Here is a 57671-nt window from a genome sequence, read left to right as displayed (position 1 = left end):
GTAGAGTGAAATAATACATATTCCACCTCAAGTTGGTCATATGGTCGTGGAATATTTTTTTTACACGTTCGTTAGAATCCATTCTCCAACCATGAACAAAGATGACATGAGGCGCATTTTCATTTTTATGTAAGAATAATTCTCCAGTTACAGAATCGTTGCGTGAATCATCAGATTGAACCGAGCTTTTATATTTGAATTGTCCAACCATGTATTCCTTTTCCTGTTTTGAATGCTTAATGTTAAAATGAATATCAGATGGTTTTACTTTATAAAAAAATTCTATGTCCTTTATATCTAGTGAGGTGTTAGAAAGAGAAGTATACTGAAACTCTACACTTCTTTTTTTGTGCAAATCATACAAGGCGTATCGATCAATGAGTTTTGAAAAAAACAAATTAACCTCCTCCAAAATACATATTGTTTAAAACATAGACAAAATTCATGTTTTATTTATGCTGTAAATTAATTATAAAATATTCTCTTTTCCTAATATTAGGTGCTTAAATTACAAAAACAGGTAATAAATTTGTATATTATATTATAAAGCTAGCAATAAAATAAAACCATAAATAATTTATACTAAAATCTAAAAAGCAGGTTAATATTCTCATTCATATAAGAGAACATTAACCTGCTTATTTTCGTATCAAAAGGTATACTATAAGGTTATACTAATTTTGAGTTTTAATTAAGTTATTATTTTTATAAAATTTCCCACCTCTGAAAAAGACCACACAGTTCACTCTGGTGGTCTTTTTTCTTGCTTTATTTATATTCCTCTACCAAATTCCACCCTCGTTAATTACAAACAATTTTTGTGCTACATTATGTTGTTCGTAATTAAAAGGGGTGTTTTCATTAGAAGATGGTATGTATATATTAAAATATTGGATGACCGCTGATTTTTCCTTTCCAGGTCTAGGAAAAAAATCGAGTTGAAAAAAGAAGAGCTAAAGTGTAAAATTACACTAAATGACACATAAGTTACTTTTTTAAAAGGAGGAGAGAAAGTGAATAAGGAGATTATAACTGAACTCATTTCAACGAAAATAAAGTTAATTCGTACTGAAAAAGGGTATACGCAGGATGAAATGGCTGAAGTTCTCGGCATTTCAAAGAAAACACTTGTTCAAATCGAGAAGGGAAGATCTAAAATGGGTTGGACCAATACCGTTGCTATTTGTGCATTATTTAGGGATAGTGAGGTTTTACAGTCCACTCTAGGAGATGATCCGTTAGTAGTAATCGAAACAATAGCCCATAAATGTATTAACAACTTCAAAGAAAAAACATTGGGGGGAAAAGTCTGGTGGAAACAAATTCAAGAAAAAGGGGACTTTCGCTTACAACAAAATCTGATTAGCAAGCATTATCGTATTTTAGACAAACATGATTACCGTTGGTTTAATTCGTTTGATTTAGAAAAAGCACTAGATCAACTTGATAAATTAACAGGGGATCCGGAAAATTAAATAATTTCTTAAAACTGAAGAAAGGGGAATATATACTTACATTAGAATGGTTCTCCTTTTCTTTGGGCTTACAGTAATGGTTACACATAGAATAAATTTGTTACTCAATTAATTTGCTGTACGTTGGAATGTGTGGAAACACCACTCATGTTCTTAAACGGACTATGTCATGCAATTAAAAAGTCCTATTGTTCCTATGAAGTAGGATGCATAGCTGTTTTCTATTATTATGTATCATTTTACAATTGTTGAAATACAACTTATCAACTAGGAGAAAATTATATATGATCATCTTGAGCTTTCTTTGGATTTACTTTATGCCCATTTTCTGGTTATGTGGATTTATTGGTGGGATTTATTTAATTATTGCAGGGATTGAAAATCGTAAATTACTCGTAAGTGTAATGGGATTACTTAGTCTTTCCCTTGTCGTACTACCTTTTGTGTGTTGGGGTATGGGAATTGATGCAGAATATCTTCTTTCACCGGTTCCATACTTTATCCTATTCACTTTAAGTGGATTATTAGCAGGATTCAATGGACTACAAGCAAAAATTAAGAGCATACGCAATATGGGATTTATTATTTTTATTACTGGAATATTAGGGGCTTTTTTCTATTATTTAATGTCTGTAACTGATTCAGTTTATATCTATTAGTTATTTTGGTTACGAAAACTCAATAAGTGTTTTTCAAACTATGAAACTATATTATTAATAAGTTAAGGAATCTATTTATAATGAAAATAATAAAAAAGATGTTAAAAAGTTATACATTTTTATCTTTAGTAATCGGTTTATTACCCTGTAATTTTCGCATAAAAAGAATAAAAATAACATATAGCGTGATATTTAGTTTATTGCTATTAACATCATGTGATATATCAAATGAAGAAATTGAACAAAAAGCACAAAATTATACAAAATCAGAGTATGGTTTTTCTGTTAAACTAAACCAAATTGAAATACCTGGCCAAGGTAAGGATTTTTCAGGCCCAGACACACGAATAGCTTCTGTACAGCAAGTAGATGAACCATATTTACAATTTCAATTATATTTCGATGGACGAATCTCTCCAAAAGTAAATAATGATAACTATAAAATAAAAAAAGAAGCGAATGATTTACAAGAAAGATTCAATACATATTATGAAGAAAAAGGGAGTAATACTATACTTACTTTCGATCAAATGCAAACGGGGGATACTGTTTTCGATAAGAAGGCTGAGAAAGAAATAGCGAAGAAACATTCGAAGCATTATGTTACGGCAGTTTTCAGAAGTAATATCTTTTTGGATTTAAACAACCTTGCACATATGGAAAAATTAGCGGAGCTTGCAAGAAGTATTCAGGAATTTAATAAAACAATTGAAAATAATAAGAGTAGTGTGGAAGACATAACGATTCAGCTGCCAAATGCTAATAAGAGTTTATTACAAAATATTGCAGTAGATTATGTATTAACGGCTGAAGAAGCAAAAAAGACCTTTGAGAAAAAGGATGATTATATGAAAGCTTTACAGCTTACAAAGTGAAAAAGGAAATCATTTCGATTTCCTTTTTTATATTCTATTCATATACAAGGAGATCATTGATAAATGAATTGGGTTTTTATATCTCAAAAGGTACACCTTTTGAAGTGACGTGATTTCTATGAAAGATAATGTGTCAATTTGTATATCTTATACAGTAGTAGTTACTATAATTTTCGAAGCCGATAGTCAATTAACCTTACAATATGCGTCTTTCTGGTATATAAAATAGCTATATTCATTAGAAAAGGAGTTTTAATCCTTCATGAGAATCTTTACTCTCCCTTAAATGGACTGACTCCTTACCAATATCCACAAACGATTGCGTTTTTGAATTTGTGCTCCGGTTTTTCTTGACCAGGTCAATGAATAACTACACATAAACTCCTTATATCTCTAGATAAACTACCGATTAGCTCCATATAGACTCTAGATAACCTATATAGAATACAAGTTATCAAGGAGGTAAGAAAAAAATGAATTTTATGAAACGCGCAATTCTCAGTATGAAAAAAAGAGTAGGAACATCATTAATTTTGATGGCAGTCTTCCTAATTGTTACAAATTTAGTGTTGGCAGGATTCACAATCCAAAATGCATCAAAAAAAGCTGCTGATACAGCAAGAAAAAAACTGGGTGCAGATGTTACTTTAGGTCTTGATTTTGATAAATTAGGAAAACAAGCAAGGGAAACTGGAGAAGCGCCTAATCCGCCGCAGCTCAATACAAAAGAAACAGATCAATTAGCGAAGTCCAAGTATATAAAAGACTATAATTATATAACCCATAATTTCGGAATTGCAGATGGATTTAAATTAGTAGGAGTTTCAGAGGGAGAAGGAAAAGGAAAAGGAAAAGGTAGCGTGGCAATGGTGGGAGGATCAGGTTCAGGTTCAGAAATAGATATGAATTCTTCTCTTATGATAGAAGGAGTTCGCAAGACTTTATTACAAGAAAGCTTTAAAAATGGAAAAAGTAAAATCGTTGATGGAAAACCAATTACAGAACAGATGCAAGATCAGAATGTAGCTTTAATGGAAAAACGATTAGCGGAACAAAACAATTTGAAAGTAGGAGATAAAGTTAAAGTTCAATCAGGGGATAAGAAGGAAACTCTTGAAATTGAAATTATCGGTATTTACGAAACGAATGAGCAACCAATGGGGCAAAATCCCCCTCCTATGATGAATCCAGCTAATAAACTATATATGCCTCACTCTACTTTAAAAAAATTAGAAACAGATGAAGGTACTCGTAGTAGTATTCAAGTTGTGTACTTATTGAACGATCCACAAGACATTGATGCATTTAAAAAAGAAGCAAAAAAATCTGATATTGATTTTAATTATTTTAAGTTAGATGCACATGATTCATTATACAAACAAATGATTAGGCCTATCGAAAATATCGCTTCTACTTCTCAAATGATTATCTATATGGTATCTATTGCAGGTGCGATTATCTTAGGATTAATCATTATGTTATCGATTAAAGCACGTCGTAAGGAAATGGGGATTCTATTGTCCATTGGAGAGAAAAAATGGAAACTGATGGCGCAGTTCGTAGTAGAAGTAGTATGTATTGCTATTTTAGCATTTGGATTATCCGTAACAACAGGAGCTAAAGTTTCTCAATACATAGGGGATAATTTACTTTCGAGTGAAATTGCTACAGCAAGCGAAGAAACAGACACCCCACAAAATGGTAGTGTAATGGTGGCTGGACCTGGTGGTAGTCTACAAGACCAAAAAGAAGAGCCGATTGATAAAATTGATGTAAGTGTAACAGGAGCAGATGTAGGAAAAATGGGAGGGATTGGACTAGCTATTGCTATATTAGCAACGCTTCTTCCAGCATTATCTATTCTACGCTTAAATCCAAAACAAATTCTTTTAAAAGATGAATAAGGAGGCTCAATATGGAGACGATTTTACAATTTAAAAATTTGGATTATTATTATGAAAGTAATGGGAAAAATGTAGCGATACTAGATAATGTTAACTTTTCTTTTCAAAAAGGGCATTTCTACACGATTTTAGGACCATCTGGATCTGGTAAAACCACAACTCTGAGCTTAGGTTGTGGGCTGGATGTCCCTAAAAATGGTTATGTACTGTATAATGGAAAAGATATTCGAAAAATTGGTTTGGAGCGATACCGCAATCAAAATGTATCTGTAATTTTCCAATCTTATAATTTGATTACCTACATGACTGCTCTTCAAAATGTCCTAACAGCAATGGAAATTACAGGTGTTAAAGTGCAAAATAAAAAGGCAAGGGCATTAGAATTATTAGAGAAGGTAGGACTCACAGAAGTAGAAGCGAAACGTAACGTTCTGCAACTAAGTGGCGGGCAACAACAGCGTGTAGCAATTGCTCGAGCGTTATCTTGTAATGTTGATTTACTTATTGCTGATGAGCCAACAGGAAACCTCGACGAAGAAACGGCAATGGATATAATAGAACTGTTTCAAGAACTTGCACATAAAGAAAATAAATGTATTATTGTTGTGACGCACTCACAGGAAGTTGCTAAAAAATCAGATCGTGCAGTTTATTTAAGTAAGAAGAAGTTGGTAGTAAACGAAATCTAATATAAACACCCTAACTTTTTAATTCACATAATTTTCGAAAATCGGTTTCTTCAAATGTTTTTATTTGATATATAATAAAGCCAAGCCATAATCAAAATGGTCTCCCTGCTTTGAATGTTAAGATAGTTTGTTGTTCCCTTTTTAACAATATTTGAAAAAGAACTTGTAGGATTTTCTACAGGTTCTTTTTGTTATGATCGGTTTAATATATCATTGAGTAATTACATATAAAAAACGGGACATTACCTAGATGTATGATCTAAATATTGTCCCGTTTAACTATTTATCAGTATTGTTATTGAAGAATTAAACCAACAATCATAATTAAACTAAATACTATCATCCAACCAAACGCACAATAGCCGAAAATCCTAATCCATTTAGGTAATTGATTCATGTTAACTTTATTTGTGGGAATTCCTTGCATAGAAAACATCATTTTTTTATCTCTATCCCTATTATTTTGTTGTTCATACATAACATCATCACCTTTCTAGAATTATTGTGTTTATAGTATATCAGCCTGGATAAAACTAAGTATAGAATATTCGACAAAATAAAAGCGATTCGACAATTATAGTGGATTAATCTGTTCTCCAGTGCAGCATACTATATTTCAAAAAACTAAAATTTGATTGCTCAAAAGCTATATATTCTAAAGTATTTGCTCATTTAAAACATAGTAAACCTTTACAAAGAGATGCTTTTTATTCGGTATTGAATAATTTGGATAAATTCACTTATACATCTTAGCGATTAGATACGTACATGTCTTTCAAACTATATGTGCCGTAAAGTAGGCGTAATTATTAATTCGTTACTTTTAAAGAATCTAACACTATTTTGGTTGCGTCTGCAATAAGTTTATCATCGTATTTCGCATCTTCTTTCGCATGATTAGAAAGTATCGCAAGAATAATTGGCTTTTTATTTGGTGGCCAAATGATTGCAATATCATTCCTTGTTCCATAAGACCCAGAGCCGGTCTTATCGGCTACTTCCCATTCTCCTGGAACTCCAGCACGAATTAAGTTGTCCCCCGTAGTATTTCTTTTCATCAAATCTATTAAAAAGTTCCGTTTCTCAACTGAAAGTATATCGCCTAACGCGTATGCTTGAAGACTAGTAGCTAATGCCTTTGGGGTACTAGTATCACGAGTGTCTCCTGGCTGCACTTCGTTTAATTCTGGTTCAAAACGTTCAGGATTTGTGACAGTATCTCCTATTTCTCTCAGTGATTTTTTGAATTCACTTGGCCCACCTAATTGCTTAAGAATAAGATTTTGTGCAGTATTATCGCTATATCGAAGGGAAGCATCCGCAAGCTCTTTCAGAGTCATACCTGTATCTACATATTTTTCAGTAATTGGATTGTAATTCACAAGGTCTTTGCTAGTATACTTAATTCTTTGATCTAAATCTTCTATTGATTTCTTTTGTAACAGTGCTCCAACAGCAAGGGCTTTGTGGGTAGATGCGTATGCAAACCGTTCATCTGAACGATAAGTAACGGTTTGATTCGTACCTGTGTCTAATGCATAAATACCAAGTTTAGCATCATATTCTTTTTCCAGCTTTACAAAAGAATGATTACTTGTATTTTCTTGTTTGGTTTGTTTCGGTGGTGCGGATTGAATATTACTATTGGAACAGCCTATAAGCGTTACACATGAAAGTAATACTACAGGTAACATCTTTTTATAATGCGAAATGTGAAAAAACTTCTTTGAAACTATCATACATTTTCAACCTCTTTCAAGAATATATGGATTTTGTATAGGTATTTTACATACCTATACAATTAACAAATGCACAGGATAGCACTCATCTTGTGTTTCTTGCATTACAAAATGAGAGAACTACCAAAAGCACCTTTTTTATACGTAATAGACAATCTAAGTAACACATTTGTTCCATTTATGATTAAGGTTTTGAATATATCCATTAATTTTATTTATAAGAATCACAAAATCCACCTTTTTTGCACGCCACTTAATTTAATGTGGATTTAGATTGAGTTTACCTCGTAATGGGAATTTCAATTGGATTGCGCATATATAACAACCTCGTTCCGGACAGAATAAGTAATAACAACTACTGATTTCATTTTAAGTGAGGTGTTATACGATACATACGACAAAGCAAAAAAGACTTGTGGTGCAAAGTATAACTACATTTAGTCTACTAATAACGACTATCTTTACACCCATGCTTATTTACATTGTTTATGGATTACAGATTTCGAAAGGCTTTGAGGGATACTGGCCATCAATCCTGTTTTATACAACTTATATGACGGGTGTGTTTATCTGGATACCTATTGTGAATAAGGCTGGGATTCGCCGCTCCTTATATTGGACTGTTTCTATTCTGATAGTATCATTACTTAGTGTTACTTTCTTTGGATGGAGTTCAAGATGGCTAGAAATAAGTGCGTTAGTTTCTGGTTTTGCAGTTAGTACAATTTCTACCATGACGAGTACTTTATTGTTTCTACATGTGGAAGGCGGGGGAAAGGTTTATAATAAAAATCAACAAGCGATTATTATTGGTATCGTTTTTCTTTTACTAATAATCGTTTTGTTAGCGATTAGTTTTTTATCGCCGCCGCTGATAACATGCATATATGGGATTTGTTTAATCAGTATCCTTTTTGCTATAAAAAAAATGCCGAGAACAGAGTTAGCCAAAGGGCTTTTACCTATCTCCATCGTATCGGTTGTAGGAAAGTTTCTTTTTGTCTCAATGCTTATTCTTTTGATTCGAACAAGTCGTAACATAAATAATGAACAATATATTTTTTATTTTTTTCTACTTTCTATAGCGCTTATTTGTTTCATGTTTTTGAGTTTGTTGAAAGGAAAGTTCTTTCATAAACTTTCATCTTCTTTACCAATTCGCTTAAAGGCAGAATCATTTTTACTTGGATTAGGAAATGGATATTTATTTTTGATGGGTATTTTTTATAGTTTTACTTTCTATAACATGTTAACCTGTATTTTCATTGTAGTTGGACCATACCTATTAGGGATTTTGATGTCCATATTTTTAGATATCAAAGCTGCTAAGAAAGTTAATCCAATCCATTTGTTTTTAGTAAGTACTTTAATCATGATATTCGGGTTTTATTCTCCAATATTTATAGTCCTTAGCGTTACATTTGGGAGCTATGCCATTAATAGTATTTCTTCTCAAAATAATATGAAAGTATATATGGTGAATGCTACACATAGAGAGCTTTCTTTACTCATTTACACAACATGGAGAAATATGGGGAATATATTTTTACAATTTTTTATATTGATTGTGATTGTGGGAGTAGGGGTGTTTTACGATGTCGAATGGTCGCAACTTTTCCAAACAATTGTTGGGAAGGGTCAAATGCAGATTGAAGGGTTATCCGTACAACGATTGATGTTTATGTTAGCAATTTGCTGTTGGCTTGGCATGGTGGGCTTAGGTATGTGGATTGGTAAAAAAGCTAATCCCAATATTGCTTAAAAAGTAACTCGAAAAATATCAATACTAAAACTACAAAAAACAAACAAACTCGTCCTACTAAGAGGGGAGTTTGTTTGTTTTTTGTTTAGATAATGGAATGTTCATGCTAAATTGTACACTACGTTCCATATTCTTTATAGAATACTTTATATCTAACGTTTCAAGAATTTGTTTAACAATATATAACCCCAAACCACTTCCTCCAGTATTTCGATTCCTTGATTTTTCAATTCGATAAAATGGTTTGAAAATTTGTTGTATATTCTCTTCTTTAATATTGACACCTGTATTCATAATTTGCATTTTGATTTGACCTTGTTTAGAATCCTCACTTAACTTTATATAGACTTTTTCATTATGTGGTGAATACATAACTGCATTATGGATAATATTTTTACATGCTTTTTCAAAAAGAACACGATCTGTATAAACAGAAAGATCAGAATCAATTTCTTTTATTATTTGGATGCTTTTTTGAGAAGCAAAAAATTCGAGATCTTTTGTGATTGTATCTATTAACTTCGAAAGATTAACTTCTTCTACTTTTAGTTTAAAGGTGTGTTGTTCTAATTTCGACATGCTTAAAATTTCACGAACTAATTGTTCCATACTTTCAATAATTTGATGATTTTTCTTTAAATATTGATCACGATTTTGATAAGGGCCAATATTGTATATCATCCCTTCTAAGTATCCTTTCATTACAGTAAGAGGGGTCTTTAATTCATGTGCTACAATCGCAAAAAACTCTCTGCGTTTTGTTTCTATTTCTCGTTCTTTTTCAATATCATTTTTTAATTGTTGATTTGCTTTTTTTAAATCAAACATAGCTTGTTGTAAGTTAATAGACATGTCATTCAAACTATTAGATAATTCTCCTAACTCATCTGTAGAGCGAACCTCAATTTTTTCGGAGAAATCTAAATTTGCCATCTTTTGTGCACCCTCATTAATATAAATAAGTGGTTTTGTAATAAACCTGGAATAGAAATAAGCACTCCCTACACCAATTATGAGTACAATGATACTAATATAGGGGAGAAAGCGTACTAAAACCTGTGAAGCTTCATCAATTGGTTGAAATGTAGCAAAGACTATAAGCGTTAAACTACCATCTTGGAATTGAATTGGTTTCGTAACGTTATATGAATTGCTAAGGGTACCTGCATTCTCGAACCGTGTGGCTCTAGTAACTACTGTTGTTTGCGAACCATTTTGAGTAAAAGAAAATGAAGGAGAGTATTTAATTATTCCCTCATTATTTTGAAGATAAAGCATCGCATTATTTTTTTTTGCATATTCATCAAAAAGTGGTATCGCATCTTGAAACGTAAGATCTTTAGATTTATCAATGATTTCTTTTATCCCTGTTTGAAGTTGATCTGTTTTGTATTGCTCATAAAACGTAGGGAGAAAGAAGTATAAAGTTAAATAAATCAATACTGCAAAGGATAACAAAATGAGAGAGGTAGTCATAAAGAGTTTATAAGTAATTTGCTTCATCTTCATGATTTTCACAATACTATTCATCAATTTTATAACCAATACCCTTTATTGTTTTAATATAGGGGATAGCTAACTTTTTACGTAGGTTTTTAATATGTGTATCAATTATTCGTGTTTCTCCAAAATAATCGTACCCCCAAACTTTTTCTACGATATTTTCTCTTGTGAGTACTTTTCTCTCATTTTGAAATAGTAGTTGTAGAATTTCAAACTCTTTTGTCGTTAATAAAATTTCAACGTCATTTACATATACTCTATATGCATCAACATCGATACGCACTTCTTTAAATACCAAATGATTATTTACATTTTTATCATAACTTCTTCTAAGTACAGCTTCGACTCGTCTAATCAAAACATGAAACGAAAAGGGTTTTGTTATATAATCATCGATTCCAAGATCGAACCCTTTCATTTGATCTTCCTCTTCTTCCAATGCAGTTAGCATAATAATTGGTACGTTTGACTGACTTCGAATCATCTTGGATACTTCAAATCCATTAAGATTGGGCATCATTACATCTAGAAGAATTAAATCAAAGGATTGCTTATTAAATTGTGTCATACCCTCTAATCCATCTGATGCGACTACCACTGTATACTGTTGTGTCATTAAAAATTGTTTAATTAATTCCTGAATTTCTTGATCGTCTTCTACCACGAGAATATGATAGTTTTTCATAATATCACCTCTGGTAGTCATTATAGCCTTACTATCTGGAGTTTATGTGGAGATGAATAGGACGTATACTATTTGATTTAGATGATACGTTACTTGATAGGGATATGGCAGTAGATAAATTGTTCTCCATTATTTTAGAGAAGTTTTATGAGGATGTTAAGCAACATGCAGTAAAAAACATTATGTTACAGAAATTCAAAGAATATGATAAAAAAAGCTATGGTCACAGTGATAAAGTAATGGTTTTGGAATCATTTTTTAATGAATTCCCATCGAAATATAGATTACCACGCAATAGCATTCAAGATTTTTGGAATAATAATTTTCCTAAATGTTTTTCTATAAACCAAAGTACTATTAATATTATAAATACTATAAAGTTGCATGTTAAAGTTGGAATTATAACAAATGGATCAACTCAGAGACAAAAAGCTAAAATAATTAACACGAATTTGAATCGTCATTTTGATACAATCATTATTTCTGAAGAAACGGGATTTAGTAAACCTGACAAACGCATATTTGAATTAGCATTAAAGAAGCTAAATGTGCAACCAGAAGATGTACTGTTTGTTGGAGATGACTTAGAAAAGGATATTGCTGGTTGTCAAAATGTAAATATAAAGGGTATATGGTTCAATCCTAATATGATTAAGAATAACACCGACACAAAACCGTATGCTGAGATTATCAACAATAGTGATAGATCACCCTTAATTTCATTGACCGTATAATAAGAGTAAAAATAATATTCATTTACAACAGCATAAGAGAAATATTGAGTCCCATTTATGTGTGTTAATCTAGCGCTACAAAGCATGTTTAATATATGCCTTATACATTATAGAGGAGTGAGACTATGGAATTAGAGAAAATAGTAACCGGCGGAATAAATATTGCTGTCGTAAGAAACGATACGTTAGTAATATCTGATGTTCAATCTGCATTAGATCTTTTGGCAACAGTTCAATATGAAGTAGATTCAAAGCGTATTATTATCCACAAATCTTTAATAAGTGAAAGTTTCTTTGACTTAAAAACACGTCTTGCGGGTGATATTCTTCAAAAGTTTATAAATTACAGAGTAAAGATTGCTATCGTTGGGGATTTTTCTATGTATGCTAGTGAAAGCTTAAAAGACTTCATTTATGAATGTAATAATGGAAATGATATTTTTTATTTAGCAACTGAACAACAAGCAATTGAAAAGTTAAGTTCATTGAAGTAAATGATATAAAGTGTATTTCGAAAGAGGCATCCGTTATGGTGTCTCTTATTTGTATTCTGATACAAAGATGTTTTCGAAATTTGTACCGGTACAGTAATTGTAAATGTACATGGATACAGTACCTCATAAAATTTACAATCAGCATATATTAGTTTAACTTATAATTTTTAAGGGGTGCTGAATATGACAAGTTTACAACATCAACTTTTTACAAGATTGAACCTTGAAAAACGTACTGAAGTAAAATTTGAAGAATTAAGTACAATACTCTTTGCATTTGCGCATACAATACCGTTTGAGAATTTAGATGTTATAGTAGGTAATACAAATGAAATTTCAAAAGAGAACTTACAGAAGAAAATATTAACAAGTTCGCGTGGCGGGCTTTGTTACGAATTAAATACTCTTTTCTACTATTTTTTAAAAGACTGTGGTTTTAATGCTCAGCTAGCATTAGGAACAGTTTATAAAAATGATATTAATGCATGGGCACTTGAGGACGGACATATTACTATTATTATAAATTTTGATAATGAAACATATTTAATTGATGTAGGGATTGCTTCGTTGGTACCTCTTGTTCCGGTTCCGTTTTCTGGGCAACCGGTTTCTTCTAAAAACGGCATGTACCGTGTGAGACGGAAAGATACAAGCAAAGGAAACTATGTTTTAGAAAGAATGGATGTTGATGAAGAGTGGAAAGTCTGTCATGCTTTTTATAATCATGTTATTGATGAGTCAATTGTAAATGAGGTTCAAAAAAAGGTGATAGAAGATGAGAAGTCTATTTTCAATAAAGGGCCGATTGCAGTAAAGTTGACGGATTCTGGTCATGTTTCCTTAACGAATACTAGTTTAACTGAAATTATTTACGGAGCAAAAAGTAAGCGTGAAATTACAGGGAATCAATATAGAGAACTATTACATTCACTTTTTAATATTGAACTATGAAAAAGTGAATAGCCGACTCCTATTTGGAATCGGCTATTTTGTTATTTCGAGCCAAGTAGGTTCCGTTCTCAATTTAAAGTTTGATTTTCTTAATAGATATAATACACTAGAACAGTATAAAAAATATATAAAATGAATATTGAATGTAGAGGAAGATTATTATGTCAGTTATCGATAAATTGAAACTTAATAAGTATACGAATATGGTGGTTATTAACGAACCAAACGATTATGAAGTGTTTGGAGATAAACCAACTACATTTTCTAAAGAGCATGATGCTGTTTTTATTTTTGTAGAAACGCTTGATGAGATGGTAGAGCATACAAATTTCATTATTAAAAATGAAGATTTGTTACTTGAGAAAGGTTATGTATTTTTTGCGTATCCGAAAAAAGGTAATGCTCGTTACAGTACTTTTATTCATCGTGATGAAATGTTTCCAGCGTTAAATGTTGGAGAAGATGGATATGTAGGAAATAGTGATATTAAATTTGCGCGAATGGTAAGTATGGATGACGTTTTCACTGTTGTTGGTTTAAAGCGTGAAAAGAAAAAAGCAAAGAAAACGCCTGCTGCGAGTCAATGTGTTGCTGATTATGCAGATCGAATTCAAGATGTTGAAGCATTATTAGCTAATCATCCGAATGAACTTAAATTTTATCAAAGTTTAACACCTGGATATCAAAAAGATTGGGCGCGTAATTTATTTTCTGTTAAACAAGAAAAAACACGTGAAAAACGTCTTGAGAAAATGATTGAAATCCTTTCACAAGGATATAAAACAATTGAATTATTCCGTAAGAAGAAAAAATAACGATTAGGAAAGTCACAATGATGCGACAATTAATTGGGATGAGTACATTGAAAAAAGGAATCCTTACATTATACTAAAGGATGTTCTTATATTTTTATATTATGCAAAAGAGAAAAGGTGTTTGAAATGAAATCGTATATTGTTGTTGGATCTGGAATTTTAGGGGCATCTACTGCCTATCATCTTGCTAAGGCCGGTGCAAATGTAACAATTGTTGATCGTCAAGAGTTAGGTCAAGCAACTGATGCAGCAGCAGGTATTGTCTGTCCGTGGCTGTCGCAACGTCGTAATAAAGCATGGTATAAAATCGTTAAAGGCGGTGCACGTTACTATTCTTCGTTAATTCAGCAATTAGAAGAAGACGGTGAAACGGATACAGGTTACAACCGTGTAGGTGCAATTAGTTTACATACTGATGAGAAAAAACTAGATCAAATGGAAGAGAGAGCGTATAAACGCCGTGAAGATGCACCGGAGATTGGTGAAATCACTCGCTTATCAGCTGAAGAAACGAAAAAATTATTCCCAGCATTATCGGAAGAATATAGTTCTGTTCATATTAGTGGCGCTGCGCGAGTAAATGGAAGATTATTACGCAACGCATTAATAAGCGCTGCGAAAAAACATGGTGCAACTTTCATAAAAGGTGATGCAGTATTAGTCCGTGAAGGGAATCATATTACGGGAGTTAAAGTAAACGACGAAACAATTGTAGCGGAAAAGGTAATGGTAACTGCAGGCGCATGGGCGAACGAAATCTTAAACCCATTAGGAATTAATTTCTTAGTTACGTTCCAAAAAGGACAAATTGTTCATTTACAAATGGAAAATATAGCAACAGAAAATATGCCAGTTGTTATGCCGCCGAACGATCAATATATTTTAACATTTGACAATGGCCATGTCGTAATTGGTGCAACGCATGAGAATGATACTGGTTTCGATCACCGTGTAACTGCAGGTGGTTTACATGAAGTATTCCATAAAGCGTTAACAGTAGCGCCTGGTTTAGAAGATGGTACAATGATTGAAACAAGAGTTGGCTTTAGACCGTTTACACCAGGATTCTTACCTGTTATTGGCCCACTCCCTAATTTTGAAGGCATACTCATTGCGAACGGATTAGGCGCTTCGGGTTTAACTGCGGGACCATACTTAGGATCTCAACTTGCTAAACTGGCATTAGGACAACCAATTGAATTAGATTTAAGTGATTATGATGTTGCTGGGGCAATGGAATAGTAATAAACAAAAAAGATTAGGAGTGATTTCCTAATCTTTTTGTTATGTTATTTGGGCGTAACTAAGTATTTTGGGAGGTAGGAGTTCTTTTAAACAAAGGGTACCACCACATCGTTATCAAGCTAAGAAAATAGATAACCCACAAAACGAAAATTTTTTGCCCTTTATAGCAACGAAGTGCATTTTTATCATTTGAGGTATTAGAGAAGAAAGGTTGAATCGTTCAATATAGAGGCGAATATCAAACATATCAGAAATATAAACAATAGCCTCAAAAACTGGAGGCTATTCAATTTCACAATCTATTATGAGCAATTACAATAGGTACGCTCTTTAAAGTCTGTCCCATCGATGAATCCGTAAAATGATGAATAACATCAAACCCCTTAACTTGATGGATATTAGCGAACCGTTTCACAAATGAAATTAAAGCGAGGGATCCCAATTAAAGTTTTTTAAACCTAATTGGACTTACCATTAAGAGAGCGAGGATTAATGTAATCCATGCATTGCTATATGAAAACAATCCCATACCAGCCAATGGTAATCCAGCAGCTGGAATAGGTAATCCCTTAAAATATCCAATGGTTGGTTTTACACTAAATTTAGCTAATCTTAAAGCACCCATCGTTGGAAAAAGGATAAATGCCAAAGAAGTTAAAATAGATGGTGTTGCTATCGAATGAAATAAAAGTGCAGGAGCAACTCCGAAACTAACAATATCAGCTAAGGAATCCAATTGTACACCAAACTCACTGTTCACTTTTAATTTTCTCGCAATTCTTCCATCAAGGAGATCTAAAACAGCTGAAAAGAAAATAAAAATGGAGGCTACTTCCAAATAGTCACTCATATTCATGGTAATTGAAAAAACACCGCACAATAAATTTCCAATCGTAAATAAATTGGGTACAGCTTTTACTATTTGATTGAACAAGGTTGTCCCCCCTAAGTTGATCAAACTTCACATTTATGTAGCATTTTCTATATATTCTTCCGTTATTCTTGAAAATATATGACCACTGTATGCTAAGTAAATTTCGACAAGAGAAAAGCCGATTTCCTGTACGTTATGTTGGTTTATAAACATGTTTGATCAAAGGTAAGTCTATTCTCTCTAAAAGTTGCATTATATCTTCATATAGTCATAAAATTAATCTGTGGTCGAAAATGCGTAAAGAGCAGCTAGAATGAATTACTGAGAATACGAAGAATAAAGGAGAGAAACGGAGTAAAAACTAAAAAAATTAGATAAGGAAAATGGAGAGATGAATTAAATGTTAAAGATCATTAAACATTTAAAACCATTTGTTACTTCCATCATTGCAGTTGTATGTCTTTTAACTGTGCAGGCAGTATGTGATCTATCACTGCCAGACTATATGTCTAACATTGTCAATGTAGGGATTCAACAAAAAGGTGTAGAAAATGCAGTACCTGAGGTTATTCGTAAAAGTGAAATGGATAAACTTACGCTCTTTATGAATGAAAATGAGAAGAAAAAAGTAGCTGACAACTATGCGCTTTTAGATAAGAACAACCTCTCTCAAAGTGAACTAAAAAATGACTTAAAAGATTATCCGCAGCTTGATAAAGAACCACTTTATAAGCTACATACAGAAGATAAAAATATAATTAACGAACTTAACAATATCTTTGGGAAACCAATGTTAATTACACAAGGAATTGAAAAAGGCGGCGCATCTGCTTTCCCTCCCGCTGCGACGGGTGACAACAAAACACCAGCGAAGCTTCCGCCAAATACAGATCCTTTTGCAGTCATTGCGAAACTTCCTCAAGATCAAATCAATGCAATGAAAGAAAAGGCAGATGAAAAGTTTAAGAATATGCCAGGCAGCATGGTAACACAATCAGCCGTTTCATTCATTGAGAATGAGTATAAAAAGATCGGTATCAATATAGATAAGCTTCAATCTAATTTTATTCTTACTTCCGGCGGGAAAATGCTGCTTTTATCCTTAGTAAGTATGGCAGCTACCGTTATCGTGAGTTTACTTGCTGCAAAAGTAGCTGCTGGACTCGGCAGAGACCTTAGAAAGAAAGTATTCCGGAAAGTTACAAACTTCTCGAATGCGGAGTTTGATAAGTTTTCCACTGCATCTCTAATCACAAGAAGTACAAATGATATCCAGCAAGTTCAAACACTTATGGTTATGATGCTCCGCATTGTATTCTATGCACCAATTTTAGGTATAGGCGGTATTATTAAAGTACTTACTACAGACCTTTCAATGGGATGGATTATCGCAGTTGCAGTAATCGCGATTTTAAGCTTAGTCATTGGTTTATTTAGCATCGCGATTCCTAAGTTTAAGAGTATCCAAAAGTTAGTAGATAAAATTAACTTAATCACTCGTGAATCTTTAACAGGTATGCTCGTTATTCGTGCTTTTAATAATCAAAAACATGAAGAAAAGAAATTTGAAAAAGGAAATCAAGATTTAACAAAAACAAATTTATTTGTAAGCCGTTTAATGTCATTTATGATGCCAATGATGATGTTTATCATGAATGCCGTTACTGTACTTATTATTTGGGTTGGATCACACCAAGTGGATATGGGACATATGCAAGTTGGTGATTTAATGGCATTTATGCAATATACAATGCAAATCATCATGGCCTTCTTAATGATTTCAATGGTATCTATTATGGTTCCGCGTGCTTCAGTTTCCGCACAACGTATCGCAGAAGTTTTAGATACTGACATTACCATTAGTGATGTAAAAGAGCCGAAAACATTTGCTTCAGACAAGAAAGGTTACGTTGAATTTAAAAATGTTGTCTTTAGATATCCAGGAGCAGAAGAAGATGTGCTTTCCAATATCACCTTTACTGCAAAACCTGGTGAAACGACAGCTTTCATCGGAAGTACAGGTAGTGGTAAATCAACATTAATCAACTTAATTCCACGCTTTTACGATGTCACAAGCGGCCAAATATTAATAGATGGCACGGATATTAGAGAAGTATCTCAGAAGGAATTAAGAGAGAAAATTGGTTATGTACCGCAAAAAGGAGTTCTCTTCTCAGGTACAATCGAGAGTAATTTGAAATACGGTAAGAAAGAAGCAACTGAAGAAGAACTCGCAAAAGCGGCAGAAATCGCGCAAGCTATGGAGTTTATTAACGAAAAACCTGAAAGCTTCCGTACAGAAATATCACAAGGTGGTACGAACGTTTCCGGTGGTCAAAAACAAAGACTTTCTATTGCACGTGCTCTTACGAAAAAATCGGAAATCTTCATATTCGATGATAGTTTCTCAGCTCTTGACTTTAAGACAGACGCAGCATTGCGCAGAGCTTTAAACAATGAGATTACAGGAAGTACTGTTTTACTTATTGCCCAAAGAATCAGCACAATCATGAATGCCGATAAGATCATTGTACTTGACGAAGGAAAAATAGTTGGAACTGGTACTCATGAAGAGCTTATGGAAAACTGTGAAGTTTATAAGCAAATTGCTTTATCACAACTTTCAAGAGAGGAGTTGTCATCATGAGTGATAAAAAAATAGAAAATAGAAAACAAGGCGGTCCTGGTCCTGGCGGTGGCGGTCCTATGGGCGGCGGCATGAGAAAGATTGAGAAGGCAAAAAACTTCAAAGGAACGATGAATAAACTCCTTCAATACTTGAAGCCCTATAAATTATCAATCTTAGTCGTTATCCTTTTCGCAATCGGTAGTGCAGCCTTTACAATCGTTGGTCCAAAAATTTTAGGAAATGCGACAACAAAACTTTTCGAAGGACTCGTAAGCAAAGTATCAGGAGCAACCGGTGCGGCCATTGACTTTACCTATATCGGAAACATTGTCATTTTACTTCTTGGATTATATATACTGAGCACTGTGTTTGGTATTATCCAGGGGTACATTATTTCTGGAGTAGCTCAAAAAGTATCTTATAACTTCAGAAAAGAAATCGACGAAAAAATTAATCGTATGCCGCTGAATTACTTTGATAAAACAACGCACGGCGAAGTATTATCGAGAATTACAAATGACATAGATACGGTGAGCCAAACGTTAAACCAAAGTATGTCGCAAATCATCACATCCGTTATTACAATCATCGGTGTACTTATCATGATGTTATCAATCAGCTGGCAAATGACATTAGTGGCGCTTTTAATATTGCCAGTATCGATGATTCTCATCATGGCAGTCGTAAAACGATCACAAAAATACTTCAAATCCCAGCAAGAATATTTAGGACACGTAAACGGTCAGGTCGAAGAAATTTATAGTGGTCACAATATCGTAAAAGCCTTTAACAAAGAAGAAGAAGAAGTAAAAAAATTCGAAAAGGTAAATGATACCCTTTACCACTCCGCATGGAAATCTCAATTTTTATCTGGAATGATGATGCCGATTATGACATTTATCGGTAATATCGGTTACGTCGCTGTATCTATTTTAGGCGGATGGCTTGCGGTAAAGAGAACCATCGCAGTTGGAGACATTTTAGCCTTTGTGCAATATGTTAGAAGCTTTACGCAACCAATCGCTCAAGTAGCGCAAATCGCGAACGTACTTCAATCCACTGCAGCTGCTGCAGAAAGAGTCTTCGAATTTTTAGAAGAAGAAGAGGAAGTGCCAGAAGCAGAAAATCCAGTGAAGCTGCAAAAAGTTCAAGGAGAAGTTACCTTCCAAGATGTTCAATTTGGATACAATCCAGATAAGATCATCATCAATAATTTCTCATCTAACATTAAACCTGGACAAAAAGTAGCAATCGTCGGACCAACCGGAGCTGGTAAAACAACGATTGTAAAACTGTTAATGCGTTTCTATGACATAAATAGCGGTGCAATATGTATCGACGGTCACGATATAAAAGACTTCACGCGAGAAGACCTGCGCAGCATGTTTGGTATGGTACTGCAAGACACTTGGCTATTTAACGGACCAATCATGGAAAATATCCGTTACGGTAGACTCGCTGCTACAGACGAAGAAGTAATTGAAGCAGCGAAAGCAGCTCACGTTCATAGCTTCGTAAAAACATTACCAAATAAATATCAAATGGAACTAAACGAAGAAGCAAGCAACGTATCCCAAGGACAAAAGCAACTACTAACAATTGCTCGCGCCCTTCTAGCGGATCCGAAAATATTAATACTCGACGAAGCAACAAGCTCCATTGACACTCGTACAGAAGTACTGATTCAAAAAGCGATGGAAAACCTTATGGAAGGTAGAACAAGCTTCATTATCGCTCATAGATTATCAACAATACGTGATGCAGATTTAATCCTTGTCATGAAAGATGGGGATATTGTAGAACAAGGTAATCATGAAGAGTTATTAAAAGCTGATGGTTTCTATGCTTCGCTTTATAATAGTCAGTTTGAAGGTGCGGATGCTTCTTGAGTTAGGTGTCCCGAAAGTCCATTTATATGACTAAAACCCACGGTGAAAATTCATTTTCTTCGTGGGTTTTTATCATTTTTAAGGTATCGTAAATTCTGTAATGTCTTAGTGTTTCTCCTCTTTCTCCAGAGATAAGGAGCATTTCTTCCCCATTAATTGTTGCACAACGGATAACCGGTTTAATTAAAGGGAATTATCAAAAAGGGTACTAGTAAACAGAACAAGCCAAAGAAATGGATAAGGAGTGAGCAAGCGATGGACAACATGATTAATACGGGCAACTTTGGTTTACAAAGGGGACCTGCTCAAAAAACGGTTGGCCAGTATTTGTTCGATTGCCTGAAACTGGAGGGTATTACCGAAATTTTCGGCGTCGCAGGGGACTATAATTTTACACTTCTTGATACTTTGGAGTGTTATAACGGCATCCGTTTTATAGAAGGGCGAAACGAACTAAACTCGGGATATGCTGCAGATGGTTATGCAAGAATCAAAGGAATATCGGCTCTTATTACGACCTTTGGGGTCGGGGAGCTCAGTGCCTGCAATGCGATAGCGGGAGCCAACAGCGAGCATGTGCCGATCATACACATTGTGGGTGCGCCTCCTGAGAAGGATCAAAAAGAGCATAAGCTAATGCATCACACCTTAATGGATGGAAATTTTGACGTCTTTCGCAAGGTGTATGAGCAGATTACGGCATATACCGCGGTGCTTACGCCGGAAAATGCCAAGATTGAAATTCAGACTGCGATTCGCATTGCTAAGGAAAAGAAAAAGCCGGTATACCTGGTTGTGGCTAACGATTTAGTGACCAAGCCGATTAAAGTCTGGACAGAGCCAGTACCACCACGTTCAACATCCAACCCGAATACCCTTCAGGCTGCAGTGAATCATGTCCGTACGCTTTTGGAACGTGCCCACCGACCAGTTATCCTGGTGGATGTAAAAACGATACGATTCGGCCTTCAGACAGCAACGCGGCAGCTAGCCGATGTAATGAACGTGCCTGTTGTAACGATGCTGTACGGGAAGGGGGGATTCGACGAGACCCATCCAAATTATATCGGAATGTATCTAGGCTCTTTCGGGAGGGCTGAAGTCCAAAGTACGGTGGAGAATGCAGATTGTATCATTGCGATTGGCATGGTATGGGCGGACACAAACACCGCAAGTTTTACCGCAAAGCTGAACCCGCTGATCACTGTCAATATTCAACCAGATATGGTTAAAATCGCTGAGGCGGAATATCCGAATGTTCTTGCAGCCGACGTGCTACTTGCCGTGCAGAAGGTGGGTTATAAGGGAAAAGGTTTGACAGAAAAAATTTCATTCCCTTACGATCAATTAACAACTACTGTCGACGGACCTCTATTGGCGGTCGACTATTATCCGCGTTTTCAGCGCATGCTGAAAGAGGGTGATATTGTAATCGCCGAGACCGGAACGCTCTATAATGGAATGGGAGAGGTAAGACTGCCGGGCAATGTAACATATATTGGGCAAGGTGGATGGCAGTCCATCGGTTACGCAATCCCTTCTGCGTTCGGTGCTATTATGGCCGCGCCGGAACGCAGAGTATTGCTGTTTACAGGTGACGGCGCCCTGCAGCTAACAGCACAGGAAATCAGTTCCATGCTCTATTACGACTGCAAGCCCATAATCTTTATATTGAACAACGATGGTTATACAATTGAGAAATATTTAAATGTCAAAACAGAGGATCAAAAGTACAACAAAATCCCTCGATGGTCTTACACCAGGCTGGCCGAAGCTTTTGGAGGTAACGCGTTTACCGTTACGGTCCGGACCTATGGAGAGCTTGATCAGGCTATAATTCATGCTGAAAAGGAAAGCGCCGAAAGACTCTGTATAATTGAAATGATCGCAGGGAATCCGATGGACGCACCTGAATATATGCGACGGATGCGTAGTTATATGGAGAAGCAGGAAATGCAGCGCAGTCAGAAATAATATCCAATTCCCTAGTCCCTAATTGGATACTAATTGAACCGTTCTAATCATATTCTTTTAATAAAATGCAATTAAAGGGGTGTAAAGTAAGTTGACAAAAGTTAAGGTTAGTTTACGACCCATTGCAAGTAAGTTCAATTTACCTACTGTTTTGAAAACAACTATACTACCAGGTGACTCAATTGAAAGGTTATTTATTGCAACTCAGGTAGGAGAAATCTTTTACATAGGAGACGGAGTTATAAGGACTTTTTTAGATATTCGCCCGCGAATCATAAAATTAGGCACATCTGAAGAAGGGGTTTCTAGTAGTGGTTATGATGAGCGAGGATTGCTAGGACTAGCGTTTCATCCACAATTTTATCAAAACGGTTTATTTTACCTTCATTATTCAGTAGCTGGCACTCAAGGTCCGGGTGCCCTTTCTGAACCTTTTAAACCTAATCCATGTGATCCGAAAACTTTAAACTTAAAGTGGGTAAATAGAGATACTCAATATGATCATATTGATACAGTTGAGGAATGGATTTTACAATCACATGGTCAACCTCAAAAACGACGGACATTACTTAACATAAGAAGGCCCTTTTTTAATCATAACGGAGTCAATAGTTTAAACTTTTCACCTGAGACTGGAAAACTTGTTTTTACAAATGGAGATGGTGGATCGGGTTATGATCCATTTAATTTAAGCCAGGATGATTTAGAAATAGCGGGTAAAATAATTGAAATTGATGTAAGTAAAAATACATTCATAAATAACCCTCCAGTAGTTACGCGCTTTAATGAGTTTCCTTTATCTATACAAGAAACACTTACAGTAATTGCGAAAGGGGTTCGGAATATAACAGGTATTTCATTTCAAAGGTTTTATAATCAGTATATCAAATATGTTGGAAATGTCGGTCAGGATATTGTAGAGTCTATTTTTTCGTTTGTTCATTATAAACCCATACCGGTTACTGAACTTATTCAAATGTATGTAATGAGATTCACTCCCACTCAAGATGGATTTATTAATTTTGGTTGGCGAGGATGGGAAGGAGAATTTCCTACTTCTTTTATAAGGCACTGTTCTGAGAATCCTACTTTGGATGAGAGAACAATGGCTTATTATAATGAAACAATTCAAACGTCAGCGAGGCGTATCCAGCCCCTAATTAGTTATTTTCATAAAGATTCCAGACCGGATAAGTTTGGAGGAACTTCACTTACAGGAGTTCAGCCCTATATGGGAACTACAATCCCAAATTTATCAGGTAGCGTCGTGTTTACTGATCTTGCCAAGAAAGAAGAATCTCAATCTCCAGTAAAGGGAGTGTTAGCTTATACTAGAGCAAGTATAGACGATAAACGTAATGATTTTCATGTTATTGAAACCAATTATGATTTTGGTGCTCAATCAGCTTATTATGCTAGTTTAGGAACAAACTTAGATCAAACTAGATTATATTTAGGAGTTTACGGTTCTATGAAAGTAACTGATTTTAACAAAGGTACTATTTATGAAATTGTTCCTTGATACGATATAAACTCCAAGTCTAAAAATATAAGGAATTCAATCTTCTTTAAAACGCACGACCTGTTTCCCCCTTAAAAAACTTCTATGTATAAACGATTAGTAGAAAGTAACTCATAAACCATAAGTGTATGAATAATTATAGCAAGTGATGAATTGGGTATCTTTAGGAGGTATTTTGATGAATCGCTTTAGATGCTATTGGTATCAATGGATGATAGAGCAGGATGCGAATTTTGTTCATAAAAGAAAGGTGACTCCTGCAAGTAGGTTAGTCATTACAGCTTTACTCGGTTCATTTGCTGCTATTTTTCAATCTGCGGGGAACTTAATCCCTGGAATAGGGTTATTTATTAGTCCTTTTGCGACACTACCGATTTTTCTAGCTATTTGTTATTCTATTCGTGAGGGAGTACTCTCGTATATTCTTACTATTTTCCTATTATTCATTATTGAGCCAAGTGAACTAATTGTCTTTCCCTTTACTACAGGATTATTAGGTATAGCGTTAGGAGTATCCTTTTTGCAATTCAAGAGGAGGATTTGGGTAATTTCCTTTTCAGCGATATGTCTACTTATAGGAATTATGATCATTCTCGATATCTTCCGTTTTCCTGTACTTGGTCCTACTATTCATACAACTATGGATATAAAAGTTATTACATTAATATTTATACTGAGTTTTCTATACTGCTGGATCTATGCAGAGCTGTGTAGAATAATAATGAATAGAGTATATAAAGTATGGTCTTAACAATTGTATAAAATCTTTTTGAACGAATACACTTTCTCATATATTTTCAAAGATTGGAGATTTAAGTCATGTATAACGTTGAAATTAGAAGGCCGAATTTGGATGATATTGATGAACTAAATTTGTTTTTTCGTATAGTTATTACGAATACTTATAAAAACGAAGGGTTATCACAACTATTAGATGACATAGAAAATGAAATTAATTCGAAAAAGCAATATTTGAAAAATGATTTTGATAGTAATGGAGAAAATCGTTACTTTTTATTAGCAATAGATACAAGTAACGATAAAATCATTGGAACGATTGAAATCGGTCCAGCAAGTACATTAATTAATAGTTGTACAGGCGGTGTACTTAAGGACTTATATGAAATCGGGACAGTGTTTGTACTTACGGAGTATCAAAAAAAAGGTATAGGAAGTTTGCTGTTAAATGCAATGTTTATTACTTTACTAGGTAAAGGAATAACAGAATTTTGTTTGGATAGTGGATATAAAAACGCACAAAAAATATGGAAGAAGAAATTCGGAGAGCCTATTTATGTACTGAAGGATTATTGGGGCGAATCAAGTGATCATATGATTTGGAAAAAAAGTTTACATGATATACCTATAATATTTGAATTATAAAATGAAATATGTCTCTGAACATAGCTTTTCTTACATACTTATGCTATTATTTATCTTTATAATAAAAGAGGACGTGAATGAACTTGATTAAAATTAATATTCCTGAAACTGATGTTTCAATTACTGAACGTAAACAAGTTATTAAAGGAGACGAGCCATTAATTACTCCAATTAACGGTTTTATCGATTTCCACTTGTTCCCTAGAGATAAAGGCGGCATTTTTATGTTTTACAATATTAATGACGAACTTCTTTTCGTAGGTAAAGCTCGTAAAATTAGACAACGTATTAAAAAGCATTTTGAAGATAATGTTTCGCCAATCAAAAATAATCGTGATGAAGTATACCGTATCGATGCATGTATCGTAGAAGATCCAACAGAAAGAGAAATTTACGAAACTTACATCATTAATAAATACAAAGCGAAATATAACGTTGATAAAGTGTTTTATAAATAAACAACATTAGCGAAATGAAACAATCCTAGTACATACACTAGGATTGTTTTTATTTATATAGCTTTGTAATTTTTGTCCGTAATGATTTTCCTCGCATTTGTTCCTCCTTATAAGGGAATATATTATTTAATCGGCAGAATTTTTTCGTATTTTAAAGTAATGAGCGAGAACTAAACAAAGTACCCCTATAAATAATATAATAATTCCAAGAGTTTTATGCTTTCCTTCGAAGAAAGGTATGTCTGTAATTACATTTGTCATACATAAGCCTAAGAATACAAGAATAGGTCCAATCCAAAGTAATACGTTGCCTAATTTTGTGTGTTTCTCCATATAAACCCTCCTTTATTTTTACATATATATCCATCAATATTGCAATCCATAACTTCTAAATAAAAGTTAAAGTAAATCCCCAAGAGAAATATATTTTCTTTCATAACAAAAATTAAAGCATCATATATTGGTACAAGCAAATGAGAAAGGAGATCATCATGAATTGGCTAGAAGCTTTTATTTTAGGAATTATTCAAGGGTTGACAGAGTTTTTACCTATAAGTAGTACAGGTCACCTATATTTAGGGCGGCATATTTTTCAGTTAGATGAGGCAGGTTTGTTTTTAGATACGATGCTGCATATCGGAACTTTGCTTGCAGTGTTTATTTATTATAGAAAAGAATTTATTTATTTAATGAAAAATCCATTTTCAAAGCTTATGCTATTACTTATCGTTGGGACGGTACCTGCTGTCGTAATTGGCTTACTATTTAAAGACTTTTTTGAAGATATTTCAAAAACAGGTATAACAATAGGTTGGGAGTTTTTAGTGACGGGCTTATTTCTTTATATGGCCGATAAACAAAAGAATGGTCGTAAAAAAATGAATGATATTACATATAAAGATGCATTCATAATTGGTTCATTTCAAGCAGTAGCTATATTTCCAGCAATTTCTCGTTCGGGAATGACAATTGTCGCTGCATTATGGAGAAAGTTAGACCGCGAAACAGCGGCGTACTTTTCATTTTTATTATCAACACCAGCTATTGTCGGAGCTATCATCTTGCAATTTGCAGATGTTTTTCAAGGGAAAGCAGAATCTATTTCTAGTACATCATTAATTGTCGGAACATTATCAGCAGCGTTCTTTGGTTACATAGCAGTTTCATGGATGATTCAATATTTAAAACGTCATTCTTTAAAAGTATTCGCGTATTACGTATGGGGATTAGGTATTTTAATTTTAACGTTGCAATTCACAAAGGTGTTTTAAATATAATTAGCAAGGAATTATTAGTTAAGATCCTGTTCCATTCATACACGACAGGATCTCTTTTCATTAAGGGGGAAAAAATGTTTACTAAGGCTATCGTTATCGGTGGAAGTATAGCAGGGAAACTCGTCGCAAAAGCTTTATCAAATAGGTTTGAAGAAGTAATCATTTTAGAAGCCGGAGAAAGATGGGATGGAAAAGGACCTCGTAAAAGAGTTCCACAAAGTAATCATCCGCATGTGTTATTAAAAGGCGGCGAAGAAGCACTTGAGGAGTTGTTTCCTAACATTACTAATGAATTAATTGAAGCAGGTAGCATTGTAAATAACTTTACTCGCGATTTAAAATGGCATCAGTTCGGCCTATGGAAGCAGCCTTTCAAAGGCGAAATAAATATGATTCAGCAAAGTCGTCTTCTATTAGAATCTCATATTCAAAAACGAATTGAACAAGTTTCAAATGTTACTACGAAGTATGAAATGTTGGTTGAAGGATTACTAGTAGATAACAAACTTAATAAAGTCTATGGAATAAGAGCTAAATGTTTGAAAACAGAAATGAAAGAAGACTTTCATGCAGATCTTGTTGTTGATGCAAGTGGATTTGGTTCAAAAAGTATAGATTGGTTACAAGAATACAATTTTGAAGTACAAGAAGAGAAAGTAAGAATTGATTTGTTTTACGCAACTAGAATGTTTAGGCTCAAAGAAAAAGAGAAATTAGACTGTTGTAATATGCTTATGTCTCCAAGTTTTCCTGAGAATCCTTATGGTGTTCTAATTCAAACGATTGAAGATGATCGTTATTTTGTTACTTTTAGTGGATATGCAAATGAAAAAGCACCGCAAACTGATGATGAATTTTATGATTTTGCTGAAAATCTATCAATCCCTAATGTTACAGAGTTTCTAAACAAATCTGAGGCGATTACCGATATAAAAACGTACAAAATTCCATATCAAGTACGCAGGCGATTTGATCTAGTTAATAATTTACCTGAAAGATTGTTAGTAGTTGGAGATGCGCATTGTCGTTTTGATCCAGTTTTCGGACAAGGTGTTTCAGTTGCAGCTATGGAAGCTCGCCAATTGCAGTTATTTCTTAAAGGAATAAATAATTTGGATAAAACGTTCACTCAAACGTTTTATAAGCATGTTTCTAAGATTATCAAAACACCTTGGGAAATGACGACAACGGAGATAGCACGTCATCCTAAGTTACAGAAAGAATTAACTATGAAACAAAAATTTCAGCAATGGTATACGAAACAAATATATCAGCTTTCTGCAAGTGATTCTGATATTTATATTCGGTTAGTCAGAGTTATGAACTTAATTCGAAGTCCTTTTCATCTTTTTCATCCTAGAGTATTACTTACTGTATTACTCAGACGAAGGAAATAGCAGGGAAATTGTTGTTTAAAAAAGAATGTATAACAGTTAGTAAATCAAGAAGGGATAAACGGGATGGAAATATACATAGAACAATTAAAGAATCAAGATGCTGAAGATTTATTTAATTTTGAACTCACGAACAAATCATTTTTTGAAACAATGGTACCAAGTCGTGGTTCTAATTATTACGTGTATGAATACTTTCAAAAGCAACTTGACGAACTATTAAAAGAACAAACTGAGGGGATTTCTTATTTTCATCTCATACGTAATACAGAAAGAGAAATTGTAGGACGTATCAATTTAGTTGATGTAGATAAGGAAAAACGAATTGGGTCGTTAGGCTACCGAGTTGGAGAGAAGTTTACAAAAAAAGGAGTTGCAGCATCATCTGTAAAATTGATTTTGGCTCAAGCAAGAGTCTATGAAATTAATGAAATACATGCTATGACAACAACAAATAACATAGCTTCACAAATTGTATTAGAAAAGAGCGGATTTTCTCGTGAAAAGGAAGCGGATACAACTACTGTAGATTTAAACGGGGAAAACGTAAATTTCGTACATTATATTTGGAGGATTACTAAGGATTAAAAATAATAGGGGGACATGTACATGAAGGATTTACGGTATCCAATAGGCCAATTTACTTATGTAGGCACTATTACAGAAGAAATAATTGATAAATGGATTCAAGAAATTGAGGATTTACCTAATGAATTAGCAAGAGCGATAAAAGATTTAGATCAGAAGCAGTTAGATACACCGTATCGCGTTGGTGGATGGACTGTTCGTCAAGTCGTTCATCATGTTGTTGATAGTCATATGAATAGCTACATACGCTTTAAATTAGCGCTGACAGAAAAGAATCCAACTATTAAACCGTACAAAGAAGAAAAATGGGCAGAGCTACCTGACTCAAAATTACCAGTAGATGTTTCACTTGTAATGCTAGATTCATTACATAAAAGATGGGTTAACTTATTATATTCTTTAGAACCGGCAGATTTAGAAAAGACATTTAATCATCCTGAATCAGGAGAAAAAAAACTTGCTGCTGCAATTGGACTATATGCATGGCACGGTCGTCATCATACAGCTCACATTACTTCTTTAAGAGATCGTTTAAATTGGTAACATTAGAGAAGGCGACAGAAATTGATGCAGAGATTATATTTCAAATGCAAGTAGAATCATTTAGTTCATTATTAGAAAAGTATAAGGACTATGAAACAAGTCCGGCAAATGAACTTATTGAAAGAACGATTTCAAGAATAAATAATCTGGACGGTGGATTTTATAAAATTTTCGTAAATACGAATCTTGTCGGAGCGATATGTATATCACGTAAAGAAGAGGCATCTAAATTTTGGATTAGCCCGATGTTTATTATTCCAAACTATCAAGGGAACGGAATTGCTCAAAAAGTATTAATTTTAATCGAGGAGATGTTTCCGGAAATAACGACTTGGGAGCTTGCTACAATTTTAGAGGAAGAACGAAATTGTTTTCTATACGAAAAGATGGGATATATAAAAGCGGAATTTAAAAAGAAATTAAATGATAAAGCAACATTAATTTATTATAAAAAAGAAAGGTAAAGCACATTTTAAATGCTTTACCTTTTTACATTATTTTAGATTGAATATACAAATTTAATGTATATTCTTCCAAAATGTTCGGGTTAGTAATTTCTAATTCGAATAAATATACAAAAATGAACTATTTTGTCGTATATGTTACTAACGCTTTTTGAATACTTAAAATGCTATCATCGCCTTTAAATTCTTTCGTAATTGGCGCGCTCAAACTAGACACCCATATTTTAAGTTCTGCATCTAAATCAAAATGCCCAGCTGTTTCAATACTAAATTGTGTAATACTTTTATAAGGGATAGAATGGTATTCTGTTTTTTTACCAGTTACTCCTTGTTTGTCTACTAAAATAAGACGGCGATTTGTAAATACGATTAAATCACGAATTAATTTATAAGCATGCTCAACTTTCTCATCATCTAGCATAATCTTTTCTAAATCACGTTCAACGCTTTCTGTACTCGCACTTGATGCATTTCCTAAAATACCACTAAATAAACCCATATGAAATTCCTCCTTTATAATATGTGGAATGAGTTTCTTATATTGTACCATGCTATTGGATAAGACATTATGACATAAGTTCAATAGTTTTTTGTTATTGTTGCAATTAATTTATATAACCTCATCCTAAAATCTTGTGCTAACATGTAATTAAGAAAATAGAAGCAGAGGGATTGAGCATGAAGAATATCGGTTTAGTATTAGAAGGCGGCGGAATGAAAGGGTTATATACTGCAGGAGTACTCGAATATTTTATGGAAAGGAGCTTATTCTTTCCGTATGTAGTCGGTGTATCCGCTGGAGCGTGTATGGGAGCAACATATTTGTCACGTCAAAAAGGAAGAAATAAGAAAGTAAATACAGAGCTAGTAGCAGATCACAGGTATATATCTTATCGAAACTTAATTCGAAAACGTGAATTATTTGGAATGGATTTTTTATTTGATGAAGTACCAAACAAAATTGTACCGTTTGATTTTCAAACCTTCCTAAATTCAAATGAACAGTTTGTAATCGGAACGACTGATTGCGAATCAGGACAGGCAGTTTATTATAATAAAATAGAACATGGAAATGATATTTTGAAAATCATTCGTGCTTCAAGCTCTGTGCCATTTATTGCACCTGCTGTAGAATATGATAATCGAAAACTGTTAGATGGAGGGATTATAGATCCTATTCCAGTTTTCAAAGCACAGAATGATGGTTATAAAAAGAACGTTGTTATTATGACAAAGCCAGAAGGATACGAGAAGCAGCGGAATAAATTTTCTGGACTGTCTAAAATTTTATATAGAAGATATCCGAAAATCGCAGAACTTTTAGTAGAACATTATCGTTTTTATAATGAAACTGTATCTTATATGAATCACAACGAACAAAAAGATAATTTTTATGTAATTCAGCCAAGTATACAACTTCCTATAAGCGGTATAGAGAGAAATAAAGAAAAGCTCGTTAATTTATATAATCTTGGGTATAAGGATGCTCAATATCATTATAAAAACTTATTGAATTGGATGGAGAAATAAAGGGGTGGAACGTTGCTATTAGGAAAAAAGGTTATTTTTAATGAATTACAGAAAATGCATAGTCCTCTGCATAAGCCATTTCCTTATCGTGACACACGAAAATTGCAGAAAGACTATAAAAATACATTTACAGAAGATGACTGTATTAATGCCGATTTAAATTATTATTGGATGCATACAGCAGGAACTTTGAGTAGGGTACTTAATAAAAACGAAAAGAAAATTTTGTTTCAACAAATACTATGGCTACGAAAATCGTTTTTTGAATGGTTTCCGCAATATCGTTTTCTTAAAACAGGAATTATAAAGTACCCCATTTTATATAGAGATTTCATGAATTATGAAAAGGCTCGGAAACTGTTACTTTACTACCTTACTGAATAAAGACGAAAACGCACAGGTTAAATAACTTGTGCGTTTTTTGGTTCATAAAATATACAGTATTTCCAACTTGTTTATATAGGAATTCTAATGAGAAGAAAGAAGTACTTATAAAATACTGCAGAGGAGGGAAGAGGATTTTAGTTTTGCGGTCGTTTGCCTTTAAATCATTATTCATCATGTAAATGTTAAGTGACAAAAAAGGTTTTTAATTCTTATTGGACTATCAGGCAGGTTAGTTAACTTGTGTTCAACAATTGTGTCGGATTCTTGAGAATTACTTTCAAATATTGTTAGTTATTTATGTTAAAATATTCCGAGTGAAATCAGGTTCTTATCGATGTTATAAAGTATCAAGCAAAATAATTCAGAATCGAAGAAGGGACAGTACTAACATGGAAAATGTATCAAATGTAGATAAATTGGAATCAATAAAATCTTTACAATCAACAATCAATAAATTAGAAAATGCTTTGTCGCAGATGACTCAAAAAGGCGCAAATACTACTTTAGTAAAGAAACGACTGAAAGCTGTTTGCATCGGCTTAGCAATGCTAGAAAACGTTTGGAATCAAAGAACCCATCATTACACCCTGGAAGAGTTAGCAGAAGCTCGTAATGTCATTACTGGTTTGCTGCCATCAATCAAGAACTTTTATGATAAGTCAAAGGCTGGTAGTCCCCAAAGAACACTTTTAGAAAGAAGAATAAAAGCGTTGGAACAAGCTATTCAAGCAATTGATAAATTTTCTAATAAATAACCGATTTAAAAGGATGCGTTAGTGCAATAAGAATTAAACAAATTTAAAGAGCCTTATTACAAATAAAATGTAGCAAGGCTCTAATTACAGTAAGTTTGAAACATATTCTTTCTATATTTCAATTTTAAATACTACACGTAAGATTCATCTTTATACACCACATGATTATTCTCGCACTTCACACCTTCAAGGACTTCTTATTACATCGGCTAATCAGTATACATTTCATCTTCAATTTCATATAACAGCAGGATAACTTGAAAACGAACCTCTTTTAACGGCTAATAAGCGCTTATATAGAGCTTTAAAAGATAAGGGATACCAAATCACTTATGAAGAGTTTCAAGGTGGTCATGGCGGCGTTTGGTGGCGAGAAAAGTTATTTGATGGGTTGAAAGCATTAAAACATTCAAAAACAACACTATAAAAATAAAATGAAAAGAGGAATGAATCTATGAATCAAGATGAACTAGATAAAAAGCTAAAAAAACAAGAAATTTTAGTGAAAGATGAGAAAGTTTGGTCATTCACGTATGAGGATCATATTAGTTCTATTGTTAAACAGGCAGAAAAGAAAGGAGCTTTTAATGATTTACCTGGTAAAGGGAAACCTCTTAATCTTGATAAAGACCTTTCGTACAATCCTGAAAAGCAACTGTATAGAACTTTGGCAAATAATCATGTTTTACCTAGGTGGATTGAGCTTTCAAAAGAAATTGACGATTTAAAAGAAAAACTAAAAGAAAATACAAATACAGCAGAAGCAGCGGATTTAATTCGAACTATAAATAAAAAAGTTATAGAACATAATTTACTTTGTCCACCAAGTGCGCAAAAAATGAGGGTGAAAACGGATTTTTAACAATTTTCAATCAAGCTATCTCTTGCTATATAATTAAGTTAGGTGTTTTCAATTCATTACTAAAGGGAGGTAAAAGCTGTGAAAAATACGTATCAACTTCAAATTCCGAAAGAACTAGAACAGTATCGTAGTATTTTAGAAGAAAGTGTGAAATCGTATATTAAAGTGTCTGGAACGCAAGCAGAGACAACCCTTTTTGAAAGTAAGTTTGGTGGATATCCGTATTTACCTATAAATCAAGAGCATCCTAAAGATTCTAATGGCCAACCTATGATGTTACTTGCGCAGTTAAACCTTGAAGAAATTCCGCATATTGAATATATGCCTCAAAAGGGCATGTTACAATTTTTCGTAAGTGCTGAAGATGAGCTTTACGGAGCAGATTTTGATCATCCAACAATCCAAAAAGACTTTCGAATCATTTATCATTCTACAATAACGGAAGATTTAACTAAGGTTATTACTGATTTTAGTTATTTAAACACTTTAGATTTAGAGCATTTTATCATACCTGAAGCAGCTAAACTAAAGTTTGAATTGGATTATCAACCAGTAACATCAAGAGATTATCGATTTGAAAAGATTTTTAATAAAAACATTGATTGGGAAGAAATTGTTGATGAAGAAAATAAAACAGAATTAGGCGAACTGTATGATGATTTATGCGAAGATCAAGGGCATAAAATTGGCGGGTATCCATTCTTTACACAGACAGATCCGAGGGAATGGGAAGAAAAATACCAACAACATGATATATTGTTGTTGCAAATCGATACAGATGATTCATTAAATATTATGTGGGGAGATTCTGGTGTTGCTAATTTCTTTATACGCAAGGAAGATTTGTTGAACCTAGATTTTTCCAATATTATTTACAATTGGGATTGCTATTAAAATAACAATTTAGAGCATTACTTATGTTTAAATAGGGAAAAGGACTCAATTTATTGGTGTATATATGTTTAAGTGCTAAAAAATCATCCTAACAGTTAGGGTGATTTTTGTTTTAATAATATTTAATTATGTTAACTAAATTAAAAGATAGCAATTATAATAAAAGTCAAGCGATGATATGAAATAAATAAAAATAATGTAACATGTAGCAAATCATATATGTAGCTAAAAATGATAGATCAATCAGTGGGAAATTTATTAGTAATAAAAACACTTTAATCGATTTTAAATTTTTGTTTTAAATATATTGTTACGTAAAATTTTTTTGTGTTTGTAAATAGAACGATTCATGAATTTTAAGTTCGGATTTGCTATGAACGGATTAAATATAAATTAAGTGATAAAAACGTAAAAAAGCATTTAAGTTCGATTTAGTATAAATCTCATTAAAAATCTCCCCTTCATCTCATTAAGTATAGTTTACTTGGTTTTTGATACAGAGAAACACTTACTCTATACAACTTCGTATAATATATATTATGTTAACTAGTAAAAAGCAATAAATTTATTATATGTTAGTTATGATTGTTAGGCTCCCCTTTTTAATTTGGTTCATAATGTGTTGTAGATTGTGTGGTTATTTGTTATTTTAAGTTGTTCATGTTGTGTTATTGATAAGAATGTTTCCGTGTATAATTTATATTTTAGTTAATAAAAAACGCAATTCGTTTAAAGTGAACGAATTGCGTTGATATGATTAAGAATAAGTTTTTAAAATTAGTTTGCTACAGCGATTGCTTCGATTTCGATTAATAATTTATCGTTAATCAATTTGTTAACTTCTACAACTGAACTTGCTGGTGGATTGTTTGTGTTGATGTATTGATCTCGAATATCTCTAACAATGGCCATTTGAGAAATATCCGTCAAGAAAAATATTAATTTTACTACATCATTAAAATTTAATTCTGAAGCTTCTAATGCTACTTTAATATTTTCAAATACTTGGCGCGTTTGTATACCTAAATCTCCATTCCCGACTATATGACCATCAGCATTAATCGCTACTTGTCCAGATATGTAAATTGTTCGTTTAGCGTTACTAACTTCGACTACATGTGAGCAACCGAAAGTTGCTGGCAAAGTTTCCGGATTGATAAATTTCTTTTGCAATGTGCATCTCCCCTATTTATATCGTATTTTCTTCATGTTTAATTTTAGATGACTATCTATTTTACAAATGATTTTTCACATATCCTTCTGCTACATATGTGGAGTTATAATACGCTGCTTATATTTATAAAATTAGGTATTTAATAGATTATATATGTTTGATTTTCTTGAGTGCTGATACTAATTATGCCTTGTTTTATTAATTCTTCAGTTATTTTTGTATAGAAAAAGTGATACCACCAAATAAAAAATTCTTCGTAAGTTATTTCTTTTGAGTATCTGCTGCTTGCAAAGTATTCTTTTAAAGGTTTCTCATTTTCTTTACATAATAAGATCAAATCTTTACTGATTGTGTTCGCGATTTCGTTAAGTATAGATAAGTCTTTGGCTTTAAACACTGGGATAATTGATTGCGAATTTTTATACAAGCCTAATTTTTTGTATAATAAATTTAAATTTAAGTCTACTTGTCTATCTGCCGCTACAAAATTTTTAACTAATTGTTTTTTGTATAATTAATATCAGTAATAGCATCGTGAAAATACTCTTCAAACGTTTCTTTATTCGCAGTTATTAAATTCAAAGTTGTATATCGAGTGTTTCCATAAAGACCAATTTGATATTCCCCTAAATCCAAATACGTATTACCATACATTCCAAAGGACTCTTTGTCTGTTTGTTCTTGTTCTAGAATCGCATAATAATATCTTTTATTGTTTTTCAAAGGCCGTTCTGTTTCTGAATAGTTTTCTTCAATGTTAATTATTTGTCCAAAATCTAATAACACACCACTATATAGTAAAAGACTGTACGATTCTTTAGGTAAATGATTAAATGTCTCGATTCTTTTAGACATAGCATCAATTTGATTAGAATGCTTTTCAATTATGTTAAGTGCAGTTTTAATTAGAGGCTCACATAGGTTATACAGTTTTTCTCCTTCATTAGCTGTTATAACCATACATGTTGGATAGTAACTCCCTTCTGTCTCATTCAATAAACCTCCTAGTTCTAATGCGTGCATTTGTTTTTCGAATTCCTCGTTAGTCCAATTTAGCTTCGTTTTTATAGCATTGGATCCTATAACAAGATGCAGCATCACAAGTAAATATTGAAGATTTGTTTCACTTATTTTTATAGTTGGAGAATTATCTCCAGATGAAATCATTTTAGTCTCCTAAGCTGTTTATAGTATTTTCTCTGGAGTATTATTAGCAAGCATCATTACATCCCTCCTTTTTAAATAAGTTAATTGTAAAATCTATGTATTTACTATGTTCTATAAATAAAAATAAGTGCCCTTTAATAATCTCAAATTAAAAACCTTAGTATGGCTATCTTAATACCTATACTAAGGTTATCTAGAATTTTATATTGTGTTATTGCTATTTGTATATGCCAAATTAATTTGTTCATATTCTTTTTTAAATTGATTATCATTTTTTATCCAACGTTTAAATATTAATTCATTAATTTTTATATTTGAACATGCGGTAATAATACATTTGTTTTTCTCATAATCTTTAAGGAAGTTTTCTTTTCTTTGCATAACTGCAGCTTGAGTTCTTTTTAATTTTCGATCTTGTAATTGTTCTAAACTTACATGTTCTTTATGAAATGTTTCATATTTTCTATGCAAATATATATCTTTGTCTTTATAAATCCAATTTGCAAAAAGCTGAATTGATTTTCTCCCAGTCAGCATGACACGATAATGTGTATTTTGATTTAAAAGGTTAGAATTTAAGTTGTAATTTTGCAGAACTTGGTTTAGAGAGTTCATAAAATTATATGATCCTCCTACAAAACTTACTGTATATGCTTCATAATTGACATAACCATCTCCGTCAAAATACCCTCGAATAAAATGATGCAGATATTCATCTGGTACGAATGGAAATTCTACAGTAAATGATTTACAAGGCTTGATTCCGTGAATATTCATAAGATCTTCTTTAATTGTTTTACTATTGAGGTTTAACATATATACGCCTGTTTTTTTGTTTTGATAAAGCGGCTGGTTTGTGTTTAATTCTTTTTTTATATCGTTTAGAATGTCACTTTCTTTTTGCGAGATACTGACACATTGATTTTCTTTTGGTATAACACCGTCTGCTGTTATAAATCCTAAAATATAAGCCATGTTATTTGACCAAGTTTTAAAATAATCTTCTATTAAATCATACTTTCTCTTCCAACTACCTATAGCTCGTCTGGGCACGTTTTTTTCTTTTAAAACCATACGAATATATCCAGCAGACACATTGGCAAGTACAGCTATTTCTGAGGTGCTCTTCCCTTTTGTATAAAGCTGAATCATTTCAGATTTTGATAGTTTACATTTTGACTTCTTTTTTCTTTCTTCAAGCATTTATAGACTCTCCTTCCTTTGGATAATTAGTTACCTACCTGCTTCTATAACGTATAACGAAACGTACGTTCTTTGTTGTGTATGAGAAAGAATTTACTTAAACAAAACAATTTACAAACACATAATATTAGTTTTAGCTGCTGCTAAATGAATTCTATTTTATATATATAAATAATAAATTTGAAGAATTTATGAAATGTATTGTATTAAAGATGAAAGGTAAAACGATATAGTTTACACTAATAACAGCTAGAATAACAACATACGTATATTGTTAAACGTAAAAAGGAGAACTAATGAAAAAGAAATATATAAATCAAATTCATACTGATGTAAGTTTTAAACCAAAAGATATTATAGGTTTAATGACTGATTACTTTAAAATAAAAACAAAGTTGCGACCTATAAAGAATTTACCTATTGTTTTATCGAATAAAGATAATGAGTCTTTAGATAGTGTTACATGGTTTGGACATTCTGCTGCTCTTTTAAAAATAGAAGGTAAAAAGCTGTTATTAGATCCTATGTTTGGCGATGCCTCTTCCCCATTCCCTGTTTTTAATAGTAAACGTTATAGTGGTACTTTTTCTTTAGAACGTGAAGATCTTCAGGAAATTGATGCGATTATCATTTCGCATAATCACTATGACCATTTAAATTACAAAAGTATTATGCAGTTAAAAGATCGTGCAAAGCACTTTTATGTTCCGACTGGAGTTGCGCGTTATCTTATTAAATGGGGTGTTTCACCTAGTAAAATTAGTGAGCATAATTGGTGGGATGAAATTACGTTTGATAATATTAAATTAGTTTGTACACCTGCAAGGCATTTTTCTGGACGAAGTATGACAGATAGAGATAGTTCGTTATGGTGTTCATGGGTTATCCTTGGTCAAGAAACGAAAGTCTTCTTTAGTGGTGATAGTGGATATGCTCCGCACTTTAAGGAAATTGGTAATAAATACGGTCCATTCGATCTTACTTTAATGGAATGCGGGCAATACGATACGAGATGGTCTGCAATTCATATGTTGCCAGAAGAAACAGTACAAGCTCATATTGACGTTAAAGGAGAATTGCTTGTTCCTATTCATTGGGGTGCTTTTACATTATCATTACATGAATGGAGTGATCCAATTGAGCGAGTTACGAAAGAAGCAAATCGTTTAGGGGTTAATATTGCAACGCCGCAAATAGGTGAATCTATTACGTTGAAAGCTAAAGATTATCCTACTTCAGATTGGTGGCGAGAAGTATAATCATAACAAAAAGCGAACTATATTAAATAGGTTCGCTTTTTGTTAATTCACTTATTTTGGAGTTCTCTTATATCTACTGGAATTGCATTTTCTAACGGTGTTTCTCCTTTTTCTATCTTCCCTCCTACACCGTTCCATAATCCTTTTACAGGATCGTATTCTCTATTTAGCATAAGTATTTCTTCATTTCTTTTTATAAAACATAAAGTGTGCTTGTACATTTTTTAATTCCTTCATTTGTTCTTAATAAGTTCTAACAGGCGATATTAAATATACTGCTGCAGATTGTTCACCTGCTTCAATTAATATCGGTCTCATGGAACCGCCAAAACTTAAAGTAACTCTATCTTCTTTTATTGCTTTTAAAGTATCGACCATATATCGTCCATCGAAAGATATATTTAATTGCTTTTCACCTTGAATAGCATCTATTTGTTGTGTCTCGGATATTTTACCAATCTGAGAAGCGTTAGAAGAGATTTGTATTGTGGATTCGTCAATGATTTCTAAGTTAACGTTGTTGTTTGCCCATTCACTAGCTAATAAACTTGACCGATCTACACCTTGTAAAATCTGTTTTCTATCTATATTAATAACCGTTTGGGATTCATTTGGAATTAGGCCGGATATATTAGGATATTTCCCTTCAATAAGCCTTGAATACAATGTAATTGTACCGAATTTAAAGATAATGTGACTCTCTGAAAGATATATGTATACTAAATTTGAATTACTGTTCATTAATTTTAGTAATTCACTAATAGTGGAACTTGGTACAACGCAATTCAATTTCGCATGTGAAGAAATGGTTATTTCACGTAAAGCCAGTCTGTGCGAATCAGTAGCAGCACAAATTAATTTGTTATGATCAATAACGAAATGTACGCCAGTAAGAACGGGTCTAGATTCATTTTTAGCTGCTGCAAAGACAGTTTGTTTAAAGATTTCAATCAACTGTTCCGTTTCTACTTGTATTTCTGCATGTTCGTCTATAAATGGTACATTTGGAAAGTCGTTCGCCGAGAGTCCATTCAAGTTTAAAGTAATTTCATCAGATTGAATTGTAATCATTTGCTTATTCATGCTTTTTATTACTATATCACTTGGCATTTTCTTAATAATTTCAATGAAATATTTTGCAGGTACAACAATACTTCCGGCTTTAAAGATAGTTGCAATTTGTTCGTCTTCAATTGAAATAGGTATGAATTTTTCAATGAAAATATTCGAATTACTTGCGATTAAAGTAATTCCAAATTGATCTGCTGTTATTTTAATTCCGGATAATATAGGAATTAAAGTTTTTGCTGAGATAGCTTTACTTACTTCTGAAAGAGCTTGTGTAAAGTGTTTGTGATTAACGATAAACTCCATTTTTCCCCCGCCTTAAATGAAATACTATCTTTATGAAGATTGATGAATAATAGTTCCATTAAAAATATAAGGAACTGTTTCTTTCTTTTGTAAAAGGCTTTTTAAGTGTTCTGGTATACGTAAATAAGGTTCTGCTGAATCCAATTCCATCCAGGTAATCTCTTCAATCTCTTTTGGCCGTGATATACAGATTTCCCCTCCGATTATTTCTCCTAAAAAATTAAAGAAGATTGCATGATGTCCTCTCTCCTCAAAAAAGGCTTCACTAATGGAACAAACCCCTTTTACGGATATATCTAGCCCTGTTTCTTCTTTCACTTCACGAATTGCTGCCTCTTCTAACGTTTCACCGAATTTAACTGCTCCACCTGGTAAAGTGTAATAAGAACCATTTTTCCCTTTGTTTTTAACCATTAATAGCTTTTCATGAGTTTCATCATATAGAAGCGCGTATGTAACATTTACTTTTTTCATATGTAACCCCTTTTAATGATAAGAATTTTCTGTCTTCGTTTCATTCTATCATTAAATTGTTTTTATTCACAAAAGGAAATGAATTTCTATTCATAAACTCACAAAACATAAACTTACAAAAGAAAAAGAACGTGCTTTGAAAAAATTAATCAAAATACGCCCTCTATATGTTAAAATAATCGATTCGTTTAAAGAATATCAAACAATAGCAACTATAAATTCAATTCAGTACGTTTTTTACAACCTTTTTTCTAAATAGTAATGATTATGTCCTTTAGGATGATCTTCACTTACCCCTATCACTTTATACCCATGCTTCTTATAAAAATTAGGGGCTTGGAAACTAAAAGTATCTAATTTAATTAGCCTACATTCTTTTTTAATTGCAAATTCTTCAATAAGATTCATTAAATTGCTTCCGTAACCTTCGTGCCTGTATTCTTCAGAAACCCATAGGAAGTCAACATGTACATGGTGCCAAAATGTGATTGCCGTTATCCCTCCTACTATTTCTTCTTTTTCATTTTTCACTATAAAACTAATCTTTTCTGAAGGTGTTTTTTCTTCATTTGAAAGTTGTTTTTGGTTATATTCAATTACTTTTTCTCTTATGTAATCACTATCTTCTTGTACCCATTGCTTTACTATTTGCATTTTAACTATCACGCCCCTTTACATTATTTATTCAATTTAATAATCGGAATGTCCTATCTTCTTTAATGTTAAATTATGAAATAAGTACAAGGATAAAATTAGATTTTTTGAATGTCATCCATTATTTATACATTTTTTTGTAAAGCAAAAGAGCCCTAGTATAAGGACTCTTTCTTAGCATTAAGCTATTTTTCGATTTAACGATTTGATTTCCTTCTTCTTTTCTGCATTTGGAGGGCGGATTACTATAGAGATAACGAAAGATATAACAGATAGAACACCGATTGTAATGAAAGTTGGCTGAAATCCGCCGAGTAGTGCTCCAATGAATGATCCTGCAAGTGCACCAAAACCGAAACCTTGGTAAACAATCCCGTAGTTTGTACTATGGTTTTTTAATCCGAAGAAATCCCCGACGATTGCTGGGAATATTGTGATATTACCACCAAAGCAAAAGGCAACACTTGCTACACAAGTAAAATATATCCCGTAATTTAGTGGAATGAAACTTAAAGTAAAGACGGACAATCCAATAATAATAAACGTTGCAGAGACAATTTTTAATCGACCTATTTTATCTGATAATGTTCCGAGAATGATTCTACCAATCGTATTAAAAATTGCAATCATTGCAACGGCGTTAGCAGCGGTTGCTGCACTAAGTCCAACGAGTTGTACTCCAATATCTTTTACCATACCGATTAAATATAAACCACCCATACAGGATGTAAATAGCATGAAAAACAAGAAATATACTTGTTTCGTTCGCATCATTTCACGCGGAGTATAGTCATTGTGTAATGTTTCAGTTGCGGTGTTACTTACAATTGCTTCACGTAAGAAGAACGATCCGATTAATACTAAAAGTAAGACGATAATACCCCAATATAAAAATGCTTGTGATACACCAAGACTATCGATAAGATTTCCGTTTACATATCTAAAGATTAAGCTCCCCATTCCATATGCTGAAACAGATATACCAGAAATAAGCCCTTTACGGTTTGGAAACCATTTAATTAAATTAGATAGTGATGTAATATATGCTGTTCCATCAGCATATCCAACGACAACACCGGCTAATAAATAAAGTAATGGTAATGAGGAAACTTGTGAACTAAGTATTAAACCGAGTCCTAAAACAATTCCTGCAGTAGCGATCAGTTTGCGAAGTCCAAATTTTTGTTGTAGCTTTCCTGCAAATAGAGTTGAGAATGATAAAGAAAAACTCGTAATTGAGAAAGTAATCGCGACTGAATTGAGGTTCCATCCAAACTTACTTACAAGGGGTTGATTAAATAAACTCCATGTGTAAATTGTTCCTAGGCCAATTTGAACAATGATTGTACCTAGAACAATTAGCAACGGATTTATAGATGTTTGTTTCATGCTAACTGTCCCCTTCTTTTATCATGACATGAATTTTCACAGTTAGTATATCCATAATAAATTGCAAGATACTGTACGGAAAATGGAAATTAAGTTAGCTTACACAAAAAGACACTTCATCAAGAAGTGCCTTTTTGTAGGTTATATACAGCATTTAAAGAAAGCTTTGTTAAGATAAGACATTTTCGAATGCTTATGTACATATGTTATCAAATAATTTGCTGAAAGTGATGAGACTTAAGACGTATTTTTCTTTCATAAATAAGTCGGAGAGAAAATTAATATTCAATTTCCTCAAAGTCTTTCGGCTGCGGTACAGTTTGCATATTAGCTGCATCTTTCGGATCACTATAAATCGCGTTTTGTTCTGTGTTTACATCCTTTATATTTTGCTTTTTATTTTTATTCACTTCATTTTTCATTAAAGTTCACTCCTTTTTATTATAGGAGTAGTTATGCCCTAACCATATTATTTTTACTGCTACTAAATGTATCAGCGACTAAATTGCTAAATTCACGTAAATAATATAAATAATTATCCCCACCATAGTTGTATCTTTTATTGTACATTTTAGCAACGACGACATTATATTCTGGAATGACTAATATCGTTGGTCCTGTAATTCCTAATATTTGATAGGAACCTTTAGGAACTCGCTCACCAAGTTCACTAAATAAAGCAGGTTCATTTTGAATGAACCAAAACAACCCGTTTTGAGGTAGTTCTTTATTTGTATACTCTGGACTTTGTAAGCTCGTAGCAAGTGCTATAACTTCTTTTGGGACAATTTGTTTACCATTTAAAAACCCGTTATTTAAATGCAGGTTCCCCCAGTATGCAAATTCTCTCGCAGAGACAAACAAATTTTTCTCGGAGCCGTCATCTACTGTACCAACACTATCTATGGCATCTTCATTTGGATTTACAACAACCTTAACTAAATTATCATCTTTCTTTATTCTCCATCCAGTTTCTTTGAAATCAGCAGGTATGAATACACGCTCCTTTAATAGTTCAGGAAAACTCTTATTATACAGTTGATAAATAAGCTGCGTCACCATTCTTACATTAATATCTCTGTACGCCCAAGCTTGTCCCGGCTCAAACTCACGAAAAACTGTCCCATCATTAGTTTCATTTAAACCGTGTGAATGAGTTACTAAATGTCTTATCGTTGTTTTACCGAGTAATGAAGGATCAGGTTTTTTTAAATAATTTACTGCCTCGTCATCAAGAGATTTTATTTTCCCCTCATAAACTGCATAAGCTACCATTAATCCTAAATAGCTTTTTCTTGCGGAAGCGACATTGAACTGTGAAGATATGTTTACTTTTTTACTAGTAGAAATATTTGAATGCGTTCCACTATAATGCTCGAGCACAATCTTATTATCTTTAATAATACAAAGTGCTGCCGCAGAACTTTGATTTGTCTCTTTAATGTTTTCTACCCATGAAATTAATTTTTCATATTTGTACAAATAAATATCCCCCTAAAACATATAAAAATGACAGCATGAAAGAAAAGTTTCAATACAGTATAACTTTGCATAGGCACTTTTCTTTCATGTGAAATATTATTGATCTATAGTACTTAAATAATCCACCAGCTCCAGCAATTAGAACAGCTGAAACAACCAACGCAGCCTACACAACCTACACAACCGCCACAACGTCCGCCGCCACAACCACCACAGCGACCACCACAACCGCCACAACGTCCGCCGCCACCGCATCCGCCACAACGACGTGCATCGTCTTGAATGTAGTAATATGGATATTGATTTTGTTGCTGATCCCAATAAACAACATTACCAGGTTGATAAGCATTAAGGTTTAATGCTTGTAGTTCTTGTTGAAACTCATTCATTATGAAACCCTCCATTTACAAATGTGAATTCCGTCCAAATTTTCAAGTTTATTTACTTTTAAAAATAAAGTAGAAATAAGGCTATAGACTAAATGCGTACATCAACAAAATATGACTTTACACTAGGTGATGTACCTTGTTTATGAGCCTATTTTCTTTACATTCTTTTAGTGGACGGAATTAATATAAATAGAGATAATTAAAAGTTACTAATCCAGCAAGTTAATAGTTCATCACTTAATTTTCTTTCTAGTAATTCTTTTACGGAAGGTGTTGGCATTATTGTATAGGAGTTTATATTTTCTTTATTAAAATCAATCCAGTGAAATGCTAAATGGGACTCTTTAGATATTGGAGTAAAATCTGATTTTAACTCATTTGAATCTATTTCAAAAATGTGGTTAATTTCATGATGAAGGGTTTCTTTGGCTTGCCATTGATTTTCTATGACGCCTAAAAATTGTTTTACACTGCAAGTTACTCCAAGTTCTTCTCGTAACTCTCTTAGTAGTGCATTCTCTGCTGATTCTCCAATTTCAACATGGCCACCGGGTAAAAAATAGTGATGTCCTATGTATTCAGCAACTAGTAATTTTTCATCTTTTATCATGATAGCTCGTACAATATGATGGAATTTACTTTTCATTTTGTATTCCTCCTAATCATTCACTTTATACTTGCTCAAAAATTGTCATTTAAAAGCGGGATAATATAAATCAGAGGTGCTTCATATGGATGAACATTATTAATAACTGGAAGATAACATTTTACATGTTCTAGTTTACAATTTAATTGAAACTAATAATCTTGATAAACGATTCTAAAAAAGAGTATGTTTATGAAAATAAATCATCGAAACATACTCTTAATATTTTTAGCTGATTCATTCTTTTACAATAAGGTTTGATTAGCCCTATTCTTTGCGGCCTCAAAATCGAAGCCGTAGCTAAAGTATGCAATCACTACTTTTCCCTAAGCAAATCTATTCTCTATTTCAAATTTACCTGCCTGTACAAATTTTAGACTCTTAACGAACCACGAAAGCCTCTTGCGGCATAGTAAGATTCTGCCCCATTGTGATACACAAAGACGTGTCCAAAGCGATAATCGCAAAAAAGGGCACCGCCAAGTTCTCTAATATCAGAAGGTGTTTGCACCCAACTCGATGTCTTCAAATCGAAATTCCCAAGATTTTGCAACGCCCGATATTCTTCTTCCGTTAATAGTTCAATACCCATGTCAGTTGCCATATCAATAGCGTTATTTTCTGGTTTATGTTTCTTTCTTGATTCTAGCGCTTCAAGATCGTAACAAACACTTCTACGACCTTTAGGACTTTCTGCTGAACAATCATAAAAAATGTATTCGCCTTTTTCTTTATCAAAATCAACAACATCAGGTTCGCCACCAGTTCTTTCCATTTCATTGAGTGACCACAATTTTTCAGTATTAGCATCCAGCTTTTCTTGAACATTAGTCCATTCTAGGTCGTTATGGCGGTTCATATGATTCTCAAAACGATCTTTCAATGTTTGTAGTAATTCTTCACGTTGCTCTAGTGACAACTCCTTTTTATTACTTTCTTTCATATTAGTTCCTCCCATGATGTTTTTATTAATGATAGTTTAAGTATATATAAATACTGTTTTATAATAAAATGTTTAAATAATTGTATGAATTCTGCTTGCAATAATTTATATGACTTAGTAACACCACTTCTCCGCAATTTGGATCTAAAACGGAACAACTTATTGTTTCTAAACAGTTTCTTAATCGATCTTTCAATTCTAGATGTTCTTTTCCTTTTCACTATAAATACACGATATAACTTTATTCAAAACAGTACATCTTTATTTCAACAACAATAAGCGATATACTTCCTCACCGTCATATACATTTCCTAATGGTTTAAAACCATAACCTTCATATAGTTTCTTTGCAGAAATATTATCTTTATGGACAGTTAATCTAATTTCCTCACACTCTTTAAAGTTATTTTTTATTAAGTTAATGATTTCCTTTAATGCTGCTTTTCCATATCCTTTTCCTTGCTCTTTTTCATCAACGATAAATCCGTTAATCCAATACATATCTGTTGATTCTCGTACATAAGCGTGCATAATAAAACCAACTATAAGGTCGCCATCATATATAGCGAATGGAACATATTCGACATTTTCACCATCTGGTTTTATGTATACTTTAGCAAGTGATACTGCCACTGCCGGAACAAATTGCATTTGATTTTCTTTAACTTGTAATTTCAATGCGTCTTCCCAATTTTCTCTCGTAACAATTTTTAATTGGACGTTCACTATTTTAAGCTCCTTTAAAAAGAGAATTTATCTTTTATATTCAACGTAGTGAAATGATTCCCTTTTTCGACATCACCTCATAGTATTTATTTTATAAAGTCTTGAATAAATTCTTTTTCATCTAATTCTAATGCTATTTATTATAGATATTTTCCGCTCTCGATTTGTTTATAATTATCTTTTTTAAATGAGTAATTATAACCCCTAATATAGTAATTCCCCCTCCAACTATCGAAACAAAAGTTGGCACCTCACCTAACCATATCCAAGCGATAATACATGCAGCTACTGGTGTTAAATATAAAGAACTTGTTGCTTCAGAAGCACTGGAATGAGATGTAATATATGCTAATGTAATATATGGAAGTACTGTCGGGAACACACCTAAATATATAATACTCAAAGTAACTTCTATATGACTATGGATCAAGTTCTTTATCTCAAAGAGTTGCTGCAGAATGGTTAATCAACGGTTTTTATGAGGAGCACGTAGCAAACGTAAGGATTCACCTAAAAGAGCGAAGACGAATAATGATACAAGCCTTAAATAAGTATTGTGCAGATATTGCCACGTGGGATATTCTTAGCGGCGGATTTTTTATATGGCTAAGGGTGATACCTAACATTCCGATGAAAAAACTGTTTTCAGAAGCATTATCAAAGGGAATTCTTTTAAATCCGGGACGAATTTATGAAGAGAAATCAGATCAGTACATTCGTTTATCGTATGGCTATGCTTCCCCTGAACAATTTACTCAAGGTATTTACATATTAAGTGAATTGATTAGTGAGTTGATGGAATAACAAAAATCCTCTTTAATGTAAAGAGGATTTTTGTTATATCTTATTTACCACAATCTCATCTCGTGTCCTAATAAAATGAGTTCTTTATAAGAATCACCGTCAATCTTTAGCGCTTGCACAAAAGATACCCTTATTTCAATATATTAAGTCGAACTAACAATGTTATTCAACTTTTCTCCTATACTGCAATACTATAAAAATAAAAAGGAGGAATTATTATGAGCATTTTCAATATTCTTTTGACCATTCACATATTATTTGGAACCATATGTTTAATTACGGGAATTGTAGCTATGCTTGCTCAAAAAAAGAAAGGGAAACATACGGAATGGGGCGAAATATATCATGCATCCTATGTTGTAATAACTCTTACTGCAATTATATTGTCTATTATAAATTGGGATAAAATCGCATATTTATTTTATGTAGCAATTTTCTCTTATTCATTTGCGATTTATGGCTATCTTGCAGGAAAAAAGCGTTGGAAAAATTGGATTCATCACCATATTAGAGGTATGTTAGGCTCCTATATCGGTGCCGTTACCGCACTTTTAGTAAACATCGGAATTCATATTCCCATTATTAATTTACTGCCGCCTATATGGTTTTGGTTTTTACCGACGTTAATCGGTATTCCTCTCGTAGTCAGTGTATCAAAAAAATATAAAAAACAAAGGAAAAATTAATTGTATTTTGGTTACTTTCTAATTTTTTTTGATATTCTATGTAGTGAATTGAATATTTTGTTTTTGCACTAAGGACATGGAATGGAAGAAAAATAAAAGGAATCCAAGCTTTTGGATTCCTTTTATTTCTGTTTCTTTAAGGCATAAGTGTATCCAAACGATCTGGATAATTAGTAAACATCCCGTCGACGCCCCAAGAAATTAACTTTTTCATATCTTTTTCATTATCTACTGTAAATGGATGAACTTCTAATCCATAATTCTTTATTTTTTTTACGTAGGCTGCATCAATATATTTGTAATTCATACCAAGACCTATGCAGTATGTTTTATACTTTTCTATTTCTGATTCTGTTAATTGAACTGCTTTTTTATATGATAATAATTGTACTAGCGGTATATTGGCATTTAAATTATGAATCTTTCGCAGACTTTCTTCACTAAATGATTGAATAATAACTTTATCATTTATTTGGTAGTGATTAATAATTTCTAATAGTTTTTCTTCCATTCTAGGATATTCATCTGGCGATTTTGTTTCGATATAATAGTTAGCATTATGTCCAAACGTTTCAATAATTTCTTCTAGTGTTGGAACTTTAGCACCTTCAAATTCTTCCTTTGCTAAATTGGAATTCTTTTTATTGAAAAAAGATCCTGCATTTAGTTTCTTTATTTCTTCTAATGTATGTTCTTTAACTAATCCCATACCGTTTGTTGTACGGTTTAATGTTTCATCATGCATAGCTATTAAATGTCCATCTTTTGTCATTTGGAGATCTATTTCTATATAGTCACCTTTTAATTGTTGTCCTAATGTATAAGCCACTATTGTATGTTCTGGTGCATATGCAGAAGCACCTCTATGCGCAATGTTTTTTATATAATTTGATTGATTAGTAGCTTTTATATAATTATGTTCATTTACTTGTTGAAAAACAAAGATGCTTATTACTGTGAAGAAACAAATGATTGTAATTATAGATGTTTTTTTCATAACGGTATGTTAACTCCTATATTTAAAACAATTTGACTTGGATGATTTACTCAAATAAATGCCGATTTTCAAAAACAGTCATTTGTCCTACAACTTGAAAGCCGGATTTTTTATAAATATTTATTCCATCAGGTGAAGCTTGTAATACGCAATACGTATTTTTTAGTTGTTTAGCTTCTTGCAGTAAGAAATTAAACAGAGTAGAGCCGAATCCTTGTCCTCTCATTTCTTCTTTAGTCGCAATATCATAAATACCGACACTATCTTTCGTACATACTAAAGAGCCAACAGATACTACCTCACCTTTATAAAGACCTAAGTATAGTTTCATGTCATCGCTATTCCATAAATCTAAAGAAGAAATTTGATTATAGTATGATTGAACATTAGAGCCTTCCGCTGATGTACCGAATAAAGCCGCTAATGTTTCGCCAAATTTTTGTATTTGTACCGGCGAAGTTGCTTTTTGTATTGTAAAACCTGCTGGTATGTCTATTGTAGGAAGAATTGTTTGTAAATCTGCAACCATTGCAATATTATTTTCTGCTTCTATTAATCTAAGTTTTAGTAACTCGTTCTTAAGTGTATTCTCTCGCTTTGCATCCCAACACCAAACACTCATGGGGAACCCTTTTTGATTAAAGTATTCTATCTCCGCACATAATTCCTCGTTTCCTTCCGTTAAGTTGTTGTTTAATAAAGTAATAATATTAAATGTATCTGTAGGTAAACCACAGTTAACGGCAATATAATCCTTCGTTTTCTTTACACTCATCCCTTGCACATGACGAGCAACATATGTAGTTTTATATGTAAAATTATCTATAAGTAACTTTTGATAATTCATCAGTCGTGCTCCTTTCATAGAAAGTAATAATTTAATAACTTCTATATTAAATATAACATATAAGGAATTTTACTTATTCTTTGAAAACACCCCTTTTAACACTTTTATATTACATGTTTTAGTATGAAAGAATTAAAAATGATATAACATTGTCGGATTGAAAAAAGTGGTATATAATAAATATTAACATTACTAGTAATTATTTTAGGTATTCCTAGAATAAAGGAGCGATACATATGAAAATTACTATTTATTTCGGAAGTCATGAAGATCAAGATGTTCGTACTATGGACTGTCATTTAGATGTAGAAGATACAGAAGAGATTGTATCTGTATCTTAATATAAATAGTCGGGATGAACCCTATTCCCTACAGCTTTTAAGACACCTTTTACAGGTGTCTTTTTTGTTGTTTTTTTCGTCAAAAACCCTTTACTTTAGAGCGTTTTAATAGTAAAATATAAATATACGAACAAATGTTCTTTTTATTTTAATCGTACATGAAGGGATGATTTTAACAATGGCTCCAGCAAAGCGCAGAGGAAGAAAAAAGCAAACACCTATCATTTCAAATACAGGCTTTATCGGCTCTGTCTTTATTGATACATTGGAGTTACAAAAGAAATCCTATTATTTCGCACGTAAAAAACTTCAAATTGTCCATCACGTACTAGATGGTCTATCTGGAGCAACGAGTGCTTTATTTAAAGAACATAATATTTCCGCACACATGTCATGTGTATATTTACATAAACAAAAGAAAATCGGCTTTGTTCTTTCAACAAAACCTTTTGAACAAAGTGATGGCGTTGCTTACTTTATAAATTATTTAATCGAAAAGAACTTTTATGGTGATGAAGAAGTAGAATATCAAGAAGTATTTAATACAGGTTTTATTGGTGTAGTATTCGCCGATTTATCTAGTATAGAGCGTTTTAATTTTGAGTTTGAAATGGGCATGTTATCAAAATTAATGAAAGATATGATCATTCCTGTTAAAGAGCTCTTTTTACGCCATAATGTACCGGCATACATCTCTACTTCTCATTTAGAAGAGCAAAATAAATTAGGTTTCGTTCTATCTGTAAAGCCATACGATGAACGTGCTGAAGCAGATTTATATTTTGAAACATATTTAAAAGAACGCGGATTATTTATTGGTGATGAAGAAGATGATATTGATAAGATTGTTATTAGAAAGACAGCTGAATTACGATAAAAAGCACAGGATGATACCCTGTGCTTTTTAAACATTTAAAAATATTATTTAATTACGTTCAACACTATAATCTTTTGAATGAATTTCTAAGTTCAACTTATTTGAATAAGCCTTATTCAAAATAAGAAATACTATCCCTCCTGTAATTGGAAGCGTGTAAGCAGGGATATAATTTAATAATAATCCTGATAATGCCAATGCTATTGGCTGCATCATTTTACCTATACTTAATCCAATACTGAGTACCCTCCCCCTATATTCATCAGGAATCTCTTTTTGCATGAAATAAGTTAAAGGAATATCAATTAGTGCTATCATTATCCCTAAAAAGAACATAATAAGGCAATACATAGCAACGTATACAAAATTATCCACTTCAATACTTTTGAATAAAACTGGAATTCCTGAAATTATCATAAAAATTGCCAACATAAAACTTGATTTTTTCAAAAGATAGGAATAAGAAAAACGATCAGTTATCTTTTTTACTAATATTGCACCAACTATCATTCCTACTGGAAAAGTTCCATGAATCATGCCAAATTGCTTCGAACTAAGATTGAGAACTGTGTTTATTATGTATGGTAGTGGGACGATTACAGCAAAACCTAGGAAGAAATTAAGTGCAGTTAAAATACTAAACGTATTCTTTAAGCTTTCCTTTTCAATTAAGTAAGAAAACCCTTCTTTTATATCTTTAATAAAATTAATTTCTCTTTTTGAACATCCACCATTTATGCTGTACTCGAACAATTTAAAGTGAATAAACAATATGGATATGCCCGAAAGAATAAATGAAATACCATTTATAATTATAAAAGTTTTTATATCTAATACAGCAAAAACGATGCCACCTAACATAGGACCGAGAATTAAAGATACAGAATCGATAATTTTACTTATAGAGTTAATACTCATTAACCTCTTTTTAGAGACGATATTTGGTTTTGCGGCTTCTAATCCTATTCCAAAGAATGTTGTAAATACCGACATAAGAAAGGTAGTAGCATAAATGATGAATAAGTTTAGTCCATAATTGCTGCTTAATATATAGACAGCAATTAATAAGCCTCCATTTAGTAGATCCATACAAACAACTAGTTTCTTTTTATCAACCTTATCTGCGATTACGCCGGCAAATGGATTCATAACAATCATTGGAATCGTTCCTAAAATGAGTGTAATTGCGAAATTTAATGCTGATCCGGTTATTTTTAAAACATATAATCCTAATGCGAAACTATAAATAGAGCTACCAAATATTGATATTGTTTTCCCAATTACATAGAGACAAATATTTTTTAGTTCTTGGTTGCTTTTTTCATTTTGTAACTGTATTCGTAAACTCTCCATAACTTTTCCCTCCCGCTTAACTTTGTATTACGTACAGTGTAAGTTCTCGGGTCAACCCAATATCAATATGCTAGTATTAAAAACTTTTAAAAGAAAAATTAAAAAAGATGGGGTTAACCCCATCTTTTTCCGAAAAATGAATATGTATAAATTTCTTCTCCTTGAACAAAGAAATCCTCGTATTTTCCTCCTCGTTCTATATATTCTGAAGTTCTTTCATCTATGGAATTAAACTGTAGCTTTTGGATTTCTCTCTTCACTTTTGAAGACGTAAAATTATCTCGAAATCTAGTTGTAATTTGGCTATTTATGCTGAAATTTTTAAATAAAATAAATGAACTTAATAAATAACAATCAGGTTTTAAAAGGGAATTTAATTCATGCAGCAAAAAGATTTCATTCTCAAAACTGTAATTACTTGTACCAGACTGATCAATTACAATATCAACAGAATGGTTCTGAATAGGTATACTTAAAAAATCAGCGCAAATAAAAAGAATGTTTCTTGTGGAGTTTCTTCTTTCAATTACATCTTTTAAAAATAGAAGTTTATTCAAATCTCGATCAACAGCAATATATAAGCAATCTTCTGGCAGCTCTTCATAAATATTTCGTAAAAAGAATCCAAAACCCGATCCTATATCAAGCAGTACCTTGTCATTTAAATCTAGTTGTTTTAATTTCTTTTTCGCCCATTCTCCTGCTCTATGTATATTCTCCAAATAAGAAGAATCAGTTTCATGGATATAATCTGAAATAGGATCTTCAAAAGAAGCCCTGTCAGACGTTTCAAACGATTTACCTGCTGTTAAAATCCCTGAAGTAATAACATACTCTTCGCCGCAATCACAAGTTAATTTCCCCTCCATAATTTGATTGCTATTAATAATTCCATCTTGAAGAATTAAATTTCCGCTACACTTAAAACATGTAAGAAAATTAAGTACCCTTAAATCTATCCCTAAAATTGAATTAGAAATCTCCGTTGTTATAGATAAATCATTTAACGCTGCCTTTAATTTATCTCTTCTTTCCTTTAAAATTTTTATTTCATGTTCCATCTTTTCATATTTCAATTTAAATAAAGATTGGTAAAAAGTATCTTTTTCGTAATTCATAGATTTTGCTAAACTTTTATAAAGAAAAAGTTCTTTAATTTCATTCAAATTAAAGCCTAGCCATTTGTACTCTAATATAAGCTCTATATCTTTTTGACAATACTCATCAAAAAAATAATGGCCCCCCTTTTTTTCGGGGATAATTAGCCCGAGATCCATATAATGTCTAATCGTATCTATACTTAAATTATTTTTTTCTCCAAATTTACCGATTTTCATAATATCACTACCATTTTAATATTTGTTTATAAATACTTCTTTTCTAATCATAGAAAATCCTTTTATCTATCTATATATAATTATCTTTAGTATGGGGTAGATTCAATGAATACTTTATATTTGTTATAGAAAAAAATAAAAAACCCGCGAATTATTCACGGGTTTTACTCTTAATAACTAATTGCTATTGTACCTTCACCTGCATGTACAGCAAATGAAATTGGCAATGGATAAAGCTTGAAATCCATTTCAGGGAATGCTTGTTTAATATCTGAAATCCATTCTTCAGCTCCATCTTTATCGTTAGCATAGAACATATGAAGTACTTTTGGTAATTCTTTTTCAAGCTCATTTTTAATGTAGTCTCTACATTTTTGGATTTTACGCACTTTCTTTTCAAGTAAAAGTTCTCCGCCTTTTACTTCTAAGATTAAGTTGACACTTAATAAACTTCCAAGTAAAAATTGAACTCCCTTTACACGACCACTTGCATATAAACCTTTTAAGCTTTTTGGAAATACATAAAAGGGCCTTCTTTTTTCATCTACTAATGTTTTATGTATATCTTGTAAAGTCATACCATCATTGTATAACGTTTTAGCTTTTCTCAAAAGTTCATCCATTGGATAACTTGTCGTTTCACTATCTAATACAGTTAAAGGGAAACCTGCCATATCAGCAGCTAACTTCATATTTTGATAGGTCCCACTTACTTTTCCGCTAATAGCAACTGCAAAGCCTTCTTCATATTCTTCTTTGCATTTAGTAAATAATTCTACCATTTCCCCTATGTTAGGTTGCGAAGTAGTAACTGTTCTTCCATCATTTAACGCTTCATAAAGACGTTTATGAACTCCTTCTTCACAATCCTTATAAGACACTCCATCAATAATAACTTCAATTGGGATAACAAAGTTATCACCATCTGTTGTAAAACTCGCAGTTGTACTATCAGTAAACCAAGCAACACGCTTCATGTTGTTCCTCCCTTATTCTGTTCCTCTTTTCTGACTTTTCTATATATTTATCTTACGAAAAGAGAATATCCCCTGTAATAGTAACAGGACTTTATTATTTTGGCTATAGTAGATGGATAATAAATGTGAATGTTTTTTGTCTATTTATCAAAAAAAAAAGAAAACCACAAAATTTCCCGGTCTTCTTTTAACATTACATTACTTAAATGTTTCGTTATCTAAAATAACAACATAATCATTCGTCATTCGCCCCGCTTCTTTCGTATAACTGACAAGCCGCTGGATGTTATCACAGCAAATTTTTGCTCCCCATACGAGTAACGGTACACCAATAAAATCAATATGAAATCTTCTAGAAAACAAACCGCCTAAAGTCATTAGCAATGGAACTGTTGGTGATGTATTAGAAAAAATAATCTTATCATTGTTTTGATAATGTTTTTGCAGAATCTCTCCTAAATGCTTCATGGCAGGTACAACGACCTTTGATGCCCCACATCCAATTGTATATACAGGATTCCCATATTCATCTTGTCCATGAAAAATAATTTTCCCCATATCTTCTGTTTTCAATTTATTAAAGTACTCTACATTTAAAATTTCTTCTTTCGTTAACTTCCGATCAGTTGGTAATTTATTTAAATGATAAGCTGCAGCTAGCGAGGTTGTATGCGTTCCGCCGAAATCCGTGTAAATGAATATCATATTATCATCCCTTGTTGTAAAAGTTCAATATTATTTAGTATTACCGTTCACAGCGTTGTTAAACAAGGGACGAATGTATTTACGCTTTTTGTGTTAATTCATTATATTTTTTCCAAATATAATAGCGTCTACTAATTACGGTACCTAATGTGATACATAAAAAGGCATTCGTTACAACCATTAATGTGTGGTGAGTACTGCCAGGAAACATACTTTGCTTAATCAAAACCTTTGCACCTAAAATAACAAGGAGAATAATTGTACTTAACCAATTTCCTTTTCGTAATACATGACCTGTTTCACTATCTAATCGAAATGTTAAAGCTTTTCCTCTAATAACTCCAAGACCCAATCCAATTCCGAGCATTGCAACGAATAATAGTACGTGCAATATATTTAATTGTCTCATATGAATAATGGACTGGATTGTTATAAAGCACAGCAAAGCCGGAATGAGCCAAATACGATTAATATTCACTTTGTATTCCTTACCTTGCATTAATACAATTATAAGAATAACAAGTAGAATAACAAATAGAATATCCATTTAGAGTCCTCCTATATACTTGTTTACCTTTGAAAATTATATTCGCCTCTGTTCATACCATACATGAAATACGATAGCTACTTTAATTTATAAAATATGGAATGTGATTTCCCATCAGCCTTAAGCATTATTTATAAAAGTAAAAAGACGTACTTTCTACTCGTACGTCTTTAGTAGCTTTATTAGTATATTCCTAAACTGGTTTAAACTTTTATTTATCAATAAATTCTATACCTTTAGAGTTAGTTTTATCTAATACTTGAATGTTAAATGTAGCAGCTAATTTTAAAGTGATTTTATAAATGGAATATCCAATTATAGAACCTAGAACGTTACAGATTACATCATCAATATCGGTAATACGTCC

58 protein-coding genes and 7 pseudogenes (1 of these 65 running past the window's edge) are annotated in these 57671 nt (G+C 32.6%); 32 read left to right on the top strand and 33 right to left on the bottom strand.

Annotated features, from left to right (window positions below; translation table 11 throughout):
* Nucleotides 1-397: the beginning of an alpha/beta hydrolase gene (locus tag JTF23_RS21200; protein ID WP_204209602.1), read on the bottom strand. Its footprint begins 605 nt before the window's first position; the window shows 397 of its 1002 coding nt (coding positions 1-397); its start codon is at nucleotides 395-397; the stop codon falls past the left edge of the window.
* Nucleotides 398-1013: 616 nt separating this feature from the next.
* Between JTF23_RS21200 and JTF23_RS21195 the strand changes: the two genes are divergently transcribed.
* The 5 genes from JTF23_RS21195 (at nucleotide 1014) to JTF23_RS21175 (ending at nucleotide 5602) form a co-directional block, all read left to right on the top strand.
* Nucleotides 1014-1475 (top strand): helix-turn-helix transcriptional regulator, encoded by a 462-nt coding sequence (locus JTF23_RS21195; RefSeq protein ID WP_204209601.1) that lies wholly within the window; start codon nucleotides 1014-1016, stop codon nucleotides 1473-1475.
* 284 nt (nucleotides 1476-1759) lie between these two features.
* A complete protein-coding gene (locus JTF23_RS21190; RefSeq protein ID WP_070139345.1) occupies nucleotides 1760-2134 on the top strand; it encodes an ammonia permease in 375 nt (124 codons plus the stop codon).
* Between the two features lie 158 nt (nucleotides 2135-2292).
* Nucleotides 2293-3009 (top strand): hypothetical protein, encoded by a 717-nt coding sequence (locus tag JTF23_RS21185; protein WP_199659642.1) that lies wholly within the window; start codon nucleotides 2293-2295, stop codon nucleotides 3007-3009.
* Between the two features lie 473 nt (nucleotides 3010-3482).
* Nucleotides 3483-4913 (top strand): ABC transporter permease, encoded by a 1431-nt coding sequence (locus JTF23_RS21180; protein WP_204209599.1) that lies wholly within the window; start codon nucleotides 3483-3485, stop codon nucleotides 4911-4913.
* A gap of 11 nt (nucleotides 4914-4924) precedes the next feature.
* Nucleotides 4925-5602, top strand: a complete 678-nt coding sequence (locus tag JTF23_RS21175) for an ABC transporter ATP-binding protein (protein ID WP_204209597.1) — start codon at nucleotides 4925-4927, stop codon at nucleotides 5600-5602.
* Nucleotides 5603-5897: 295 nt separating this feature from the next.
* Here JTF23_RS21175 and JTF23_RS21170 read toward each other — a convergent pair whose 3' ends face one another.
* Nucleotides 5898-6080 carry a hypothetical protein gene (locus JTF23_RS21170; RefSeq protein WP_002032329.1) on the bottom strand — a complete coding sequence of 61 codons (183 nt, stop codon included), beginning with the start codon at nucleotides 6078-6080 and terminating at the stop codon, nucleotides 5898-5900.
* Nucleotides 6081-6411: 331 nt separating this feature from the next.
* Nucleotides 6412-7341 (bottom strand): class A beta-lactamase, encoded by a 930-nt coding sequence (gene bla / locus JTF23_RS21165; protein ID WP_204209596.1) that lies wholly within the window; start codon nucleotides 7339-7341, stop codon nucleotides 6412-6414.
* A gap of 469 nt (nucleotides 7342-7810) precedes the next feature.
* On the opposite strand from bla, the gene JTF23_RS21160 reads away from it, so the two are divergent.
* Nucleotides 7811-9103, top strand: coding sequence for a hypothetical protein (locus tag JTF23_RS21160; RefSeq protein ID WP_002200385.1), 1293 nt, complete (start codon nucleotides 7811-7813; stop codon nucleotides 9101-9103).
* 57 nt (nucleotides 9104-9160) lie between these two features.
* Here JTF23_RS21160 and JTF23_RS21155 read toward each other — a convergent pair whose 3' ends face one another.
* Nucleotides 9161-10633, bottom strand: coding sequence for a sensor histidine kinase (locus JTF23_RS21155; RefSeq protein WP_033709149.1), 1473 nt, complete (start codon nucleotides 10631-10633; stop codon nucleotides 9161-9163).
* Nucleotides 10626-11291, bottom strand: coding sequence for a response regulator transcription factor (locus JTF23_RS21150; protein ID WP_000800741.1), 666 nt, complete (start codon nucleotides 11289-11291; stop codon nucleotides 10626-10628). The genes JTF23_RS21155 and JTF23_RS21150 overlap by 8 nt, the downstream gene beginning before the upstream one ends.
* Nucleotides 11292-11356: 65 nt before the next feature.
* Here JTF23_RS21150 and JTF23_RS21145 point away from each other — a divergent pair, with 65 nt between their 5' ends.
* From JTF23_RS21145 to JTF23_RS21125, 5 genes are all read left to right on the top strand, one after another.
* Nucleotides 11357-12025 carry an HAD family hydrolase gene (locus JTF23_RS21145; RefSeq protein ID WP_204209634.1) on the top strand — a complete coding sequence of 223 codons (669 nt, stop codon included), beginning with the start codon at nucleotides 11357-11359 and terminating at the stop codon, nucleotides 12023-12025.
* 125 nt (nucleotides 12026-12150) lie between these two features.
* Entirely contained in the window at nucleotides 12151-12519 is a 369-nt protein-coding gene (locus JTF23_RS21140; RefSeq protein ID WP_204209594.1) for a DUF4180 domain-containing protein, read from the top strand.
* 183 nt (nucleotides 12520-12702) lie between these two features.
* Nucleotides 12703-13470: an arylamine N-acetyltransferase family protein gene (locus JTF23_RS21135; protein WP_078173662.1), complete on the top strand. Its 768-nt coding sequence runs from the start codon at nucleotides 12703-12705 to the stop codon at nucleotides 13468-13470.
* A 161-nt stretch (nucleotides 13471-13631) separates the two neighbouring features.
* Nucleotides 13632-14285: a YdeI/OmpD-associated family protein gene (locus JTF23_RS21130; RefSeq protein WP_204209592.1), complete on the top strand. Its 654-nt coding sequence runs from the start codon at nucleotides 13632-13634 to the stop codon at nucleotides 14283-14285.
* A 126-nt stretch (nucleotides 14286-14411) separates the two neighbouring features.
* A complete protein-coding gene (locus tag JTF23_RS21125; protein ID WP_204209590.1) occupies nucleotides 14412-15527 on the top strand; it encodes an NAD(P)/FAD-dependent oxidoreductase in 1116 nt (371 codons plus the stop codon).
* A gap of 445 nt (nucleotides 15528-15972) precedes the next feature.
* Here the strand turns inward: JTF23_RS21125 and pssA are convergent, their stop codons facing one another.
* Entirely contained in the window at nucleotides 15973-16464 is a 492-nt protein-coding gene (pssA, locus tag JTF23_RS21120) for a CDP-diacylglycerol--serine O-phosphatidyltransferase (protein WP_002085344.1), read from the bottom strand.
* A 340-nt stretch (nucleotides 16465-16804) separates the two neighbouring features.
* Between pssA and JTF23_RS21115 the strand changes: the two genes are divergently transcribed.
* The 7 genes from JTF23_RS21115 (at nucleotide 16805) to JTF23_RS21085 (ending at nucleotide 26259) form a co-directional block, all read left to right on the top strand.
* A complete protein-coding gene (locus tag JTF23_RS21115) occupies nucleotides 16805-19051 on the top strand; it encodes an ABC transporter ATP-binding protein (protein WP_204209589.1) in 2247 nt (748 codons plus the stop codon).
* Nucleotides 19048-20922, top strand: coding sequence for an ABC transporter ATP-binding protein (locus tag JTF23_RS21110; RefSeq protein ID WP_204209587.1), 1875 nt, complete (start codon nucleotides 19048-19050; stop codon nucleotides 20920-20922). Before JTF23_RS21115 ends, JTF23_RS21110 begins: the two co-directional genes overlap by 4 nt.
* A 255-nt stretch (nucleotides 20923-21177) precedes the next feature.
* Nucleotides 21178-22896 (top strand): alpha-keto acid decarboxylase family protein, encoded by a 1719-nt coding sequence (locus tag JTF23_RS21105; RefSeq protein WP_204209585.1) that lies wholly within the window; start codon nucleotides 21178-21180, stop codon nucleotides 22894-22896.
* 91 nt (nucleotides 22897-22987) lie between these two features.
* Nucleotides 22988-24418, top strand: coding sequence for a PQQ-dependent sugar dehydrogenase (locus JTF23_RS21100; protein WP_204209584.1), 1431 nt, complete (start codon nucleotides 22988-22990; stop codon nucleotides 24416-24418).
* A gap of 178 nt (nucleotides 24419-24596) precedes the next feature.
* Complete coding sequence (locus tag JTF23_RS21095) at nucleotides 24597-25169, top strand: YybS family protein (protein ID WP_002161642.1); 573 nt, start codon at nucleotides 24597-24599, stop codon at nucleotides 25167-25169.
* A 68-nt stretch (nucleotides 25170-25237) separates the two neighbouring features.
* On the top strand, nucleotides 25238-25801 hold the full coding sequence (locus JTF23_RS21090) for a GNAT family N-acetyltransferase (RefSeq protein WP_204209582.1): 564 nt from the start codon (nucleotides 25238-25240) through the stop codon (nucleotides 25799-25801).
* Nucleotides 25802-25878: 77 nt separating this feature from the next.
* Nucleotides 25879-26259, top strand: coding sequence for a nucleotide excision repair endonuclease (locus JTF23_RS21085; protein ID WP_071151297.1), 381 nt, complete (start codon nucleotides 25879-25881; stop codon nucleotides 26257-26259).
* Between the two features lie 126 nt (nucleotides 26260-26385).
* Here the strand turns inward: JTF23_RS21085 and JTF23_RS21080 are convergent, their stop codons facing one another.
* Complete coding sequence (locus JTF23_RS21080) at nucleotides 26386-26592, bottom strand: hypothetical protein (protein WP_204209580.1); 207 nt, start codon at nucleotides 26590-26592, stop codon at nucleotides 26386-26388.
* A gap of 158 nt (nucleotides 26593-26750) precedes the next feature.
* On the opposite strand from JTF23_RS21080, the gene JTF23_RS21075 reads away from it, so the two are divergent.
* The 5 genes from JTF23_RS21075 (at nucleotide 26751) to JTF23_RS21055 (ending at nucleotide 30525) form a co-directional block, all read left to right on the top strand.
* Nucleotides 26751-27530: an undecaprenyl-diphosphate phosphatase gene (locus JTF23_RS21075; RefSeq protein WP_204209578.1), complete on the top strand. Its 780-nt coding sequence runs from the start codon at nucleotides 26751-26753 to the stop codon at nucleotides 27528-27530.
* Nucleotides 27531-27610: 80 nt separating this feature from the next.
* Nucleotides 27611-28933, top strand: coding sequence for an FAD-dependent monooxygenase family protein (locus JTF23_RS21070; protein WP_204209576.1), 1323 nt, complete (start codon nucleotides 27611-27613; stop codon nucleotides 28931-28933).
* Between the two features lie 63 nt (nucleotides 28934-28996).
* Nucleotides 28997-29518 carry a GNAT family N-acetyltransferase gene (locus JTF23_RS21065; RefSeq protein WP_204209574.1) on the top strand — a complete coding sequence of 174 codons (522 nt, stop codon included), beginning with the start codon at nucleotides 28997-28999 and terminating at the stop codon, nucleotides 29516-29518.
* Nucleotides 29519-29539: 21 nt separating this feature from the next.
* Entirely contained in the window at nucleotides 29540-30061 is a 522-nt protein-coding gene (locus JTF23_RS21060; protein WP_204209572.1) for a YfiT family bacillithiol transferase, read from the top strand.
* Nucleotides 30001-30525, top strand: coding sequence for a GNAT family N-acetyltransferase (locus tag JTF23_RS21055; RefSeq protein ID WP_204209570.1), 525 nt, complete (start codon nucleotides 30001-30003; stop codon nucleotides 30523-30525). Before JTF23_RS21060 ends, JTF23_RS21055 begins: the two co-directional genes overlap by 61 nt.
* Nucleotides 30526-30646: 121 nt before the next feature.
* Here the strand turns inward: JTF23_RS21055 and JTF23_RS21050 are convergent, their stop codons facing one another.
* Entirely contained in the window at nucleotides 30647-31024 is a 378-nt protein-coding gene (locus tag JTF23_RS21050) for a PH domain-containing protein (RefSeq protein WP_002110143.1), read from the bottom strand.
* A gap of 179 nt (nucleotides 31025-31203) precedes the next feature.
* Here JTF23_RS21050 and JTF23_RS21045 point away from each other — a divergent pair, with 179 nt between their 5' ends.
* The 5 genes and pseudogenes from JTF23_RS21045 (at nucleotide 31204) to JTF23_RS21025 (ending at nucleotide 34953) form a co-directional block, all read left to right on the top strand.
* A complete protein-coding gene (locus tag JTF23_RS21045; RefSeq protein WP_204209568.1) occupies nucleotides 31204-32055 on the top strand; it encodes a patatin-like phospholipase family protein in 852 nt (283 codons plus the stop codon).
* 12 nt (nucleotides 32056-32067) lie between these two features.
* A complete protein-coding gene (locus JTF23_RS21040; protein WP_078181449.1) occupies nucleotides 32068-32439 on the top strand; it encodes a YxiJ-like family protein in 372 nt (123 codons plus the stop codon).
* A 392-nt stretch (nucleotides 32440-32831) separates the two neighbouring features.
* Nucleotides 32832-33197 (top strand): hypothetical protein, encoded by a 366-nt coding sequence (locus JTF23_RS21035; RefSeq protein WP_204209566.1) that lies wholly within the window; start codon nucleotides 32832-32834, stop codon nucleotides 33195-33197.
* A gap of 91 nt (nucleotides 33198-33288) precedes the next feature.
* Nucleotides 33289-34059: pseudogene (locus JTF23_RS28260) on the top strand (DnaJ family domain-containing protein); the annotation flags it as partial.
* Nucleotides 34060-34137: 78 nt separating this feature from the next.
* Nucleotides 34138-34953 carry a YwqG family protein gene (locus JTF23_RS21025; protein ID WP_204209564.1) on the top strand — a complete coding sequence of 272 codons (816 nt, stop codon included), beginning with the start codon at nucleotides 34138-34140 and terminating at the stop codon, nucleotides 34951-34953.
* Between the two features lie 777 nt (nucleotides 34954-35730).
* On the opposite strand, the gene JTF23_RS21020 is transcribed toward JTF23_RS21025, so the two are convergent.
* From JTF23_RS21020 to JTF23_RS21010, 3 genes and pseudogenes are all read right to left on the bottom strand, one after another.
* A complete protein-coding gene (locus tag JTF23_RS21020; RefSeq protein ID WP_204209563.1) occupies nucleotides 35731-36126 on the bottom strand; it encodes a RidA family protein in 396 nt (131 codons plus the stop codon).
* Between the two features lie 140 nt (nucleotides 36127-36266).
* Nucleotides 36267-37294 (bottom strand): annotated as a pseudogene (locus JTF23_RS21015) (hypothetical protein).
* Between the two features lie 201 nt (nucleotides 37295-37495).
* Complete coding sequence (locus JTF23_RS21010) at nucleotides 37496-38497, bottom strand: LAGLIDADG family homing endonuclease (protein WP_204209562.1); 1002 nt, start codon at nucleotides 38495-38497, stop codon at nucleotides 37496-37498.
* Nucleotides 38498-38793: 296 nt separating this feature from the next.
* On the opposite strand from JTF23_RS21010, the gene JTF23_RS21005 reads away from it, so the two are divergent.
* Nucleotides 38794-39756 (top strand): MBL fold metallo-hydrolase, encoded by a 963-nt coding sequence (locus JTF23_RS21005; protein WP_204209561.1) that lies wholly within the window; start codon nucleotides 38794-38796, stop codon nucleotides 39754-39756.
* Nucleotides 39757-39809: 53 nt separating this feature from the next.
* Here the strand turns inward: JTF23_RS21005 and JTF23_RS21000 are convergent.
* From JTF23_RS21000 to JTF23_RS20945, 13 genes and pseudogenes are all read right to left on the bottom strand, one after another.
* Nucleotides 39810-39977, bottom strand: a pseudogene (locus JTF23_RS21000) (NUDIX domain-containing protein); the annotation flags it as partial.
* Between the two features lie 22 nt (nucleotides 39978-39999).
* The gene (dnaN, locus tag JTF23_RS20995; RefSeq protein ID WP_204209560.1) at nucleotides 40000-41130 is read right to left on the bottom strand and encodes a DNA polymerase III subunit beta; all 1131 of its coding nucleotides are present in this window, start codon (nucleotides 41128-41130) and stop codon (nucleotides 40000-40002) included.
* A 30-nt stretch (nucleotides 41131-41160) separates the two neighbouring features.
* Nucleotides 41161-41604, bottom strand: a complete 444-nt coding sequence (locus tag JTF23_RS20990; protein WP_002147574.1) for an NUDIX hydrolase — start codon at nucleotides 41602-41604, stop codon at nucleotides 41161-41163.
* Between the two features lie 237 nt (nucleotides 41605-41841).
* Nucleotides 41842-42258, bottom strand: a complete 417-nt coding sequence (locus JTF23_RS20985; RefSeq protein ID WP_016104977.1) for a GNAT family N-acetyltransferase — start codon at nucleotides 42256-42258, stop codon at nucleotides 41842-41844.
* 180 nt (nucleotides 42259-42438) lie between these two features.
* Entirely contained in the window at nucleotides 42439-43647 is a 1209-nt protein-coding gene (locus JTF23_RS20980) for an L-lactate MFS transporter (protein WP_204209559.1), read from the bottom strand.
* A gap of 278 nt (nucleotides 43648-43925) precedes the next feature.
* Nucleotides 43926-44069, bottom strand: a complete 144-nt coding sequence (locus JTF23_RS20975) for a hypothetical protein (protein ID WP_002013225.1) — start codon at nucleotides 44067-44069, stop codon at nucleotides 43926-43928.
* A 31-nt stretch (nucleotides 44070-44100) separates the two neighbouring features.
* Entirely contained in the window at nucleotides 44101-45129 is a 1029-nt protein-coding gene (locus tag JTF23_RS20970) for a serine hydrolase domain-containing protein (protein WP_204209558.1), read from the bottom strand.
* Nucleotides 45130-45242: 113 nt separating this feature from the next.
* A complete protein-coding gene (locus tag JTF23_RS20965; protein WP_204209557.1) occupies nucleotides 45243-45518 on the bottom strand; it encodes a heterocycloanthracin/sonorensin family bacteriocin in 276 nt (91 codons plus the stop codon).
* A gap of 199 nt (nucleotides 45519-45717) precedes the next feature.
* Nucleotides 45718-46164, bottom strand: a complete 447-nt coding sequence (locus tag JTF23_RS20960) for an NUDIX domain-containing protein (RefSeq protein WP_070139366.1) — start codon at nucleotides 46162-46164, stop codon at nucleotides 45718-45720.
* Between the two features lie 35 nt (nucleotides 46165-46199).
* Nucleotides 46200-46313 (bottom strand): annotated as a pseudogene (locus JTF23_RS27965) (cytochrome C biogenesis protein); the annotation flags it as partial.
* A gap of 224 nt (nucleotides 46314-46537) precedes the next feature.
* Nucleotides 46538-47107 (bottom strand): DUF4256 domain-containing protein, encoded by a 570-nt coding sequence (locus JTF23_RS20955; protein WP_204209555.1) that lies wholly within the window; start codon nucleotides 47105-47107, stop codon nucleotides 46538-46540.
* Between the two features lie 261 nt (nucleotides 47108-47368).
* Nucleotides 47369-47833: a GNAT family N-acetyltransferase gene (locus JTF23_RS20950; RefSeq protein WP_204209553.1), complete on the bottom strand. Its 465-nt coding sequence runs from the start codon at nucleotides 47831-47833 to the stop codon at nucleotides 47369-47371.
* Nucleotides 47834-47973: 140 nt separating this feature from the next.
* Nucleotides 47974-48248 (bottom strand): annotated as a pseudogene (locus JTF23_RS20945) (EamA family transporter); the annotation flags it as partial.
* Between the two features lie 2 nt (nucleotides 48249-48250).
* Between JTF23_RS20945 and JTF23_RS20940 the strand changes: the two are divergent.
* A pseudogene (locus JTF23_RS20940) lies at nucleotides 48251-48637 on the top strand (aminotransferase class I/II-fold pyridoxal phosphate-dependent enzyme); the annotation flags it as partial.
* 44 nt (nucleotides 48638-48681) lie between these two features.
* Here the strand turns inward: JTF23_RS20940 and JTF23_RS28255 are convergent.
* A pseudogene (locus JTF23_RS28255) lies at nucleotides 48682-48759 on the bottom strand (DUF4269 domain-containing protein); the annotation flags it as partial.
* 96 nt (nucleotides 48760-48855) lie between these two features.
* Between JTF23_RS28255 and JTF23_RS20935 the strand changes: the two are divergent.
* Complete coding sequence (locus tag JTF23_RS20935; RefSeq protein ID WP_002161613.1) at nucleotides 48856-49323, top strand: DUF2306 domain-containing protein; 468 nt, start codon at nucleotides 48856-48858, stop codon at nucleotides 49321-49323.
* A gap of 136 nt (nucleotides 49324-49459) precedes the next feature.
* On the opposite strand, the gene JTF23_RS20930 is transcribed toward JTF23_RS20935, so the two are convergent.
* Nucleotides 49460-50320, bottom strand: a complete 861-nt coding sequence (locus JTF23_RS20930; protein WP_016104983.1) for a glycerophosphodiester phosphodiesterase — start codon at nucleotides 50318-50320, stop codon at nucleotides 49460-49462.
* A gap of 46 nt (nucleotides 50321-50366) precedes the next feature.
* On the bottom strand, nucleotides 50367-51167 hold the full coding sequence (locus tag JTF23_RS20925) for a GNAT family N-acetyltransferase (protein ID WP_204209552.1): 801 nt from the start codon (nucleotides 51165-51167) through the stop codon (nucleotides 50367-50369).
* Between the two features lie 519 nt (nucleotides 51168-51686).
* Here JTF23_RS20925 and JTF23_RS20920 point away from each other — a divergent pair.
* The gene (locus JTF23_RS20920) at nucleotides 51687-52385 is read left to right on the top strand and encodes a hypothetical protein (protein ID WP_002161610.1); all 699 of its coding nucleotides are present in this window, start codon (nucleotides 51687-51689) and stop codon (nucleotides 52383-52385) included.
* A 48-nt stretch (nucleotides 52386-52433) separates the two neighbouring features.
* Here the strand turns inward: JTF23_RS20920 and JTF23_RS20915 are convergent, their stop codons facing one another.
* From JTF23_RS20915 to JTF23_RS20890, 6 genes are all read right to left on the bottom strand, one after another.
* On the bottom strand, nucleotides 52434-53738 hold the full coding sequence (locus JTF23_RS20915; RefSeq protein WP_204209550.1) for an MFS transporter: 1305 nt from the start codon (nucleotides 53736-53738) through the stop codon (nucleotides 52434-52436).
* A 113-nt stretch (nucleotides 53739-53851) separates the two neighbouring features.
* Entirely contained in the window at nucleotides 53852-55075 is a 1224-nt protein-coding gene (locus tag JTF23_RS20910) for a methyltransferase domain-containing protein (protein ID WP_204209548.1), read from the bottom strand.
* A 170-nt stretch (nucleotides 55076-55245) separates the two neighbouring features.
* Nucleotides 55246-56052: a DegV family protein gene (locus JTF23_RS20905; protein ID WP_002110177.1), complete on the bottom strand. Its 807-nt coding sequence runs from the start codon at nucleotides 56050-56052 to the stop codon at nucleotides 55246-55248.
* A gap of 198 nt (nucleotides 56053-56250) precedes the next feature.
* Nucleotides 56251-56757, bottom strand: a complete 507-nt coding sequence (locus JTF23_RS20900; protein ID WP_204209547.1) for a DUF3189 family protein — start codon at nucleotides 56755-56757, stop codon at nucleotides 56251-56253.
* A gap of 79 nt (nucleotides 56758-56836) precedes the next feature.
* Entirely contained in the window at nucleotides 56837-57304 is a 468-nt protein-coding gene (locus JTF23_RS20895; protein WP_204209545.1) for a DUF1453 family protein, read from the bottom strand.
* Between the two features lie 211 nt (nucleotides 57305-57515).
* A partial coding sequence (locus JTF23_RS20890; RefSeq protein ID WP_204209631.1) for a VanZ family protein occupies nucleotides 57516-57671 on the bottom strand: 156 nt, incomplete at its 5' end.

This window comes from Bacillus sp. RIT 809 (assembly GCF_016892495.1).
In the GTDB taxonomy this organism is placed as follows: domain Bacteria; phylum Bacillota; class Bacilli; order Bacillales; family Bacillaceae_G; genus Bacillus_A; species Bacillus_A cereus_U.
Note: the sequence above shows the minus strand (reverse complement) of the source record. Positions and strands in the feature narration are given on the sequence as shown.

What these genes read in the sequence shown, in the direction of transcription:
- JTF23_RS21080 (WP_204209580.1), bottom strand. Translation starts at nt 26,592, where the DNA reads ATGGAGAAACACACAAAATTAGGCAACGTATTACTTTGGATTGGACCT.
- JTF23_RS20935 (WP_002161613.1), top strand. Translation starts at nt 48,856, where the DNA reads ATGAGCATTTTCAATATTCTTTTGACCATTCACATATTATTTGGAACC.
- JTF23_RS21180 (WP_204209599.1), top strand. Translation starts at nt 3,483, where the DNA reads ATGAATTTTATGAAACGCGCAATTCTCAGTATGAAAAAAAGAGTAGGA.
- JTF23_RS20975 (WP_002013225.1), bottom strand. Translation starts at nt 44,069, where the DNA reads ATGAAAAATGAAGTGAATAAAAATAAAAAGCAAAATATAAAGGATGTA.
- JTF23_RS21060 (WP_204209572.1), top strand. Translation starts at nt 29,540, where the DNA reads ATGAAGGATTTACGGTATCCAATAGGCCAATTTACTTATGTAGGCACT.
- JTF23_RS21050 (WP_002110143.1), bottom strand. Translation starts at nt 31,024, where the DNA reads ATGGGTTTATTTAGTGGTATTTTAGGAAATGCATCAAGTGCGAGTACA.
- JTF23_RS21070 (WP_204209576.1), top strand. Translation starts at nt 27,611, where the DNA reads ATGTTTACTAAGGCTATCGTTATCGGTGGAAGTATAGCAGGGAAACTC.
- JTF23_RS20990 (WP_002147574.1), bottom strand. Translation starts at nt 41,604, where the DNA reads ATGAAAAAAGTAAATGTTACATACGCGCTTCTATATGATGAAACTCAT.
- JTF23_RS21125 (WP_204209590.1), top strand. Translation starts at nt 14,412, where the DNA reads ATGAAATCGTATATTGTTGTTGGATCTGGAATTTTAGGGGCATCTACT.
- JTF23_RS21155 (WP_033709149.1), bottom strand. Translation starts at nt 10,633, where the DNA reads ATGAATAGTATTGTGAAAATCATGAAGATGAAGCAAATTACTTATAAA.
- JTF23_RS21010 (WP_204209562.1), bottom strand. Translation starts at nt 38,497, where the DNA reads ATGCTTGAAGAAAGAAAAAAGAAGTCAAAATGTAAACTATCAAAATCT.
- JTF23_RS21065 (WP_204209574.1), top strand. Translation starts at nt 28,997, where the DNA reads ATGGAAATATACATAGAACAATTAAAGAATCAAGATGCTGAAGATTTA.
- JTF23_RS21055 (WP_204209570.1), top strand. Translation starts at nt 30,001, where the DNA reads ATGGCACGGTCGTCATCATACAGCTCACATTACTTCTTTAAGAGATCG.
- JTF23_RS21105 (WP_204209585.1), top strand. Translation starts at nt 21,178, where the DNA reads ATGGACAACATGATTAATACGGGCAACTTTGGTTTACAAAGGGGACCT.
- JTF23_RS21135 (WP_078173662.1), top strand. Translation starts at nt 12,703, where the DNA reads ATGACAAGTTTACAACATCAACTTTTTACAAGATTGAACCTTGAAAAA.
- JTF23_RS21160 (WP_002200385.1), top strand. Translation starts at nt 7,811, where the DNA reads ATGCTTATTTACATTGTTTATGGATTACAGATTTCGAAAGGCTTTGAG.
- JTF23_RS21090 (WP_204209582.1), top strand. Translation starts at nt 25,238, where the DNA reads ATGTATAACGTTGAAATTAGAAGGCCGAATTTGGATGATATTGATGAA.
- JTF23_RS20980 (WP_204209559.1), bottom strand. Translation starts at nt 43,647, where the DNA reads ATGAAACAAACATCTATAAATCCGTTGCTAATTGTTCTAGGTACAATC.
- JTF23_RS20930 (WP_016104983.1), bottom strand. Translation starts at nt 50,320, where the DNA reads ATGAAAAAAACATCTATAATTACAATCATTTGTTTCTTCACAGTAATA.
- JTF23_RS21005 (WP_204209561.1), top strand. Translation starts at nt 38,794, where the DNA reads ATGAAAAAGAAATATATAAATCAAATTCATACTGATGTAAGTTTTAAA.
- JTF23_RS20965 (WP_204209557.1), bottom strand. Translation starts at nt 45,518, where the DNA reads ATGAATGAGTTTCAACAAGAACTACAAGCATTAAACCTTAATGCTTAT.
- JTF23_RS20905 (WP_002110177.1), bottom strand. Translation starts at nt 56,052, where the DNA reads ATGAAGCGTGTTGCTTGGTTTACTGATAGTACAACTGCGAGTTTTACA.
- JTF23_RS21130 (WP_204209592.1), top strand. Translation starts at nt 13,632, where the DNA reads ATGTCAGTTATCGATAAATTGAAACTTAATAAGTATACGAATATGGTG.
- JTF23_RS21045 (WP_204209568.1), top strand. Translation starts at nt 31,204, where the DNA reads ATGAAGAATATCGGTTTAGTATTAGAAGGCGGCGGAATGAAAGGGTTA.
- JTF23_RS21150 (WP_000800741.1), bottom strand. Translation starts at nt 11,291, where the DNA reads ATGAAAAACTATCATATTCTCGTGGTAGAAGACGATCAAGAAATTCAG.
- JTF23_RS21175 (WP_204209597.1), top strand. Translation starts at nt 4,925, where the DNA reads ATGGAGACGATTTTACAATTTAAAAATTTGGATTATTATTATGAAAGT.
- JTF23_RS21170 (WP_002032329.1), bottom strand. Translation starts at nt 6,080, where the DNA reads ATGTATGAACAACAAAATAATAGGGATAGAGATAAAAAAATGATGTTT.
- JTF23_RS21140 (WP_204209594.1), top strand. Translation starts at nt 12,151, where the DNA reads ATGGAATTAGAGAAAATAGTAACCGGCGGAATAAATATTGCTGTCGTA.
- JTF23_RS21075 (WP_204209578.1), top strand. Translation starts at nt 26,751, where the DNA reads ATGAATTGGCTAGAAGCTTTTATTTTAGGAATTATTCAAGGGTTGACA.
- JTF23_RS21095 (WP_002161642.1), top strand. Translation starts at nt 24,597, where the DNA reads ATGAATCGCTTTAGATGCTATTGGTATCAATGGATGATAGAGCAGGAT.
- JTF23_RS21115 (WP_204209589.1), top strand. Translation starts at nt 16,805, where the DNA reads ATGTTAAAGATCATTAAACATTTAAAACCATTTGTTACTTCCATCATT.
- bla (WP_204209596.1), bottom strand. Translation starts at nt 7,341, where the DNA reads ATGATAGTTTCAAAGAAGTTTTTTCACATTTCGCATTATAAAAAGATG.
- JTF23_RS21190 (WP_070139345.1), top strand. Translation starts at nt 1,760, where the DNA reads ATGATCATCTTGAGCTTTCTTTGGATTTACTTTATGCCCATTTTCTGG.
- JTF23_RS20900 (WP_204209547.1), bottom strand. Translation starts at nt 56,757, where the DNA reads ATGATATTCATTTACACGGATTTCGGCGGAACGCATACAACCTCGCTA.
- JTF23_RS20960 (WP_070139366.1), bottom strand. Translation starts at nt 46,164, where the DNA reads ATGAAAAGTAAATTCCATCATATTGTACGAGCTATCATGATAAAAGAT.
- JTF23_RS20915 (WP_204209550.1), bottom strand. Translation starts at nt 53,738, where the DNA reads ATGGAGAGTTTACGAATACAGTTACAAAATGAAAAAAGCAACCAAGAA.
- JTF23_RS20895 (WP_204209545.1), bottom strand. Translation starts at nt 57,304, where the DNA reads ATGGATATTCTATTTGTTATTCTACTTGTTATTCTTATAATTGTATTA.
- dnaN (WP_204209560.1), bottom strand. Translation starts at nt 41,130, where the DNA reads ATGGAGTTTATCGTTAATCACAAACACTTTACACAAGCTCTTTCAGAA.
- JTF23_RS20920 (WP_002161610.1), top strand. Translation starts at nt 51,687, where the DNA reads ATGGCTCCAGCAAAGCGCAGAGGAAGAAAAAAGCAAACACCTATCATT.
- JTF23_RS21110 (WP_204209587.1), top strand. Translation starts at nt 19,048, where the DNA reads ATGAGTGATAAAAAAATAGAAAATAGAAAACAAGGCGGTCCTGGTCCT.
- JTF23_RS20985 (WP_016104977.1), bottom strand. Translation starts at nt 42,258, where the DNA reads ATGCAAATAGTAAAGCAATGGGTACAAGAAGATAGTGATTACATAAGA.
- JTF23_RS20955 (WP_204209555.1), bottom strand. Translation starts at nt 47,107, where the DNA reads ATGAAAGAAAGTAATAAAAAGGAGTTGTCACTAGAGCAACGTGAAGAA.
- JTF23_RS21085 (WP_071151297.1), top strand. Translation starts at nt 25,879, where the DNA reads ATGAACTTGATTAAAATTAATATTCCTGAAACTGATGTTTCAATTACT.
- JTF23_RS20925 (WP_204209552.1), bottom strand. Translation starts at nt 51,167, where the DNA reads ATGAATTATCAAAAGTTACTTATAGATAATTTTACATATAAAACTACA.
- JTF23_RS20910 (WP_204209548.1), bottom strand. Translation starts at nt 55,075, where the DNA reads ATGAAAATCGGTAAATTTGGAGAAAAAAATAATTTAAGTATAGATACG.
- JTF23_RS21035 (WP_204209566.1), top strand. Translation starts at nt 32,832, where the DNA reads ATGGAAAATGTATCAAATGTAGATAAATTGGAATCAATAAAATCTTTA.